Origin of the sequence: Pseudomonas sp. 86_A (assembly GCF_017491705.1) — a bacterium.
Classification (GTDB): domain Bacteria; phylum Pseudomonadota; class Gammaproteobacteria; order Pseudomonadales; family Pseudomonadaceae; genus Aquipseudomonas; species Aquipseudomonas koreensis.
This window is the reverse complement of sequence record NZ_JAFGYS010000008.1, coordinates 16,383-73,035: the sequence shown is the minus strand read 5'-3', so window position 1 is coordinate 73,035 and position 56,653 is coordinate 16,383. Positions and strand designations below refer to the sequence as shown.

The window sequence follows — 56,653 nt, the reverse complement described above, 5'->3', positions numbered from 1 at the left end:
ATTGCAGACGTTTGGCCAACGGCACGGTGAGCACGGCCGCGAAGAGAAACACGACAGCGGCTTGTAACAGGTTGCCTTCATGGGGCATCGGGAAACTCCTGACAGCGGTACGGCGGGGGTGACAAGGATAAGGGCTGAATCGATTCAAGATCCACCGGAGATCCCCTGTAGGAGCTGCCGCAGGCTGCGATCTTTTGATCTTGATTCCGGAGATCAAAAGATCGCAGCCTGCGGCAGCTCCTACAGAGTTCAGTGTAAGTCTGTAATAATTTGCATCAGTTGGTTACATTGATAGCCTTCGCGATTCAATCTTTTCGAGTCCGCCATGGCCATCAACTTCGACCTCAACGACCTGCAAGCCTTTCGCGCCGTGGTCGAACAGGGCAGTTTCCGCAAGGCCGCCGACACCGTGCGCCTGTCGCAACCGGCACTGAGCCGACGAATCGAAAAACTCGAAGACGCACTCGGCGTCAAGCTGTTCGAGCGCACCACGCGCAAGGTCAGCCTGACCCAGGCCGGACGCGGTTTCATGCCCAGCGTCGAGCGCTTGCTCGATGACCTGGACGTGGCGCTGCTGGGCATCAGCGAAGTCGCCTCGACCCGAATGGGCCACGTCACCGTTGCCTGTGTGCCGTCGGCGGCGTACTACTTCATGCCGCGGGTGGTGGCGCGCTATCACCAGCAGTTTCCGCGAATCAAAGTCAAAGTCCTCGATTCCAGCGCCCACGATGTGCTCAGCGCGGTGGTCAATGGCGAGGCGGATTTCGGTTTGAGCTTCATGGGCACGCAGGATGCCAAAGTCGACTTTGAGCCGCTTGTGCAGGAGTGCTACGTCGTCGCGTGCCGGCGTGATCATCCGCTGGCCGGCCGCAGCAGCGTGAGCTGGGACGAGTTCTACCGGCAGGACTACATCTCGCTGGACAAGACCTCCGGCAACCGTTTCCTCCTCGATCAGGCCTTGAGCAGTGTGGTGCCGCAGCGCCCGAGCATCTGCGAGACGCGGCATGTGACGACGATGATTGGTCTGGTGGAAGCGGGGTTGGGCGTGGCGGCCGTGCCGTTGATGGCGATGCCGGGGCCGGATCATCCGATCCTGACGCGGGTGCCGCTGACCGATCCGCAAGTGATGCGCAGTGTCGGCATCATCAAGCGCCGGGGTCGCACGTTGACCCCGGCGGCATTGGAACTGGAGCGGCTGGTGGTGGAAATGAAAGTCCAGCCGCCAACGATCAGCGCTTGACCGAATCCAGCCCGGTGGCCTGCACGTCAGCCTGGGCGGCGGGTGCGGCGAGGTAGTCGAGCAAGGCCTTGGCCTCTTTTGGATGCTGCGCGCCGACCGGAATACCGGCGGCGAAGCGCGTCACCGACTGCACCGACTCCGGAATCTTGCCGACAAACGTCACCCCCGGCACGGGCAGCAATTCGCTGACCTGCTGGAAGCCCAGTTGATAATCGCCAGTGGCAACCACCGAGCCGACCGGGATTTTCGGGATCATCTTCGCTTTCGGTTTCAGTTGATCTTCGACGTTGAGTTTCTTGAACAACTCCTTCTCGATGTACACGCCGCTGGCGCTGTCGGAGTAGGCCACCGATTGTGCGTCAAGCAGGGTTTTCTTCAGGCTTTCGACGCTGCTGATGTCCGGTTTCGGCGCGCCTTCACGCACCACCAGGCCGATCCGCGAGTCTGCCAACTCGACCCGCGAAGCCGGGTCGACCTTGCCTTGCTTGATCAGATCGTCGAGGGCGTAGCCGACCATGATCACCACATCGGCGTGTTCACCGCGGGCGAGGCGGTTGGGGATCGCCTCCGGGGCTTTGCCCATCGACGGGCCGAGTTGGGTGTCGAGGGTGTTGCCGGTGGCCGCCGCGAATTTCGGGCCAAGGATTTTGTACGCGGCAGTAAAGCCGCCCGACGTCATCACGTTCAGCTGTTCAGCATGTGCCAGGGCGCTGAACGCGAAGAGGGCGACGGCGCTGAGGTTGATCAGTTTTTTCAAGGTGATTGCTCCTTATGCGGCAACCGGTTGCAGACGGCCGCCTGCGCGGCGATAGAGGTACAACGTGGCGCACAACGCACACAGTGCGCCGACGCTCATCCAGTAACCGGGCGCGGCCTTGTCGCCGGTGTACTGGATCAGGAAGGTCGACATTGCCGGGGTGAAACCGCCGAAAATCGCGGTCGCCAGGCTGTAGGCGAGGGAGAAACCGGCGACCCGCACTTCCACCGGCATGATCTCGGTCAGCGCCGGGATCATCGCGCCGTTGTACATGCCATAGATGAACGACAGCCACAGCAGCGACAACAACATGTGGGTGAAGCTCGGCGCCTGCACCAGGTAGGACAGCGCCGGATAGGTGGTGGCCAGGGCCAGCAGCGACATGGCGATCAGCACCGGGCGCCGGCCGATGCGGTCGGACAACATGCCGCCAATCGGCAACCAGAAGAAGTTCGACACCCCCACCAGCAAGGTCACCAGTAGCGCATCGGAAGTGCTCAGGTGCAGCACGGTTTTGCCGAATGTCGGCGCATACACGGTGATCAGGTAGAACGCGGTGGTGGTCAGCGCGACCATCAGCATGCCGCCGAGCACCACGCCCCAGTTCTGGCCGAGGGTGCGGAACACTTCGCGCATGCTCGGGCGGTGTTTGCGTGCGGCGAACTCTTCGGTTTCTGCCAGGTTACGGCGCAGCACAAAGATGAACGGCACGATCAGGCAGCCGACGAAAAACGGAATCCGCCAGCCCCAGTCAGCCACCACGCTCGGCGCCATCCACGCGTTCAGCGCGTAGCCCAAAGCGGCGGCGACGATGATTGCCACTTGCTGACTGGCCGACTGCCAGGCAGTGAAGAAGCCTTTGCGGCCCGGAGTGGCGATCTCGGACAAATACACCGAAACCCCGCCCAATTCCGCACCGGCAGAGAAGCCCTGCAACAGCCGCCCGACCAACACCAGCGCCGGGGCGAACAGCCCGATGGTTTCGTATCCGGGCACCAGCACAATCAGAATCGTACCGCTGGCCATGATCGACAACGTGACAATCAACCCCTTGCGGCGGCCCACGTCATCGATGTACGCACCGAGCACAATGGCACCCAATGGACGCATCAGGAAACCTGCGCCGAACACCGCAAACGTCATCATCAGGGAAGCGAACTCACTGCTCGCCGGGAAGAACACTGCCGCGATCTGCGTGGCGTAGAAGCCAAACAGAAAGAAGTCGAATTGTTCAAGGAAGTTGCCCGAGGTAACCCGGAAGATAGCGCCGGCCCGCGAGCCGCCGTGTGGGATTGAGGCTGTCATAGAAAAGAACTCCACCGCTTTTATGACGTGCGCGACGTGGAAGCGGCGCACGGTTGTTATTGCGGTGGATGGTGGCGCAGGTGTAACCGGATGTTAATTGCATTATTGGCATGCATTGATGTGCAAAGCGGATCAATCCTGAAAACACCTCTAACCTGTGGGAGCTGGCTTGCCAGCGATGACGATCCGTCTGCCAACTACAATCCCCCAGCCAGCCCAGGCAAAAAAACAAGGAATGATTCCAGTCCTCCGCAGTCGGAGTTCAGGTATCACACATCTGAAGGAGGTTCACCGATGAACAGCAAAACCCTAATTGCCAGCCTGGCCCTCGTTGCCGGCATTGCCGGGATCAGTCCACTTGTTCAAGCGGCGCAAACCTCGAACGAACCCGCCGTCCAGTCGCCGACCAGCGACCGTGAACTGAAGGTCAACGACCGGGCTCCAGACGTTTATCAGCGCAGCGACAAAGCGTTGAAAAACTGGAAACAGAAAGGCTTGAAAGCACCGGTCGAACAGGCGCAGTGGGTACAGATCAACGACAAGTACGTGATGGTCATGATCACCAACGGCACCATTGTCGAGATGCAGCCTGTCGAGCGTTAAGCACTGGACTCAACGGCCCTGCGCGTGCACCCGTGCAGGGCTTTCGCCCCCCAACCGATACTGATTATTCCCACTGCGCTTGGCCTCATACATCGCCAGATCGGCAATGTGCAGCAGCCGATCCATGGTGGGCGCATGGTCCGGAAACACCGCGACACCAAGGCTGGTGCCGAGATGGCGTTGGTCGTTGCCGATGCTGATCGGTGGCGACAGTTCGATGAAAATCTTCTGGCAGATGCTGCGCGCTTCGTCCTGCAGGTCGAGGTTCGGTGCCAGGCCTTGCAGGATCACCACGAATTCGTCGCCGCCGATGCGCGCGACGGTGTCGGAGGCGCGCAGGATGCGTTTGAGGCGGGTGGCGGTGGTCATCAGCACGCGGTCGCCGGCGGCGTGGCCGTAGTGGTCGTTGATGGCTTTGAACCCGTTGAGATCGACAAACACCAGCGCCACCCGGGTGTGGCTGTGACGCGCCTGTTCGAGGGCTTCGGACAAGCGCTCTTCGAGCACCAGACGATTGGGCAGGCCAGTCAGCGGGTCGAAGTGGGCGAGGTGCTGAAGGTAACTGGCCGAGGCTTTTTCTTCGGTGATGTCGCGCACCACGCCCATCATCTTGATCACCGCGTCATGGTCGTTGCGTACCACATTGCCGGTCTCGCGCAGCCAGCGAATCGTGCCGTCGGGCCAGACTACGCGGTATTCCTCGTCATGGTTTTCACCGGTTTCCAGGCAACGCAGTTCGCCGTCGCGCACGCGTATGCGGTCGTCCGGGTGCACGCAGGAACAGAACAGCGCATAGGACGGGGTGATCTCGCCGATCTTGAACCCGAACATGCCGTAGATCGCGTCTGACCAGTACAGCCGATCGGTGTCGACTTCCCAGTCCCAGGTGCCGATCCGCGCAAAGTACTGGCTGCGCTTGAAGCGCTCGGCGTCACCGTCCTGATGAATGTTCTGCGGTTCGGCAGCGCGGGTCAGCAGCTCGCGATACTCGGCCAACTGCCGGCGCAAGCCACGTTCACGCCAGATCAAGACGAGGATGCATCCCAGCAGGAAGAAGCCAATGGCCAGGCTGATCCAGAGGTGAGTCATTCAGGAACTGCCAGCATGACGTATCGGTCCGTGAAGTAGTGGCGGATGGCTATATTACCGGTTCAGTCACCGGGTCGGATACTGCGCCAGGCTTCGTGAAAAAGTTGCGAACCACCGACAATTCTGGGAAAACGGCGGCCGGCTGAACAATAGAGTGAATGTCATGAATGATGAACTGCAGGTAATCGATCTCCAGGTGGGCGAGGGCAAAGCTGCCGTCAAGGGCGCGCTGATCACCACCCAGTACACCGGCTGGCTGGAAGACGGCAGCGAGTTCGACTCCTCCCACAGCCGTGGCAAACCTTTCCAGTGCGTGATCGGCACTGGCCGTGTGATCAAGGGCTGGGATCAGGGGCTGATGGGCATGCAAGTGGGCGGCAAGCGCAAACTGCTGGTGCCGGCGCATCTGGGGTATGGCGAGCGGACGATGGGCAAGATTCCGCCGAATTCGAATCTGGTGTTCGAGATCGAGTTGCTGGAGGTTTTGACGCGGGACGATTGAGGCGGATAAACGCCGATCAATCAATGTCCATGCGTCCTGTGGCGAGGGGATTTATCCTCGATGGACTGCGCAGCAGGCCTGTTTGGGGCGTTGCGCCGCGATCCATCAAGCCCTCGCCATTTTACTCAGGCAACCATCGCAATCTCGGTCAACGTGTCAGCCACTGTCCTTTCAAGTGACGGAAACCGCCGTTTCACTCGGTGCAGCGCGGGCAGCACAGCCTCCATCTCAAGCTCATCGAGTTTCCCGAGAGCGGTCACTGCCGAGGCCACAATTGTTTCGCGCTCGCTTTCAAACAACACCAGGCATGCGTTCTGCGCCCAGCGGCGATCCCGTTCGTTGAGGCCCATGGCGACTAATGCGGCGACGACGTGGGCATCTGGTTTATTGGCCATGTGAAATTCTCCTTTGCGTCGTTTTCCTTGTGGCGAGGGAGCTTGCTCCCGCTGGGTTGCGAAGCGACCCCAAGCCCCATCGATCCGGTTCGGATCCGGATTTTCGACTGCTGTGCAGTCGAGCGGGAGCAAGCTCCCTCGCCACAGGCACGCTTTTTCAATTGCTGATCGGGGGCTCGAGGTTGTCGAGGGCGCGGTTGACGGCGAGTTCGCCGAGCATGACTACTTGCTGGATGCCGAGCACGGTGTTGCGGTAGGGCGTGTCGAGCAGGCCAGCGAAGTCGCTGAGCATGATGCTGGCCGAGGCCATGGATTCGCAGGCGTGGGCCAGCAGTTCTTCGTTGTCCATGTTCGGGGCGACGACAAACATGTGGCTGGGTTTGCGCTCGGGTGGGGCTTGCGGTTTCAGGTAGTGATCGAGGGCGCGTTCGGCGGCTTCGTGGAGTTTTCTGGAATTGGGGTCGGAGTAGGGGGATGTTGAATCTGGATCGGACGGGGTGTCTGTATCCGGTGGATTTGGTGTGACTTTGAACATTTGCGAGACCTTTATATAAAGGCTGCCCACCATCGCGACTAAACGAAGAGAGAGGCAGCTATGCGCAGGTTAGTCGACCGGTGGTCTCACAATTTCCGGCGCGCCCGAAGGCGCCCTGCGCACAGCCACCATTGAGTTCAGGCGTACGAGCGGCCTGAATGTATGGATGCTTTACGAAATGTGAGACAACCGAGCGACTAAACCCGATCACTGACCATTCAGTGACGCGAACCAAGTTACCGATGCCCCCCAAACCGCACAAGCCGGCGGATTCTGGCGTAGTTGTAGGCAAAGGCGCAAGGCGATGTAGCCTCTTGGATGATGCCGAAATGATGCTGCATTTTTCAGGCTGCCATCGCCAGCAGGCTCACTTCTACAGGGGAATCTGAGTACGGCGCGGAACCCGAGCACCCCCCGGAAAAATGTAGGAGTGAGCCTGCTCGCGAAGGGGCCGGTACATTCAGCATCTTTGTTTCCAGGCACACCGCTATCGCGAGCAGGCTCACTCCTACAGGAGATTGAAGTCGCTTTCAGATTCCCGTTCATCCCTTCGATGCCCATCGATCTTGCGAATAAGGGCGCAATCAACGACCATGCGCGCCATATAGGGGTGGGGGGTATAGGTATGTCGCACATTCACGAACATAAAGACGAGCTGCTCAACCGTGTCCGACGCATTGCCGGGCAGGTGCAGGCGGTGGAAAAGGCGCTGGAGGGCGATGCCGATTGCGCCAAGACCTTGCACCTGGTGGCGGCGATTCGCGGGGCGGTCAATGGTTTGATGGAGCAGTTCATCGAGGCCCACACCCGTGAGCACGTGGCGCATCCCGATCTGACTGACGAACAGCGCGCCCAGGGCGCCGAAGATTTGCTGCAAGCCATCCGCCGTTATTCCAAATAGAGCACGCGCATCATGAGCCTGACCCCCAACGCTGAGCGTTTCAGCCACGATCACCAGTTCCTCGGCGCCTCCCACGACGAAAACGCCCGCCGCACCTTGTGGGTGGTGGCGTTGACGTTCGTGATGATGATCGGCGAGATCGCCGCCGGTTACCTCACCGGTTCCATGGCGCTGCTGGCCGACGGTTTTCACATGGCCACCCATGCCGGCGCGTTGGGCATTGCCGCAGCGGCTTATGGGTTTGCCCGGCGCAACGCCAACAACCGCCGCTACAGTTTCGGCACCGGCAAGGTCGGTGATCTGGCCGGTTTTGCGTCGGCCATGGTGCTGGGCCTGGTGTCGCTGGGCATTGCCGGCGAATCGATTTTTCGTTTGTTCGAACCCACCACTGTGGCGTTTGGCGAAGCGACGGTAATTGCAATCGTCGGGCTGGGCGTGAACATCCTCAGCGCCTTCCTGCTGATGGGTCACCACGGTCATGACCACGGCCATCAGCATGATCACGGTCATGATCATCATCACCACCACGACAACAACCTGCGCTCGGCCTACGTCCACGTGCTGGCCGATGCCCTGACCTCGGTGCTGGCAATTGCCGCGCTGCTGGCCGGCCGCTATCTGGGTTGGGTGTGGCTGGACCCGGCGATGGGTATTGTCGGCTCCATTGTCATCGCAAAGTGGGCCTACAACCTGATGCGCGACAGCGCCGCGGTGCTGCTCGACACCACCGACGAACCGGTGGCGGCAGAGATCCGCGAGCTGCTGGAAACCTCGGACGACGTGCGCATCAGCGATCTGCATGTCTGGCAGGTCGGCCCGCAGGCGCGGGCGGCGATTGTCAGTGTGGTCGCGGCTGCGGGCGTGACGGCCGAGGCGATTCGCGAGCGGCTGGCGCCGGTGCATGAGCTGTCGCACCTGACCATCGAGCTGCGCAGCGCTTAAGGCTGCACCGCGCTGAACAGTGGAATCCGCCCATTGAGCGATGGGCGGTAATGCCACGTCAGTTGTTGCAGATTCACACCCTGATCAAGGATTTCTCTGACAGTCGCCGCAGCAATGCTCAGCGCCAGCGCTTGCCCCGGGCATTGATGCCGTCCGCTGCCAAAACTGAAACTGCGCCGGTTCGGCCGATCCAGCAGAAATCGCTCAGGCTGTTCATTCAACAACGGGTCGCGGTTGGCCGAGGCCAGCAGCACCAGAATCACCTCGCCGGCCTCGAGCCGCACGCCATCAATCTCGCAAGACTGCGCGACAAATCGTCGGGTGTTCTGCACCGATGGATCAAAGCGCTGAACCTCGGCCAGCAGCGCGTCCATCGAGGCGTTGCGCAATTCAGGCTGACGCCGCAGCGCGATCAACGCGTTACCGATCAGCCCGGCAGTTGCTTCAAACGTCTGCGAACAGAGGCCGATCAGGTTGGCGATCAGGGTCTCTTCATCGCCATCAAATCGTTGCCCGACGGCCTTGAGCAACTCGCTCGGCGGTTCTGCCAGCAACTCGATGAAATAACCGCGTAACTGCTCCGCCGCCGCATGGGCCGCCGCCAGTTGCAGGTCATTGCTCAGCGGCGACAGGCAGGCGACAAAGTCAGCGGTCAGTTCACTGATCGCCCGACCCTGCGCCGGGGTGAAGCCGAGCAGCGTGGCGACCACGCCCACCGGGCCGCGAAACATCGCCTTATATAAGCCGTCGGCGTCCGCTGTCATCAATCGCGCGGCCACCAACGCGCGGACTTGGTCGTCATCTATCAACTGCAGTGACGGCTCGATCGCCGCACGCGGGCAGCGCTGACGTTCGCCATCGTTCATCCGCATCAACTGCCTGAACACGTTGCCGGCCATCCCCGAGGCGATCGCCTTGGGCACCGGCTCCTGCAGCGGCCGCACCCGGCACTCGGCATGCGCCAACACCGCACACACCGCGCGAGCGCTGCTGGCGACCCACAGTTTCAATTCATGGTTAAAGGTCAGTCCGCCCTCGGCCCGCAGTTTTGCGTAGTAAGGGTAGGGGTCGGCATGAGTGGCAGCGATGATCGGGTCCATGGTTCACAGCCTTGTCGTCGGGAAAGTGAAGCGAGTATCTTCAGTTCGCAGCGACGACGATTCGTCGGGGAGCGAAATATGCACGCAGAACATCAAGACATCGGCGTCTCGCAAGTGGCCGCCGCCATCGCCGAACCGGCGCGCACCAAAATCCTCTGCTCGCTGATGGACGGGCATGCCCGCACCAGCACTGAATTGGCGACCATTGCCGAAGTCAGCGCATCGACCGCCAGTGCACACCTGAGCAAACTCAAGGACCTGGCCCTGGTGCGCCTGCACGTACAGGGTCGCCATCGTTATTACAGCCTCGCCGATCAGCGCGTGGCGCAGGCGCTGGAAGCGTTGATGGTGATCGGGCAGAACGCCGCGCCGACCTTCAAGTCGCACACCCCGGATCGCCTGCAATTCGCTCGCACCTGTTACGACCACATGGCCGGGACGCTCGCGGTGTTGTTGCACGACCGTCTGCGTGAGGCGGGGTGGCTGGTGGAAACTGACGAACAGGTCTATCGCTTGAGCGACAGTGGTGAGGCGTTGTTCGAGGGTTTGGGCATCGAGGTGCAGGACTTGAATACCTTGCGCCGCAAGTTCGCCTGCCCGTGCCTGGACTGGAGCATGCGCCGGCCGCATCTGGGCGGCTCGCTGGGGGCGGCGTTGTTGCAGACGGCGTTGAAGCGCAAGTGGGTGACGCAGGATCTGGACAGTCGGGCGCTGGCGTTGACAGCGGTGGGGCGCCGGGAGATCGGGGTGCGGTTCGGGGTTGAATTGCCTTTAGACGCGAAGATCACAAGATCGCAGCCTGCGGCGGCTCCTGCGGGGAATATGCACATCTGATAAATGTCGGCTGTAGCGGATTAATGCAGGAGCTGCCGAAGGCTGCGATCTTTTCATCCGGTTTTGCACCTTGTGCCAATCCAATAGACTCGATACTGTACGCATAACCAGTACCGAGTCTTCGCCATGCAAATCATCGACAAGCTCAGCATTCTCGCCGACGCCGCCAAGTACGACGCCTCCTGCGCCAGCAGCGGCGCGCCCAAGCGTAGCTCCGAGGGCAAGAGCGGGCTGGGCTCGACCGATGGCATGGGCATTTGCCACAGCTACACGCCGGACGGGCGCTGTGTGTCGCTGCTGAAAATCCTGCTGACCAATTTCTGTCTTTACGATTGCCAATACTGCGTCAACCGCCGCTCCAGCGATGTGCCGCGCGCGCGGTTCACCCCCGAGGAAGTGGTCACACTGACCCTGGATTTCTACCGGCGCAACTGCGTCAGCGGGCTGTTTCTCAGCTCGGGGATCATTCGCTCGGCGGACTACACCATGGAGCAACTGGTGCGGGTGGCGAAGCTGCTGCGCGAAGAGCACGAGTTTCGCGGCTATATCCACCTCAAGACCATTCCCGAAGCGGATCCGGCGCTGATCGAGGAGGCCGGGCGCTACGCCGATCGCCTCAGCGTGAATATCGAGCTGCCCACCGACGCCAGCCTGCAAACCCTGGCGCCGGAGAAACAGATCGGTTCGATCAAACAGGCGATGAACACCATCTACACCGGCGTGCAAACGGTGCTCAACGAACCGCGTTCGGCGAAGTTCGCCCCGGCCGGGCAGAGTACGCAAATGATCGTCGGCGCCGATGACACCGACGACAGCACAATCCTGCACAGCGCTCAGTCGCTGTATGGCAACTACCGCTTGCGGCGCGTTTACTACTCGGCCTTCAGCCCGATCCCTGACAGCCCGAAAAGCGTGCCGTTGGCCGCGCCGCCGCTGATGCGGGAACACCGTTTGTATCAGGCCGATTTCCTCTTGCGCAGCTATGGCTACAGCGCCGACGAGTTGCTCAAGGGGCCGGGTAACCTGGCGCTGGACATCGACCCGAAGCTGGCCTGGGCGCTGCAGAATCGCGAAGTGTTTCCGCTGGATCTGAATCGCGCCGAACCGGCGCTGATCGCGCGCATCCCGGGCATCGGCCTGCGCACCACCGAACGTCTGGTGCAATTGCGCCAGCAACGGCGCATCCGCTATGAAGACGTGGCGCGCATGCGCTGCGTTCTGGCCAAGGCCAAGCCGTTCATCATCACCAGCGACTACCACCCGCAACAGGCCGAGGTCACCAGCCACATGCTCTACCAGCAACTGCGCGACCGGCCGCAGCCGCAGCAGATGGGGTTGTGGGGATGATCAATCTCGATTGCGATGACCTGTTCGCCACTTGGCGGCAACAGGCGCGCTGGTTGCTCAGCCATGAGGTCGATCCGAGTCTGGTGAGCTGGGCGTCGGAAGGCGTGAGTGATCTGTTTGCCAGTGACGTGTCCGTGCCCGAGGGGCAGGGGCCTTTTCAGGCGCGCATCCCGCGCGCACTGCTCGACACCCTCGAGCAAGCCGCGCGATACCGTGGCGACCAGCGCTGGAGCCTGTTGTACGAAGTGCTGTGGCGCGTCAGTCACGGTGACCGCACGGCGATGATGGCCGGCGATAAACTGGGCAGCGAGCTGCAGCGGCGGATCAAGCAGGTGCAGCGCGAAGCTCACCATTTGCATGCGTTCGTGCGCTTCATCGAACGCCCGCAGGATCAGCCAGGCCCGCAATACGTGGCGTGGCACGAACCGGCTCACGACATCCTGCACAGTGCCAGCGAGCATTTCGTCGGGCGCATGGGCCGGCATCGCTGGTTGATCGCCACGCCGCGCGATGGCGTGTATTACGACGGCGAACAACTGCTCCATCAGCGCCAATGCCCGGTGAAATGGCAGCAGTTGGCGCAAAACGTCGACGATCCCCATGGCGATCTGTGGCTGACCTATTACAGCCACATCTTCAACCCGGCGCGGTTGAACGAGAAGGTCATGCAGGGGCATTTGCCGGCGCGGTTCTGGAAGAACCTGCCGGAAGGCGAGCTGATTCCCGGATTGATCACCCAGGCGCGGATGGGCAAACAACAGAATGGGCAGGCCAGCGGGATTGCCGGGCGGGCCGGCAAGCGGATTGCCTTGAAGCAGGATGAGCCTGAGCAGGTTGTTCAGCGGGTTGCCGAAGCCATCAACAGACCAAAACCGGCAAAGGTTACACCGGAGACTTTCGCCGCCAGCCAGGAACCTTTCGGGCTCGACAACCAGCCTTTGGCCGCATTGGCGAGCAGGGCATAGCTGCCGTGCACCAGAATCACCAGCGCTGCATAGGAGGCCACCAGTTTGAAGAACTGCGGGTAAAAAGCCTGTTCAGTGTCAATGAACTGCGGGAACACGGCCAGAAAGAAGAAGATCGCTTTCGGATTGAGAAACTGCAGGGACGCGGCTTCGAGAAAGCGGTAGCCCGGACGAGAAGGGCGAACCTGCTGCAGGGCACGGAAACGATCTGAACGCCAACTCTTGTAGCCCAAGTACAACAGATAGGCGGCCCCGGCATATTTCAGCACGGTAAATGCCTCGGCCGAGGCGCTGAGGATCAAGCCGACGCTGGTGGCGCTGAGGGCCGCCACCACGAAAGCCCCTGAGGCGATTCCCAGTATGCCGGGCACTGCGCCGGTCCAGCCCAGACGCACGGCGTTGGACAGGGTCAGCACCACGCCCGGGCCGGGGCTCAAAATAGTCAGGGTGGCGAACAGTACAAAGAGTCCGTAGCTGTGCATGATGTTGCTCCGTCGAATCGCGTGTCTGCAGGCGGGCAGATTGGCGTGACGACAAGGCGCTGACAAACGCTTTAAATGCAGTGCATATGTGACTAAATTAGACCCATGAAAAATTTACTTCCCCCGCTCAACGCCGTTCGCGCCTTCGCTGTGGCTGCTCGTCATCAAAGTTTTAGCCTGGCGGCCGAAGAGCTGCATGTCAGCCATAGTGCGGTCAGCCGCCACGTCAAACTGCTTGAAGAGCACTTGGGCGTTTTACTGTTTGAACGGCGTGTTCGGCAGTCGCTGCTGACGCCGGCGGGTGAGCAGTTCTATCAGCAAGTCAGTACCGGTCTGGCACAGATAGCCGACGCCGCTGCCGAGGTGAAGCGGCAGGCAGCGCGGCCGACGATCAGGATCAATGTCCGGCCGTCCTTCGCCCTGTTATGGCTGACGCCTCGTTTGACCGACTTCTCGACGCAGCATCCGCACATCGACACCCAGGTCGTCACACAGACTCAGTCGCCGGATCCGGTCCGCGACGATTTTGATATTGTCATCCGCCGGGGCCGTGACGATTGGGCGCCGTCGCTCGAGGCGCAAGCGTTGTTCGAGGATGAGTTGGTCATGGTCGCGGCGCCGGCATTGATTGAGCGGCTGCCGCTGACCAATCTCGCCGGTCTCAATGCGCACACCTTGCTGACTGTCAGGGCGCGGCGGGAAGACTGGCACCACTGGGCCATGCATTTCGGCCAGAGCCAGAGCAGCAGCCAGGTGATCCGCCAGTTTGATTACATGCACCGGGTGCTGGAAGCGGCCGTTGCGGGCGAGGGCATCGCACTGTGTCCGACCACATTGCTCGGCACGCATTTGTCGAGTGGTCGCCTGATCTGCCCGTTGCCGGAGCTGCGCATGCCGCTGCCACGCTATTACTACGGTATTGCCCCGCAAGCGTCGGCGCACACCAAGGTGTTCATTGATTGGCTACAACAACAGCGCCCATGAAAAAGCCCCCCATCGATCACTCGATGGGGGGCTTTTGTGCATCAGCAGCCGTCAGCTCAAACCTTGACGATCCAGCCCGCTGGCGCTTCGATGTCGCCGGTCTGTACGCCAGTCAGCTCTTTGTAGAGCTTCTGGGTGACCGGGCCGACTTCGGTTTCGCTGTGGAACACGTGCAGGTGGTCGTTGTAGCTGATGCCGCCGATCGGGGTGATCACGGCAGCGGTGCCGCAGGCGCCGGCTTCCTTGAAGTCCGACAGCTTGTCGATCAGCACGTCGCCTTCAACCACTTCCAGGCCCAGACGGGTCTTGGCCAGTTCGATCAGCGACAGGCGGGTGATGCCTGGCAGGACCGACGGCGAGTTCGGCGTGATGAACTTGTTGTCGTGGGTGATCCCGAAGAAGTTGGCCGAACCGACTTCCTCGATCTTCTTGTGGGTCAGCGGATCCAGGTAGATGGCGTCAGCGAAGTGGGCCTTCTTGGCCTGGGAGCCCGGCATCAGGCTGGCGGCGTAGTTGCCACCGACCTTGGCCGCACCGGTGCCTTGCGGGGCGGCGCGGTCGAAGCTGGAGATCTGGAAGTTGTGCGGGGTCAGGCCGCCCTTGAAGTAGGCGCCGACCGGGATCGCGAATACCGAGAAGATGAACTCCGGTGCGGTACGCACGCCGATGTTGTCACCCACGCCGATCACGAACGGACGCAGGTACAGCGCGCCGCCGGTGCCGTAAGGCGGGATGAAGCGCTCGTTGGCGCGAACCACGTCTTTGCATGCTTCGATGAACTGCTCGGTGGACACGTGTGGCATCAGCAGGCGGGCGCAGCTGCGTTGCATGCGCGCGGCGTTCTGGTCCGGACGGAACAGGTTGATCGAGCCGTCCTTGCAACGATAGGCCTTCAGGCCTTCGAAGCACTGCTGGCCATAGTGAAGGGCAGTCGAGCCTTCGCTGATGTGCAGCACGTTGTCTTCGGTCAGGGTGCCTTTGTCCCACTCGCCATCGCGAAAGTACGACAGATAGCGTTTGTCGGTCTTGATGTAATCAAAACCCAGCTTGTCCCAATTGATGCTCTCGTTACCCATGACACCCTCTATCACTGAACAACCGTCGAAACGGTTCAAGGCTTCTGACGTTTTTTGGATGGGCACAACAATACTTCATTCTTGAGCGGTTTCGCAGCCCGGACGATGGAGGGATGGCAAAAATAGTAGCTTGCTTACTAACCCCCCCTCATTCCTGCATGTTTCACCTCTTTTGTGGCGAGGGAGCTTGCTCCCGCTCCAGTGCGCAGCACTGGTAAAACCGGACACCGCGGTGCTTTAGGTGCACTGGGGTGGCTGGGTTTGGCGCCGCTTCGCAGCCCAGCGGGAGCAAGCTCCCTCGCCACAGGGGTTCAGCGTTTACAGGTGCAGCGCATGCCCCAAAGCACGCAACGCCGCTTCCTGCACCGCTTCACCCAGGGTCGGATGCGCATGGATGGTGCCGCCGATGTCTTCCAGGCGCGCGCCCATTTCCAGGCTTTGCGCGAACGCGGTCGACAATTCCGAGACCCCGACACCTACCGCCTGCCAGCCGACAATCACATGATTGTCACGACGCGCGACCACCCGCACGAAGCCGCTTTTCGATTCCAGGGTCATCGCCCGGCCGTTGGCCGCAAACGGGAAGCTGGAGACGATGCAGTCCAGCCCGGCAGCCTTGGCCTCGTCCGGAGTCTGGCCGACCACCACCAGCTCCGGGTCGGTGAAGCACACGGCGGCGATGGCGGTCGGGTTGAATTCGCGGGATTTGCCGCTGATCAACTCGGCAACCATTTCGCCCTGGGCCATGGCACGGTGCGCGAGCATCGGTTCGCCGCTCAGGTCGCCGATGGCGTAGACGTTGCGCATGCTGGTCTGGCAGCGGCTGTCGATCTTGATCGCCGAGCCGTTCATGTCCAGGTTCAGCGCTTCGAGGTTCCAGCCCTGGGTGTTCGGTTTGCGCCCGACCGCCACCAGCACCTGATCGGTTTCCAGGTTCAGGGTCTCGCCGTTCGGGTCACGCACCTGCAAGGTGCCGTCGAAGCCCAGCACGCTGTGCTTGAGATAGAGCTTCACGCCCAATTGCTTCAGCGCGTCGTGCACCGGTTGCGTCAGTTCAGCGTCGTAGGCCGGCAAAATACGATCCTGCGCCTCGACCACGCTGACCTCGGCGCCGAGCTTGCGGTAAGCAATGCCCAGCTCCAGACCGATGTAACCACCGCCCACCACCACCAGACGCTTGGGCACGGACTTCGGCGCCAATGCTTCGGTGGAGGAGATGATCGGCCCGCCAATCGGCAGGATCGGCAGGTTGACGCTGGTCGAACCGGTGGCGAGCACCAGGTGTTCGCACTGGATCCGCGTATCACCGACCTCGACGGTTTTGCCGTCGATGACCTTGGCCCAGCCATTGATCACCTGAACCTTGTGCTTTTTCAGCAGCGCCGCAACGCCTGTAGTCAGGCGATCGACGATGCCGTCCTTCCACTCGACGCTTTTAGTAATGTCGAGGGTTGGCGCCGCAACGCTGATGCCCAGCGCCGAATGCTGGCTGTGATGCTGAGTCTGGTGAAACTGCTCAGCCACATGAATCAGCGCTTTCGACGGGATGCAACCGATGTTCAGGCAAGTGCCACCCAGCGATTGGCCTTCGACCAGAATCGTCGAAATGCCCAGTTGTCCGGCGCGAATCGCCGTGACGTAACCGCCGGGGCCGCCGCCAATGATCAGCAGCGTGGTGTTCAAAGTCTGCATGGCATCACTCCACAAACAGGGTCGCGGGTTGTTCGAGCAGGCCACGGATGGCCTGGATGAAGAGCGCCGCGTCCATGCCGTCGACCACGCGGTGATCGAAGGAGCTGGAGAGGTTCATCATCTTGCGGATCACCACCTGGCCTTTGACGACCATTGGCCGTTCGACGATTTTGTTCACGCCGACAATCGCCACTTCCGGCAGGTTCAGCACCGGGGTGCTGACGATGCCGCCCAGCGCACCGAGACTGGTCAAGGTGATGGTCGAGCCAGAGAGTTCATCGCGGCTGGCCTTGCCATTGCGCGCGGCGTTAGCCAAACGCGCGATTTCCGCGGCGCTGTCCCACAGGCTGCGGGCCTCGGCGTGACGCACCACCGGGACCATCAGGCCAACGTCGCTTTGCGTGGCGACGCCCACATGCACTGCACCGAGGCGGGTGATGACCTGGGCTTCGTCGTCGTAACGGGCGTTCATCTGCGGGAAGTCGCGCAGGGCCACGACCAGTGCGCGGACGAGGAACGGCAGCAGGGTCAACTTGCCCCGGCTGGCGCCGTGTTTTTCGTTCAGATGCGCGCGCAGTTCTTCAATCGCGGTGACGTCGATTTCTTCAACATAACTGAAGTGCGCGGCACGCTGGGTGGCGTCCTGCATGCGCTGGGCAATCTTGCGGCGCATGCCGATAACCTGAATCTGTTCTTCGTCGTTGCGCTGGGCGTAAGCAGCGGCCACCGGCGTCGAGGCGTTCGACTGACCTTGCGTCAGATAGGCTTCGAGGTCTTCGTGCAGTACACGGCCGGCCGGGCCGGAACCGCGCACCAGACGCAACTGAATGCCCAGATCCAGCGCATGTTTGCGCACGGCCGGGGAGGCCAGTGGGCGTTCATCGGCCTCGCGGGCAACCATCGGGCCCTGGCAAACCGGTGCCGGACGCGGTGCAGCAGCGGCGGCCGGTTTGCTCTCGACGACTGCTTCAGCTTTCGGCGCAGCCGGTGCTTCTTTAACCGGCGCTGGCGCGGCGGACTCTTTCAAGTTGCCGGCCCCTTCGACCTCGATGCTGATCAGCACACTGCCGACCGCCATCACTTCACCCGGCTGACCGCCGAGCGCAATCACCTTGCCGTGCACTGGCGACGGAATATCCACCATTGCCTTATCGGTCATCACGTCCGCCAGCACCTGGTCTTCAACCACCAGATCGCCGACCTTGACGTGCCACTGCGACAGTTCGACTTCTGCGATGCCTTCGCCGATGTCCGGCATCTTGATAACGTGCGTGCCCATTCAGACCTCCATGACCCGTTTCAGCGCCGCGCCCACTCGGGACGGCCCAGGGAAATACGCCCACTCTTGCGCGTGCGGGTAGGGGGTGTCCCAACCGGTGACGCGTTCGATCGGCGCTTCCAGGTGATGGAAGCAATGCTCTTGCACCAGCGACACCAGTTCGGCGCCGAAACCGCAGGTGCGGGTGGCTTCGTGCACCACCACGCAACGGCCGGTTTTCTTCACCGACTTGACGATGGTTTCCAGGTCCAGCGGCCACAGGCTGCGCAGGTCGATGACTTCGGCATCCACCCCGGATTCTTCTGCAGCGACTTGCGAGACGTAGACGGTGGTGCCGTAGGTCAGCACGGTCACGTCCTTGCCCGGACGGGTAATCGCGGCAACGTCCAGCGGCACGGTGTAGTAACCGTCCGGTACCTGGGCTTGCGGGTGTTTCGACCACGGCGTTACCGGGCGGTCGTGGTGGCCGTCGAACGGGCCGTTGTACAGGCGTTTCGGCTCGAGGAAGATCACCGGGTCATCGTTTTCGATGGAGGCGATCAGCAGGCCCTTGGCGTCGTACGGGTTGGAAGGCATCACGGTGCGCAGGCCACAGACCTGAGTGAACATCGCCTCGATGCTCTGGCTGTGGGTCTGACCGCCGTAGATCCCACCGCCGCACGGCATGCGCAGGGTCATCGGCGCGGTGAATTCGCCGGCCGAGCGATAGCGCAGGCGCGCCGCTTCGGAAATGATCTGGTCGGAAGCCGGGTAGACGTAGTCGGCGAACTGGATCTCGGCGACTGGACGCAGGCCGTAGGCACCCATGCCCACGGCCACGCCGACGATACCGCTCTCGGAGATCGGCGCGTCGAATACCCGCGAGGTGCCGTACTTGGTCTGCAGGCCTTCGGTGCAACGGAACACGCCGCCGAAGTAGCCGACGTCCTGACCGAACACCACCACATTGTCGTCACGCTCAAGCATCACATCCATGGCCGAGCGCAGGGCCTGGATCATGGTCATGGTGGTCGTGGTCATCGCGGTTTCCAACTGAATATTGTTGTTGTGATCGTTCATGTCAGATCCCCAACTGCTGACGCTGGCGCTTCAAGTGCTCCGGCATCTCTTTGTAGACGTCTTCGAACATGGTCGCGGCGCTTGGAATCTGGCCGCCGGCGAGGGTGCCGTACTGTTCGGCCTGTTTCTGCGCGGCAATCACTTCGGCTTCGAGCTCGGCGCTGACGGCGCTGTGCTCTTCTTCCGACCAGTGGCCGACCTTGATCAGGTGCTGCTTCAGGCGGGCAATCGGGTCGCCCAGCGGGAAGTGGCTCCAGTCATCGGCAGGACGGTATTTGGATGGATCGTCGGAGGTCGAGTGCGGGCCGGCGCGGTAGGTGACCCATTCGATCATGGTCGGGCCGAGGTTGCGCCGGGCGCGTTCGGCAGCCCACGCAGAAGCGGCGTAGACCGCGTAGAAGTCGTTGCCATCGACCCGCAGCGACGCGATGCCGCAACCGACGCCGCGTCCGGCGAAGGTGGTGGCTTCACCCCCGGCGATGGCCTGGAAGGTCGAGATCGCCCACTGGTTGTTGACCACGTTGAGAATCACCGGCGCACGGTAAACGTGAGCGAAGGTGAGGGCGGTGTGGAAGTCCGATTCGGCGGTGGCGCCGTCACCGATCCACGCCGAGGCGATTTTGGTGTCGCCCTTGATCGCCGAGGCCATGCCCCAGCCGACGGCCTGGATGAACTGGGTGGCGAGGTTGCCGGAAATGGTGAAAAAACCGGCGTCCTTGACCGAGTACATGATCGGCAGTTGCCGGCCCTTGAGCGGATCGCGCTCGTTGGACAGCAGTTGGCAGATCAGGTCGACCAGCGGCACTTCGCGGGCCATCAGGATGCTTTGCTGGCGGTAGGTCGGGAAGCACATGTCGTCGATGTTCAAGGCCAGGGCCTGGGCGCTGCCGATGGCTTCTTCGCCAAGGCTTTGCATGTAGAACGACATTTTTTTCTGACGCTGGGCGACCACCATGCGGTTGTCGTAGATCCGCGTCTTGAGCATGGCGCGCATGCCCTTGCGCAGGATCTCGACCGGCACGTTTTCAGCCCATGGGCCGAGGGCGTTGCCCTGATCGTCGAGCACACGGATCAGGCCACGCGCCAGGTCGGCGGTATCAGCAGGTTCGACATCGATGGAAGGTTTGCGCACCGTGCCGGCATCGGTCAGATGCAGGTAGGAGAAATCGGTTTTGCAGCCTGGGCGGCCCGAGGGTTCAGGGACGTGCAGACGCAGCGGTTCATACGCTTGGGTCATGGCTTCTACGCTCGATCTTGTGAATTTCTTGTAGTGAGCTGGCAATCATTCTTGGGTGAAAGAAATCTTGTCCTACAACAATCATAGGCCCGGCCAAGAAGAATATTTCTCTCTGTTTCGTTGCGCTGGAGACGATTTGCAGATAGAAATTCTGCATAAACATAAAAAACAGGTGGTTTTGTCTCATGCGCAAACTGGACCGTACTGACATCGGCATTCTCAACAGCCTTCAGGAGAATGCGCGCATCACCAATGCCGACCTCGCACGCTCGGTGAACCTGTCGCCGACACCGTGCTTCAACCGGGTCAAGGCGATGGAGGAACTGGGCCTGATTCGCGAGCAGGTGACCCTGCTGGATGCCGATCTGCTGGGCCTGCATGTGAATGTGTTCATTCATGTCAGCCTGGAGAAGCAGGTGGAGGAGGCGTTGCAGCATTTCGAAGAGGCGATCTCCGACCGCCCCGAGGTGATGGAGTGCTACCTGATGGCCGGCGACCCGGACTATCTGATCCGGGTGCTGGTGCCGACGATTCAGTCGCTGGAGCGGTTCATGATGGACTTTCTGACCAAGGTCCCGGGGGTGGCGAACATCCGGTCGAGTTTTGCCTTGAAGCAGGTGCGCTACAAGACGGCGCTGCCGTTGCCGGCGAATGGGTTGACGCTGGGGTCTTGAGGATCAAAAGATCGCAGCCTGCGGCAGCTCCTACAGGAAGAACGCGAGTCCCATCAATTGGAATGCGTTCCCGTGTAGGAGCTGCCGCAGGCTGCGATCTTTGCTGTTAGAGCTTATTAATTGGCACCTTCAGATAAACCACACCGTTGTCCTCAGGCGCCGGAAAATTCCCCGCCCGCACATTCACCTGAATCGCCGGCAGCAACAGCGTCGGCATGCCCAGCCCGGCGTCACGCTTTGTGCGCATCTCGACAAACGCCGCCTCATCGATCCCGTCATGTACATGAATATTGCTTTTGCGCTGCTCACCGACGGTGGTCTGGCACTGCGAGGCGCGGCCTTGCGGCGGGTAGTCGTGGCAGACGTAGAGTTTGACGCTGGCGGGGAAGGCCAGCAGTTTGTGGATCGAGTTGAACAGCTGATGCGCGTTGCCGCCGGGGAAGTCGCAGCGGGCGGTGCCGACGTCGGGCATGAACAGGGTGTCGCCGACCAGGATCTGTTCGCCGTCGATCAGATAGGCCATGTCCGCCGGGGTGTGGCCGGGGACGTGCAGGGCGGTGGCCTTGAGGTTGCCGATCATGAACGACTCGTTCGGCGCGAACAGGTGATCGAACTGCGAGCCATCGACGCAGAATTCCGGCTCCAGATTGAACAGCGCCTTGAACACGTTCTGCACTTTGCTGATCGACTGGCCAATTGCGATTTTGCCGCCCAGTTCCCGGCGCAGGTACGGCGCGGCGGACAGGTGGTCGGCGTGGGCGTGGGTTTCCAGCAGCCATTGCACCTGCAAGCGGTGTTCACGCACGAAGGCGATGATTTTGTCGGCTTGCACCGTGCAGGTGCGACCGGCGGCGCCGTCGTAATCGAGCACCGGATCGACGATTGCACATTGCCCGCCATCGGCTTCATAGACCACGTAGCTGTAGGTCGAGGAGGCGGGGTCGAGGAAAGCTTCAATCTGCGCGGGCATGGACACGAACCTGAACGAGGGAAATGGGTTGCAACACTTTATCTAAAAACATAATGTTCGCAGCTTAAGTGACGTTGAAGGCATCGTGCAAATGCAATCCAGTCTGACCGAATGTGAAGTCGCGCAATTGCGGGCGTCCGCCTCCAAGGCCTGTGCGCTGCTCAAGGCGCTGGCCAATGAGGATCGTCTGTTGATCCTGTGCCAGTTGACTCAGGGCGAACGCAACGTCGGCGAGCTGGAAAAAATGACCGGCGTGCGCCAGCCGACGCTGTCCCAGCAATTGGGCATCCTGCGCGATGAAGGCCTGGTGGCGACCCGTCGCGAGGGCAAATACATCTTTTACGGCCTGGCCAGTCCCGAAGTGATTCAGGTGATGAAGACCTTGTCCGGGTTGTATTGCGGGGCGGTGTTGAAAAGTCTGGGCCATCAATAAATGCCAGCCACCACACAATCGCTGTAGGAGTGAGCCTGCTCGCGATGGCGGTGAATCAGCCAACATCTTCATAGACTGATCCACCGCCATCGCGAGCAGGCTCACTCCTACAATGGATTTGTGCGATGGCCGGAAAAACCTTGCGTGCAGCAATAAGGAACAAGCAATGAACGATCAACACTGGGGCCCATCCATCAGTGCAGATATCGTGGTCATCGGCGGCGGCACCGCCGGCCTCGGCTTCGTCGCCAGTCTGCTCAAGCGTGATCCCGCGCTCAACATCACCGTGATCGAGCCCAGCGCCCAACACTACTACCAGCCAGCGTGGACGCTGGTCGGCGGTGGCGCCTATGACGTCAAGGACACCGTCCGGCCGATGAGCAAGGTGATGCCGCGTCAGGCCACCTGGATTCAGGCGGCGGTGACCGCCATCGATCCCGACCAGCGCCAGTTGACCCTCAACGATCAACGCACCGTCACTTATCAGAATTTGATCGTCTGCCCCGGCCTGCGTCTGGCCTGGGAAAAGATCGAAGGCCTGCAGGAAAGCCTCGGCCAGCACGGCGTGACCTCCAACTACAGCTATCAGCATGCGCAATACACTTGGGACCAGGTGCAGAAACTGCGTGGCGGCAAGGCGCTGTTCACCCAGCCGGCGATGCCGATCAAATGCGCCGGCGCGCCGCAGAAGGCGTTGTACCTGTCGTGCGATCACTGGCGCAAAACCGGTGTGTTGAACAAGGTCGAGGTTGAATTCAACCTGGCCGGCGCGGCGTTGTTTGGCGTCGCGACCTTCGTCCCGCCGCTGATGAAATACATCGAAAAGTACAACGCGCAGCTGGCCTTCAACAGCAATCTGGTCAAGGTCGACGGCCCGGCAAAAACCGCGTGGTTCGAGGTCAAGGATGCCGACGGCAACGTCACCCGTGTGGCGAAAACCTTCGATCTGTTGCACGTAGTGCCGCCGCAAGTCTCGCCGGACTTCATCGCCCACAGCCCGCTGGCCGACGCCGCCGGCTGGTGCGAGGTCAACCCGCACAGCCTGCAGCATCCGCGTTACCCGCAGGTGTTCGGCCTCGGTGATATCTGCGGCACCAGCAACGCGAAAACCGCTGCCGCCGTGCGCAAGCAGGTTGTTGTAGTCGCCGAAAACCTGCTGGCCCTGCGCAAGCAACAGCCATTGCCACTGAAGTACGACGGTTACGGTTCGTGCCCGCTGACGGTGGAGAAGGGCAAGGTGATCCTTGCCGAGTTCGGCTACGGCGGGAAGTTGCTGCCGACCTTTGCCCTCGATGCGACCGTGCCGCGCCGTTCGGCGTGGTTCCTCAAGGCGACGCTGCTGCCGTGGTTCTACTGGAACGGCATGCTCAAGGGCCGCGAATGGCTGACCGGTTTGTCCAAAGTCGACTGAGAACTCCCTATGTTGCTGGCAAGTCTGTTTGGCGTGTTGATGGGGTTGATTCTCGGGTTGACCGGCGCGGGCGGCGGGATTCTCGCGGTGCCCGCGCTGGTGCTTGGCCTCGGTTGGAGCATGACGCAAGCTGCGCCCGTGGCGTTGTTCGCGGTGGGCAGTGCGGCGGCGGTGGGGGCGATCGACGGTTTGCGCCATGGCCTGGTGCGCTATCGCGCGGCGCTGCTGATTGCCGCGCTCGGCGCGGTGTTTTCGCCGCTGGGCATCTACTTCGCGCATCAGTTGCCGGAGAAAATCCTGATGATCCTCTTCAGTCTGCTGATGGTCATGGTGGCCTGGCGCATGCTGCGCCGTGAGCGTCAGCAGGAGGGGCCGAGCGATCACGGTCATGCCAGTTGGGGGCAGAAAAACTGCATGCTGAATGAAGAGACCGGGCGTTTCGACTGGACCGCCAAATGCACCGCGACCCTCGCGGCATTGGGGGCGGTGACGGGCGTGGTCTCGGGTTTGCTCGGCGTCGGCGGTGGCTTCCTGATCGTGCCGGCGTTCAAGCAACTGACCGATGTGCAGATGCGCGGGATCGTGGCGACCTCGCTGATGGTGATCAGTCTGATTTCGGCGATTGGCGTGATCGGATCGTTTCACGCAGGCGTGCGGATTGACGCTCAGGGTGTGGCGTTTATCGTCGCCAGTGTGGTCGGCATGATCATCGGGCGCAGGCTTTGCGCCCGGGTGCCGGCGCGGGCGTTGCAGGTGGGGTTCGCCAGCGTGTGTATTGTGGTGGCGGGCTACATGTTGCAGCGCGCCTGAAAAGATCGCAGCCTGCGGCAGCGCCTACAGAGAAAACGCATTTCCAATGCAGGCGCTGCCGCAGGCTGCGATCTTTTGATCCTTTGCGCCTCAATCAATCAAAGGATTTTTCTCGGTCAGTACGATCTGCGCGATCTGATCCTTGCGCATGAAACTCACCTTTGGATGCCCCTGCGCGTACCGGATGAAGCGCTCCATCGCCTCGACCATCGCCGGGGTGCCGCCGATGCGGTCGTGCAGACTCACCGACATCATCCGCCGTTTGCTCGCACCTTCGGCGTACAAACGATCAAATTCCAGCACCAGTTGCTGATAGAACTGCTCGGCGGAAAAGTGCCGGCCCTCGATCAGCACGATGTCGTTATTGCGCAGGGTGTACGGCACCACAGCGAATTTGCGCCCACGGACTAAGGTCACGAACGGTTCGTCGCGGCTGACGTCATCGATGTGATAGGTGAAGTTCAGGTCCTGCAGGACCTTCAGCGTGTTCGGGCTGCGCCGCAGCCAGTTGGCGTTGTAGCCCACCGAGCGCTGACCGGTGAGTTTTTCCACCGCGTTCACGCCGTCGCCGATGAACTGTTTTTCCTGCTCATAGCTCATGTTGTACGAATCGGCCCAGCGCATGCCGTGGGCCGCCAGTTCGTGGCCGCGCTCGGCAATCGCTTTTGCCAGTTCCGGGTGTTTGAGCGCCGCTTCGCCGACCACGTGGGAGGTGACCTTGATGCCGGTGCGATCCCACAGATCGAGCATGCGCCAAAGTCCTTCTTTGTAGCCATAATCAAACCAGGTCTGCGCCGGCAGGTCTGGGTAGCCCTTGGGTAACGGACTACCGGAAAACGGACTTTCCGCACCTTCGGGCTGGCCGCCGGTTTCGAATTGCATCGACACCGAGATCACCAGTTGCGAGCCGTCCGGCCACGGGCGTTCCTGGGCGAAGGCAAGGGCGGGCAGCAACAGTGCGGCGGCCAGCAGGTTTTTCAAAAGGCGTGGGGAGCGTTGCCGATGGGGCGTGGTCATAACGGGCACCTTACAGGTTGAGAAGGGCTGCAAGGGTGGCAGTTGCCCGGCGCGGGAAAAATCCGCTGCGGGCGAGAGGACCTTTAAACAAATTTTACGAATCGGGCTTCACACAATTCCGGTGTAGGAGTGAGCCTGCTCGCGATAGCGATTTAACAATCCACAATCATAGTGACTGATATACCGCTATCGCGAGCAGGCTCACTCCTACAAGGGATATGGGTTTGCCGCAGGATTTGCGGCAAACTCCAAGCAACTTCAGCACAAGGCCTTTCAATGGATCGATACGCCCCGCGCGACTGGCAGCCTCACGAGAAGCCCAGTCTGCCCGGTTCCCCTTCAACGCCGCTGCACTCCAACCCCAAGCGCCTGGCCTATGCGCTGGTCGGGCTGTTGGTGGCAGTCACCGGTGGTTTGGGCAACTCGCTGGTGGTCGCCAACCTGCCTTACCTGCAAGGCGCGTTGGGCGCGACCACGGCGGAGATGGCCTGGCTGCCGGCTGCGTACGTCATGACCAACGTGTCGATGAACCTGCTGCTGGTGAAGTTTCGCCAGCAGTTCGGTTTGCGCGCGTTCACCGAGGTGTTTCTGGTGCTGTACGCGCTGGTGACTTTCGGCCACCTGTTCGTCAACGACCTCAGTTCGGCCATCGCGGTGCGGGCGGCGCACGGCATGGTCGGTGCGGCGCTGAGTTCGCTGGGCCTGTATTACATGGTCCAGGCGTTTCCGGCCAAGTGGCGACTGAAGGCGCTGGTGCTGGGACTGGGCGCCTCACAACTGGCCTTGCCGCTGGCGCGCTTGTTCTCTGAGGATTTGTTGCAGATTGCCGAATGGCGCGGCTTGTACCTGTTCGAGCTGGGCATGGCCTTGCTGTCGCTGGGCTGCGTGCTGCTGCTCAAGTTGCCGCCCGGTGACCGCTTCAAAACCTTCGAACCGCTGGATTTCCTCACCTTCGCCATCCTCGCCAGCGGCGTGGCATTGCTCTGCGCGGTGCTGTCGCTGGGCCGCATCGACTGGTGGCTGGAGGCGAACTGGATCGGCTACGCGCTGGCCGCCTCGATTGCCTTGATCCTCGCCGGCCTGGCGATCGAGCACAATCGCAGCAACCCGATGCTGATGACCCGCTGGCTCGGCAGCGGCACGATGATCCGCCTCGCGCTGGCGGTGACCCTGATTCGCATGGTCACTTCGGAGCAATCCACCGGCGCCGTCGGTTTCATGCAGAACCTGAACATGGGCTACGAGCAGTTGCACAGCCTGTACGTGGTGATGATGATCGGCAGCATCGCCGGGTTGGCGACCAGCGCGCTGACCATCGACCCCAAACACCTGCTGATGCCGCTGATCATCTCGCTGGCGCTGATGGCCACAGGTTCGGTGATGGACAGCTTCTCCAATAACCTGACCCGCCCGGCGAATCTGTATTTCAGTCAGTTCCTGCTGGCCTTCGGCAGCACGTTTTTCCTCGGCCCGACCATGGTCTTCGGCACTCGCAATGTGCTGACCAATCCGCGCAATCTGGTGAGTTTTTCGGTGTTGTTCGGGATCTGCAACAACCTCGGCGGCCTGCTCGGCGCGGCGTTGTTGGGCACGTTCCAGATCGTGCGCGAGAAATTCCATTCCAGCCACCTGGTCGAGCACCTGACGCTGTCCGACCCGCTGGTGGCCGCCCGCGTGCAGAGTGGCGGCTCGGCCTACGGCTCCTTGCTGGCCGACCCGAGCCTGCGCAACCTGGCCGGGATTCGCAGTCTGTCCAACGCGGCGACCCGCGAAGCCAACGTACTGGCCTATAACGATGTGTTCATGCTGATCGCCGTGATTGCGGTGCTGACCATGATCTGGCTTTCCATTCGTGCGCTGTGGCTGATGAGCACCACCAAAGCCGTCGACCCAGCGCCTTCCGTACCTCCAAGCGGTGCCTCTACTTCATGACCGAACCGACCACCACAACCACCAATGCCATCGCCGCCACCCCGGAAGGCGTGGCGCCGCCGTCGTCACCCAATACCGAGCCACGCTCGTTGCGGGTGCGGATCATCTCGTCGCTGGGCTTTGCCGCGATTGCCATCGTCGGCGTGCTGGTCGTGCTGTACGCCTGGCAACTGCCGCCGTTCAGCAGCGCGGTCGAGACCACCGAAAACGCCTTGGTGCGCGGGCAGGTGACGATCATCGGGCCGCAGCTCAGCGGTTACGTATTCGAGGTGCCGGTGCAGGACTTCCAGTACGTGAAGACCGGCGATTTGCTGGTGCGCCTGGACGACCGGATTTATCAGCAGCACCTCGATCAGGCGCTGGCGCAACTGGCGGTGCAGAAGGCTGCGCTGGCCAACGTGGTACAGCAACGCAACAGCGCCGAAGCGACGATCAAATTGCGTCAGGCGGTGGTGGCCGACAGCGAGGCGCAGTTGCGCAAGAGCGAGGCGGATCTGCGGCGTAACAAGGAGCTGGTGAGTGACGGCTCGGTGTCCAAGCGCGAAATGGACGTGGCGCTGGCGGCCAATGCGCAAGGCATTGCAGCGGTGGCGCAGGCCAAGGCCAATCTGGAAATCGCCCGTCAGGACCTGCAAACGGTGATCGTCAATCGCGGTTCGCTGGAAGCGGCAGTCGCCAGTGCCGAAGCGGCGGTGCAACTGGCGCGGATCGACTTGTCGAACACCCGTATCGTCGCCCCGCGTGACGGTCAGCTCGGGCAGATCGGCGTGCGCCTCGGCGCTTACGTCAACTCCGGCGCACAGTTGATGGCGCTGGTGCCGAACCAGAAATGGGTGATCGCCAACATGAAGGAAACCCAGATGAACAACGTGCGCGTCGGGCAACCAGTGCGTTTCACCGTCGATGCGCTGAACCACCGCAAATTCACCGGCCACGTGCAGCACATCTCGCCCGGCACGGGTTCGGAATTCGCCCTGCTGCAGGCCGACAATGCCACCGGCAACTTCGTCAAGATCGCCCAGCGGGTGCCGGTGCGGATCACCATCGATGAGGGGCAGCAGGAAGAGGAGCGGTTGCGCCCGGGGATGTCGGTGGTGGTCAGCATCGACACCGCAGCGGGCGACACACAACCGCACTGATCGCCACCGATCCCCTGTAGGAGTGAGTCTGCTCGCGAAAGCGTTGTGTCAGTCACTGAGGTGTTCCCTGACCTATCGCTATCGCGAGCAGGCTCACTCCTACAGGGATCGGTGCTTTCAGGCAGCGATCATCGGTGGCAGGGTGCCCAGTAGCGAAACAGCCGCCACCGCACCCATCCCCAACAACCACTCCAGCACCACACTGCGCTTGAGCGCGCCCATCCGCTGTTGGCAATCCTCCATCCGCAAGCGGTTGAACAACGCCAACGCGAGCATGCCCACCACCAGCGCAGCCTTGATCAGCAGAATCAGGGCGAACCCGCTGAACAGCGGCGTCGGCCACCATTGGCCGGTCAGCACGCGCACGTTGATCAGCCCGGTGATCAGCAGCCCGCCAACGATCGCGTAACCGACACCGCTGAAGCGTTGCAGGATCCGGCTCATCGGTTCGCTCGGCTGGCGCAGGATCAGTACCAGCAGCAACAAGCCACCGAGCCACGCGGCGACGCAGGTCAGGTGGATGATCTGGTTGAGGATCAGCAATTGCCCGCTGAGGCCATCGAGCATCGCACCGTGACCGACCGGCGCCAGCGTCGCCAGCAGTAACGCGCTCAAGCCCAGGCGCAGCGGTGCGCTTGAACGCCAGGTTGTGAACAGCAACGCCAGCAGCAGTGCGTTGATCAGCAGATGCCAGCGCCAGACCTGGCCGAAAAACGTATTGCCGAGCACCACGCCAATGGTCGTCGCGTCAAACGCTGCCGCCGCCGAGCCGGCCATGCTCGCGGTGATCAACAGTGCCCAGGTGACACCGCTGAGCAGCGCAATCGCCGTCAGCCAGCGCGCAAGTTGCGCCAGTTGCCGATCCAGCGCCGGCACTGGCGTCTTGAGCAGCAGCGGACGGAACAGCCCGGTTCCGAACAGCATCAACACCACGCTGAAGTGCACAAAGCGGCACAGCACCAGCGCTTCACTCATGAATTACTGGCCCACCTTGAACTGATAAGCGCCTTCGCTCTTGTGCGTGTCGACCGACACCGCGTGCCATTCGACTTTGTATTCACCGGCGCTGAGGGGGGCGGCGGGGGTGACGATCAGGGTTTTCTTGTCGCCTTCGGTGGTCAGCGGCTTGAGCGCGACCGGGGCACCCTCGTGGGTCAGGGTGACTTGGGTGAAACTGGCTTCGACGCCTTCGGAGAAGGTCAGGCGCAGGTCGGCCGGTGCCGCGACGGTGCTGTCGGCGGCCGGGGTCTGGCTTTTCAGGTGGGCGTGGGCGAACACGGAAGATGCGGCGAACAGCGAAGCGAGCAGGGCAGTGGTGGTCAGGACATTCTTGAACAGCATCGCGGATACCTCAGAGGCAGGACAAAGAACCGCCAGTTTAGCCATCCGCCGACCTTCGTACGAAGTTTTGTTTGCAGCGGTCGCCCCGATGCCAGAGCGGATGCTAGTCTTCAACCACGTCGTTGTCAGGGAGCCCTCATGGGCAATCACAAGATCGAGATTCGTCGCAGTAACGTCGAGAAAATCCTGCTGGCGGCGGAAAAAGTCTTCGCCGAAAAAGGCTTCGGCGGCACCGCCATGGCCGACATCGCCGCCGAAGTGCAATTGCCGCGCTCCAACCTGCATTACTACTTTTCCACCAAGAGCGAACTGTACAGCGCCGTGCTGTTCGATCTGCTGGAAGTGTGGAAACAGGACGCGCTGTGCTTCGAGATGTTCGATGACCCGCGGGTGGTGCTCAGCAGCTACATCCGCGCCAAGATGAACCACTCGCGCAGCCGGCCGTACGGTTCGAAAGTCTGGGCCAACGAGATCATCCACGGCGCGCCGACCCTGGGCGAGGCGCTGGATGTCAGCCTGTACGACTGGGCCAAAATGAAGGAAGCGAAGATCCGCCAGTGGGTAGAAGACCAGCGGATTCTGCCGGTGGAACCGTCGAGCCTGCTGTACATGATCTGGGCGTCGACGCAGCACTATGCCGACTTTGATCATCAGGTGAATATTCTGAATGAACATCAGCCGTTGTCTGATATGCAGTTTGAGCGGGCGGTGCAGACGGTGACGAGTGTGATCTTGCGTGGGATCGGTTTGGAACCCTGAAAGCAGACCCTCACCCCAGCCCTCTCCCGGAGGGAGAGGGGGCCGACCGAGGTGTATTTAGAGGTACATCGACCTGAAAGACCGAGTCGATTATGGATTCAACGCAGTTCGTGCCTGTGCATGTATCAATTATGGATTCAACGCAGTGCTTGTCTGTGAGTCTTGTCGATGATGGATTCACAGCAGCACTTTCAGGTCGGCGGAGTTTGCCAGCATCCCCCAATCAGTCCCCTCTCCCTTTGGGAGAGGGTTAGGGTGAGGGGCTAGACCGCAACGTGATAAGGATTCCTCGGATCATGGTTCCAGTCCAGAAACGGCTTGCCCGTCTCCATCGGCACCATCTCGATACAGTCCTGCACCGGGCAAGTGATCTGGCACAGATTGCAGCCCACACATTCATCGTCGATCACTTCATATTTATGCGTGCCGTCTGCCTGCTTGAGGCTGCTGATCGCCTGGTGTGAAGTGTCTTCGCAAGCAATGTGGCAGCGCCCGCAACCAATACAGGCCTCCTGATCAATTTTCGCGATGACCTGATAGTTGATATCCAGGTATTTCCAGTCGGTGGTATTGCCCACCGCGCGCCCGGAAAACTCGGCGATGTTGGCGTAACCCTGACTGTCCATCCAGCGCGACAGCCCATCCTTCATTTCCTCGACAATCCGGAACCCGTGCAGCATCGCCGCCGTACACACCTGCACCGCGCCGCTGCCCAGCGCGATGAATTCCGCCGCGTCTCGCCAGCTGCCGATGCCGCCAATGCCGCAGATCGGAAGGCCCTGGGTCTGCGGGTCGCGGGCGATCTCGGCGACCATGTTCAGCGCAATCGGCTTGACCGCCGAACCGCAATAACCGCCGTGGGTGCTTTTGCTGCCGACGGTAGGCAGGGCGACCATGTGTTCCAGGTCGACGCTGGTGATCGAGTTGATGGTGTTGATCAGCGACACCGCGTCGGCGCCCCCGCGATGCGCAGCGCGAGCGGCGACGCGAATGTCGGTGATGTTCGGCGTCAGCTTGACGATCACCGGCAGCGAGCAATAGGTCTTGCACCAGCGGGTCACCTGCTCGACGTACTCCGGCACCTGACCGACCGCCGCGCCCATGCCACGCTCGGGCATGCCGTGCGGGCAACCGAAATTCAGCTCGATGCCGTCAGCCCCGGTAGCTTCCACCAGCGGCAGGATGTGTTTCCACGATTCCTCCACGCACGGCACCATCAGCGAGACGATCAGTGCGCGGTCCGGCCAGTCTTTCTTCACCTGGGTGATCTCGCGCAGGTTGATCTCCAGCGAGCGATCGGTGATCAGTTCGATGTTGTTGATGCCCAGCACTTCGCGGTTGTTGCCGTAGTGCGCCGAGTAGCGCGACGAGACGTTGACCGCTGCCGGGTCTTCGCCGAGGGTTTTCCAGACCACGCCGCCCCAGCCGGCCTCGAAGGCGCGGACCACGTTGTAGGCCTTGTCGGTCGGCGGCGCGGAGGCCAGCCAGAACGGGTTGGGGGCTTTGATACCGGCGAAGACAATCGAGAGATCGGCCATTTACGCAGCCTCCACGTTGAGCATCAGTTGCGCGTTGATCGCCTCGGCGGCACGTTTGCCATGCTGTACGGCCTGCACGGTGAGGTCCTGATCGAGGCTGGTGCAGTCGCCGCCGGCATACACGCCGGCGACGCTGGTGCGCAGGTTGTCATCGACCTGAATCCGTTCGCCCTGACGCTTGAGTTCGCGGGCCAGCGGGTCGGTGAGGGCGCAGCTGTCGAAGGCCTGGCCGATGGCTTTGAAGATTGCGTCGGCCGCCAGCTCAAAGGTTTCGCCAGTGGTTTGCAGACGACCGTCGACCAGTTGCGTGCGGGCGAAACGCATGCCGCGCACCTGGCCTTGCGCGTCGAGCAACACCTCATCCGGCTGCGCCCAGGTCAGCAGGCGCACCTGATTGGCCTTGGCAATGTCCTGTTCGTGACCGGTGGCGCCCATGTCCGCTGCGCCTCGGCGATACACCAGATTGACATCGCGGGCGCCGAGGCGGGCCATTTGCACCGCCATGTCGATCGCGGTGTTGCCGGCGCCGAGGACGATGCAGCGCTCGGCCAGCGGCAGTTGCGTCAGGTCATCGGCCTGGCGCAGTTCACGGATGTAGTCGGTGGCGGCGAGCAGGCCGGGCGCATCTTCGTGCGGCAGGCCGAGCTGTTTGCTGGCGTTGAGGCCGAGGCCGAGAAAGACCGCGTCGAACTGCTGATGCAGCTCGCTGAGGCTCAGATTGTCACCGAGTTTCTGCCCGTGACGGATTTCGATGCCGCCGATCTGCAGGAGGAAATCCAGCTCTTTCTGCGCGTAGTCATCGACCAGTTTGTACTTGGCGATCCCGTATTCGTTGAGGCCGCCAGCCTTCTCCCGCGCTTCGAAAATCACCACGTCATGCCCGTGCATCGCGCTGCGGTGGGCGCAGGACAACCCAGCCGGCCCGGCGCCGACCACCGCGATGCGCTTGCCGGTGCTGGCGGCACGCTGGAACGGGTGCTCGGTGAAGTGCGCGTTGTCCACGGCGTAGCGTTGCAGCAGGCCGATCAGCACCGGCGCGCATTCTTGCGCGTTGTTGCGCACGCAGGCTTGCTGGCAGAGGATTTCGGTCGGACAGACCCGCGCACAACTGCCGCCGAGGATGTTCGCCGAGAGGATTTTCTGCGCCGCACCGGTCACGTTGTCCTGGTGGATGTTGCGGATGAACGACGGAATGTCGATCTCGCTCGGGCACGCATTGACACACGGCGCGTCGTAGCAATACAGGCAGCGCGAGGCTTCCAGATGCGCCTGCCGGGCGTTGAGCGGCGGCGCCAGATCGGTGAAATGGCCGGCGAGGGCGGCCGCGCTTTCGTGCGGGTGCGGGAGATGGTTCAGGGTCTCGATCACGGTTTTGTGCCTCACGGTATTGAGGTTCTCTGCCTCTGATGGGCAGTGGTTTTTGTCATACCCTGTGGCGAGGGAGCTTGCTCCCGCTGGGTGGCGAAGCCGCCCCAAAACCAGACAATGCGCTGATCCTGATACTCAGGAGTGAATGGTTTTGGGCCTGCTGCGCAGTCCAGCGGGAGCAAGCTCCCTCGCCACAGGGGGTCGGATCAGCGTTTAACCGCTGTGGGCTTATGCAGTTCAGCCCGCTTGCTCAGCAAATCAAACACCGCCGGATACGCCGGCCGTTCGATGTACCGCCCGGCCCCGCGCTCGGCCCGCAGGTCGCCGTCGGCCCAGACCACTTTGCCCTGGCTGACGGTATGGCTCGGCACGCCGCGCACGGTCTTGCCTTCGAAGATGTTGAAGTCCACCTGCTGATGGTGGGTCTTGGCGGAGATGGTGCGGGTGCCTTGCGGATCCCACAGCACCAGGTCGGCATCGGCGCCGACGCGGATCGCGCCTTTGCGCGGGTAGAGGTTGAAGATTTTCGCGGTGTTGGTGGAGGTGAGTGCGACGAAGTCCTGCATCGACAAACGTCCGCTGTTGACCCCTTCATCCCACAGCACTGCCATGCGGTCTTCAATGCCGGCGGTGCCGTTGGGGATCTTGCTGAAGTCGTCGCGCCCGGCGGCTTTCTGCTCGGCGCAGAAGCAGCAATGGTCGGTGGCGGTGGTGTGCAGATTGCCGCTTTGCAGGCCATGCCACAGCGCTTCCTGATGTCCGCGCGGACGGAACGGCGGACTCATCACGTAACCGGCAGCGGTCTGCCAGTCCGGGTGTTGGTAGACGCTGTCGTCGAGCAGCAGATGCCCGGCGAGCACTTCGCCGTACACCGGCTGGCCCTTGCTGCGGGCATAGGTGATTTCGTCGAGGGCTTCCTTGGTCGACACGTGCACCAGGTACAACGGCGTGCCGATGGTTTCGGCAATGCGAATCGCCCGGCTCGCCGCTTCGCCTTCCACCTGCGACGGCCGCGACAGCGGATGCGCTTCCGGCCCGGTAATGCCCTGGGCCATCAGCTTGCGTTGCAGGTGATAGACCAGTTCGCCGTTTTCCGCGTGCACGGTCGGCACCGCGCCGAGTTCCAGGCAACGCTCGAAGCTCGCCACCAGCGTGTCGTCGGCGGCCATGATCGCATTCTTGTAGGCCATGAAATGCTTGAAGCTGTTGATCCCGTGATGGCTGACCAGCTCGGCCATTTCCTCACGCACCTGCTCGCTCCACCAGGTGATCGCAACATGAAAGCCATAGTCCGACGCCGACTTCTCGGCCCAGCCACGCCACTGGTGAAACGCTTCCATCAGCGATTGCTGCGGATTGGGAATCACGAAGTCGATGATCGACGTGGTGCCACCGGCCAGACCGGCCGCCGTACCGCTGTAGAAGTCTTCACTGGCCACGGTGCCCATGAAGGGCAGTTGCATGTGGGTGTGTGGATCGATGCCGCCAGGCATCAAGTATTGACCGCTGCCGTCGAGCACTTCGGCGCCGGCGGGAATATCCAGGTTTTCACCGATGGCTTTGATCACGCCGTCAGCGCAATAGACGTCGGCGCGATAACTTTCATCATGGGTAACAACGGTGGCGCCACGGATCAACAGAGACATTCCGAGTTCCTCGCAGGCATGACCGGCTTATGCCGGTTCTAAATGTTTTATTGATGTACAGCGATGATCGGCGTATTCCTGTCAGCGCTGTCAGGAATAGAAGCTAGTCGCAGTTCTGCAATTGATCAAGATTATTTTTTATAAGCTTATTGCTGTTTTAACTTATTGATAAATAACGATAAAAATAGCAAATCACCAAAATGGTGAGGCTGTTCACCATTTTGACGCACTTGACAGGATGGAAATATGAGCAAGATTTCCTATGTGAAATCAGCTGCTTGAAGTTGAGCTGCGGTTAATCGCCCCGGATGAAAAAAAGTCCAGTGCACCAGATTGAGTCCTGACAGTTCGAACAACTTGGCAAACGTTTAGCCTGAGCGTGCAGACAGGTTTTCGCGGACTCACCCGATGAATAATTAAAACCGAGCAATATCAGAAAGTTGTAATGCCTCAGCAACACGGCCCGATGCGCAAGCGGGGCACCCGGCACGTTTATTGATGCCGCCGCTGACACCATGGCCGGTACACGAAAGTTGTCAGTTCCTCCGGCCATCGTCCGGCTCGCACCCTGTGTGCAGCCGCCTGATGAGCAAAAAAATAATCAGAAGAACAGTGGAGCGGCCATGCAACAGAACAGATCGCAAGTGACCGAGCGGGACGGCTTGTTCGAACTCGAAGCCGGCAGCGACGTCCTCGACAGTCCCCGTTACAACCACGACATGGCACCGACCAAGGTGCGCGAACGAACCTGGAACAAATGGCACATCACCGCGCTGTGGGTCGGCATGTCGGTGTGCGTGCCGACCTACACCCTGGGCGGTGTGCTCACCGCGTATTTCGGCCTCAGCGTTGGCGAAGCGCTGATGGCGATTCTGCTGGCCAACGTCATCGTGCTGATCCCGCTCACGCTCAACGCCTTTCCCGGCACCAAGTACGGCATTCCATTCCCGGTGCTGTTGCGTTCGTCGTTCGGCGTGCTCGGCTCCAACGTGCCGTGCCTGATTCGTGCACTGGTGGCGTGTGGCTGGTTCGGTATCCAGACGATGTTCGGCGGCCTGGCGATTCACCTGTTTCTCGGTTCGGTGTTCGACGGCTGGAAGTCTCTCGGTGGAACCGGCGAGGTGATCGGTTTCATGATTTTCTGGTCGCTGAACCTGTGGGTGGTAATCCGCGGCGCCGAATCGATCAAGTGGCTGGAAACCCTGTCCGCGCCGTTGCTGGTGGCGGTCGGCATCGGCCTGCTGGTGTGGGCGATGCCCAATGTGTCGATGACCGAGCTGTTGGCGATTGCGCCCAAGCGCCCGGAAGGCGCCAGTGTGGTCAGTTACTTCGCCGCCGGGCTGACGGCGATGGTCGGCTTCTGGGCCACGTTGTCGTTGAACATTCCTGACTTCAGCCGTTACGCCAAGAGCCAGAAGGACCAGATCCTCGGACAGATTTTCGGCCTGCCGCTGACCATGTTCCTGTTCGCCTCGCTGGGTGTGGTGATGACCGCCGCGTCGGTGAAACTGGTTGGTGTCACCGTGTCCGACCCGGTCAGTCTGATCGGCCATATCCAGAGCCCGGTGTGGGTCGCGGTGGCCATGGCGCTGATCATCATCGCCACGCTGTCGACCAACACCGCGGCGAACATCGTTTCGCCGACCAACGACTTCCAGAACATTGCGCCCAAGGTGATCAACCGCACCAAAGCAGTGTTGCTCACCGGGCTGGTCGGGCTGGCGCTGATGGCCCACGAACTGCTGAAAAAGCTTGGGCTGATCGTTTCCGATGTCAGCCTGGAAACCGTGTATTCCAACTGGCTGCTGGGCTATTCGAGCCTGCTCGGACCGATCGCCGGGATCATGGTGGTGGACTATTTCCTGATCAAGAAACAGCAACTGGACCTGGCCGGGCTATACCGCGACGACGTCTATCCGGCGTGGAATTGGGCCGGGTTTGTCGCGTTCGGCGTGCCAGTGGTGCTGACCCTGCTGTCGCTCGGCAGCGATGCGTTCAGCTGGTTCTACAGCTACGGCTGGTTCACCGGCTCGGCGCTGGGCGGGGTGATTTATTACGGGTTGTGCGTGATGCGGGCGCAGCCTTCGGTCGTGAAGTCAGCGGTGTAGTTGAGGGCGCCATCGCGAGCAGGCTCACTCCTACATTTTGGAATGCGTTCCCCCGTAGGAGTGAGCCTGCTCGCGATAACGGTCTACCAGACACCACAGCAATATCCATAAGAAAAGCAGCCTGAGGAGATCCCCATGAACGCAGCCGTAGACGTTCTGCAATCCACCCATCAGCACATCAACCGCGACCGCCTCTGGGCCTCGCTCATGGAACTGGCCAAGCTCGGCGCCACGGTCAAGGGCGGGGTCTGTCGCCTGGCCCTGACCGACCTCGATCGCCAGGCCCGCGACCTGTTCGTGCAATGGTGCAAGGACGCCGGGTGCAGCGTCACGGTGGATGCCGTCGGCAACATCTTCGCCCGTCGTCCGGGGCGCAATCCCGACCTGCCGCCGGTGATGACCGGCAGCCACATCGACACCCAACCCACCGGCGGCAAGTTCGACGGCTGCTTCGGCGTGCTCGCTGGCGTCGAAGTCCTGCGCACCCTCAATGACCTCGGTGTGGAAACCGAAGCGCCGCTGGAAGTGGTGGTCTGGACCAACGAAGAAGGCTCGCGCTTCGCCCCGTGCATGATGGGCTCCGGGGTGTTCGCGGAGAAATTCACCCTCGAAGAAACCCTCGCCAAGGTCGATGCCGAGGGCGTCACCGTCGGCGAAGCGCTGAACGCCATCGGCTATGCCGGGCCGCGCAAAGTCAGCGGGCACAAGGTCGGGGCGTACTTTGAAGCGCACATCGAGCAAGGCCCGATCCTCGAAGACGAACAGAAAACCATCGGTGTGGTGCTCGGCGCGCTGGGGCAGAAGTGGTTCGACCTGAAACTGCGCGGCGTCGAAGCGCACGCCGGTCCGACGCCGATGCACCTGCGCAAGGACGCCCTGGTTGGCGCCTCGGTGATCGTCGGTGCGGTCAACCGCGCCGCCCTCGGCCACCAACCCCACGCCTGTGGCACCGTCGGTTGCCTGCAAGCCTACCCCGGGTCGCGCAACGTCATCCCCGGCGAGGTGCGGATGACCCTCGACTTCCGGCATCTGCAACCGGCGCGCCTGGATTCGATGATCGCCGAAGTGAAGCACGTCATCGACGCCACCTGCGAAGAACACGGCCTGACCTATGAACTGACCCCGACCGCCGACTTCCCGCCGCTGTACTTCGAAAAAGGCTGCGTTGAAGCCGTGCGCGGCGCGGCGCAAGGTCTGGGCCTGTCGCACATCGACATCGTCAGCGGCGCCGGCCACGACGCGATCTTCCTCGCCGAACTCGGCCCGGCCGGGATGATCTTCGTACCGTGCGAGGGCGGCATCAGCCACAACGAAATCGAGAACGCCGCGCCGGATGATCTGGCGGCCGGGTGTGCGGTGTTGCTGCGGGCGATGCTCGCGGCTTCGGCGGCGGTGGCAGCAAGGCAGCGCGCGGGCTGAAGTTCAAAAGATCGCAGCCTGCGGCAGCTCCTACAAGTTGAACAGCTGCCGCAGGCTGCGATCTTTTCATGTCACCCCAATGTCATGGAAATGTGCGACGTTTGCGCCCCATGAACATCATCACCTCCGGCGCGTCCTATCTGGACATCGACGCCTACGCCTGCTGCATCGCCTTCGCCGAATTGCTCAACCTGCAAGGCCTTCCCGCCCGCGCGGTCAGCAGCGCAAAACCCAATAGCAGCGTGTCGCCAACCGTTCTGGGTTGGGGCGCTGCGTTTCAGCGTTACACGCCGCAAGCCAATGACGCATTCGTGCTGGTCGATGTGTCCGACCACCACCACTTCGACCCGCTGGTGGTGCTCGACCAAGTGGTCGAGGTCATCGACCATCACCCCGGTTATGAACGCTATTGGACTGAGCGACTCGGCTCCGCTGCCGACATCCGCCCGATCGGCGCGGCAGCGACGCTGGTTTTTCAACGCTGGCACGCCGCCGGCCTGCTCCCGCGAATCAGCGCGCAAAGCGCGGCATTGCTGGCCACGGCGATCCTCGACAACACGCTCAACTTCACCGGGCAGATGACCACTGACGCCGATATCGAGGCGTATGAGGTATTGGCGCAGCGGGCAACTCTGCCGGCGAACTGGCCCGAGCAGTATTTCCTCGAATGTCAGGCCGCCATCGAAGCAGACCTGCAGACCGCGTTGGCGGCGGATTTGAAACGCTTCAACCCGGACAGCAACCTGCCGCAGGTGTTCGCACAGATGACGGTGTGGGACGCCGATGCGTTGCTGGACAGGCATCGCAACGAGATTTGCGCCTGGATGGCCGGGCAGGGCGAGGACTGGTTGCTCAACGTCATCAGCATTCGTGACGGTCAGAGTTGTTTGCTGGCTGAACCGCAGGTCAGCCAGCAGACGTTAAATCGATTACTGCCGCTGCAATGGCGGGCCGCCGTGGCGGTGGTGAAACCGTCGATGCTGCGCAAGGAACTGCTGAAGCTGGGGCTGAACCTCAACCCGGCCTGATGCGCTGGTCAACCTGGACGGTCATTCTTGCCCGCAGTGCCCTGGCGTCGGTCAGGGCCGTTCGGGTTGCCGACATCCAGCAACCGTCGTTCGACCAAAACATTCTCCAGTGCCTGACGCTCGACCGGCGCCATTTGGTGTTCGCGCTTTTTCAGCTCCAGCAGAATCGGGCTGGACCAGGTGCGATAAGTCTGTTCGATGTTGCGACGCGACGTCATCAGTCTCTCCTTGATCAAGAGCCCGGTGTTGCAAGCAGGGGCTCAATCCGATGAGCGGTTAACCTTAGTCGACAAAAGTCGAGTCCGCGAATGTGGTGTTGTTCCCTGTAGGAGTGAGCCTGCTCGCGATAGCGCTGTGTCAGTAGCGCAAATGTCAGCTGACACACCGCTATCGCGAGCAGGCTCACTCCTACAGGTTTTTCATCGCCTGCGGATCAGTCCTCGACCTTCATCATTGCCTGCACACCTTCCCACGCCTCGGCGCGCATGCGTTCGATATCCAGCCCCGGAATCACGCCGTTATCGACCACGATCCGGCCGCCCACCAGGCTGTACTTCACGGCAATCGGTTCACCCGCGACGACCGGAGCAACCGCACTGTCGTGGAAGCCGAAGAAGCGTGGATGGTCGAGGCTGTAGATCACCAGGTCTGCCGCCTGACCGATTTCCAGCGTACCGACCGCACCCAATCCGAGCACCTGCGCACCACCCACCGTGCCCCAGTGGATCACGTCTTCGGCGGTGGTCGCCGAGGCGCCTTGTTCGGCGCGGTGGATCAGCCACGCGGTGTTGGCTTCGCCGACCATGCTTCCGGATTCGTTGGAGGCGACGCCGTCGACGCCGAGGGAGATCGGCACGCCGGCTTCGTACATTTGCGGCACGGGGGCGACGCCGCTGCCGAGGCGGGCGTTGCTGACCGGGCAGTGGGAGACGCCGGTACCGGTCTGGGCGAGCATGCGGATTTCGCCCGGTTGCAGGTGCACGGCGTGTGCGAACCACACGTCCGGGCCGAGCCATTCGTGTTCGGCGACGAATTCCACCGGCAGGCAGTTGTATTTCTCGCGGCAGAAATTTACGTAGTTCTGCGTTTCCGACAGGTGCGTGTGCAGGCGCAAACCGAGGCCGCGTGCGCTGTGCGCCAGTTCGCGCAGCAGGGTCGGCGGCAGTGAGAAGGTCGGCGTGGTGGGCGCCACCACAACCCGGCGCAGGGCATCGGGCGTGTCCTGGTGGTACAGCGATTTCAGGCGCTCGATGTCGCCGACCATTTGCTCGAGGCTTTCCGGTTGCAGCGCGGTTTTCGAAAAGCCCGGATGCGCGCTCGCCGACTCCAGCGCGCCGCCACGGCACAACACGAAACGCAGGCCGAATTCATCGGCCAGATCGAACAGCAGATCCCCGGTCTCGGTGCTGCCGTGCGCATGGTAAAGGTAATGGTGATCGGCGCAGGTCGTCACCCCGGACAACAGCAATTCGACCATGCCCAGGCGGGCGGCGATCCTTGCCAGCTGCGGGGTGAAGCGGTTCAGGCGCGGGTAGGGCACGCTCGCCAGCCAGCCTTGCAGGTCCTGATTCAAACCTTCGGGCACGGCTTTGAGCAGGTTCTGGAACAGGTGGTGGTGGGTGTTGATCCAGCCCGGATAGACCACGCTGTTGCGCGCATCGAGCACCCGCTCACCGGGTTGCGGTTCAAGGTGGGCGGCCATTTCGGCGATGCGTCCGTTGACCACGCGAATGTCCACCGCCCCAGCCCGGGCACGCGGGCCGCGCAGGCCGGTCATCACCGCGACCGGGTTTTTGATCAGGATGTTTTGAAGTTGAGTCATGGGCAGGCTCCAGTCAGAGAATGTGCGAAGCGGATTTGCCGGGTGTGGTGTCTGGCATGCTGACGCCGTTGAGCGCCGCGTTGAGCAGCACCGACACCAGGCAGGCGATGACCACGCTGCTGTGCAGGAACGGCTGTGACCACTCGGGCATTTGTTTGAACAGGGAAGGCGCGAGCACCGGCACCAGCGCCGCGGCGATGGTGAAACCGACGATCAGCACGTTGAAGCGATTGCGCTCGTAGTCGACCTTGGCCAGGGTCTGGATGCCCGCCGCCGCGACCACGCCGAACATGGCGATACCGGCACCGCCCAGCGCGGCAGTCGGCATCGAGGCGATGATCGCGCCGGCCTTGGGCACCAGGGCAATCGAGCACATCAGCAGGCCGCTGACCGCCACCACCCAGCGGCTGCGCACCCCGGTGAGGATCACCAGGCCGACGTTTTCCATGAAGGCAATGAACGGGAACGCGGCGAACATCCCGGCGATGGTGCTGGCCAGGCCATTGGCGCGCAGGCCGTTGATCACCTGTTTGTCTTCCACCGGTTTGTCGACGATGTCGCCGATGGCCACGAACAGGCCCATCGACTCGACCATCTGCACGATCATCACCACCACCATGGTCGCGATGGGGATCAGGCTGAAAGTCGGCAATCCGAAGTAGAACGGGTAGGGCACGGTCAGCCACGGCGCATCTTCGACGCTGTGAAAATTGCCCATGCCCAGACCGTAGGCCAGTCCGGCGCCGACCAGCATGCCCACCAGCACCGCCATGTTGCGCAGCAGCGGGCTGCCATAGCGGTTGACCAGCAAAATGGTCAGCAACACCACCACCGCCACACCGAGAAACGCCGGGGCGCCGAAGTTGCTCGCGTTGCGCCCGCCACCGACCCACTCATAGGCAATCGGGAACAGCTGCAAGCCGATCACGGTGACGATGCAGCCGGTGACCACCGGCGGGAAGAAGCGCCGCAATCGGCCCACGAACGGCGCTATCAGCATGGTGAAGATGCCGGCGCCGATCACCGCGCCGCAGACCCCGGCAAACCCCACCTGGGGGTCGCTGCCGATGGCGATCACCGGGCCGACGCTGCTGAACGCCACGCCCTGCAGAATCGGCAGGCGCACGCCGAACTTCCAGAAACCGACGGTTTGCAAAAGGGTGGCGATGCCGGAGCAGAACAGCGTGGTGCTGATCAACACCACGGTGTCGGCGTGGGACATCTTCAAGGCACTGGCGACAATCAACGGCACGGCGATGGCGCCGATGTACGAGACGGCCATGTGTTGCAGGCCGAGGGTGAGCATCTGTCGCACCGGCAGGACGCGGTCGACGGGGTGCACGGTGGATGCGGTTTTTGATGGGGATGTGGCTGACGACATGGGGAAACACCTCTGGCTGTTTTTATGCGGTAGAGAGGGGTATTCGTCTGATGCCGCTCAGTTGGCCTGATACAGCGATGAGTAACCTGTGGCGAGGGAGCTTGCTCCCGCTGGACTGCGCAGCAGGCCTGTGCTTTTAAAAGAAGGGCCGCTTCGCGACCCAGCGGGAGCAAGCTCCCTCGCCACAATGTTTTTGTCGCTGCCAACTGATCGGCATCAGTCATTCGTGCTGCGAAGCCGCCATCCACCGGCTCCGATGCCTTGTTTCAGCCTGCCAGGCAGGCGGCGAAGCCCTGGTTCAGCGCCGCGCGATCCAGGTCGCGGCCGATGAACACGATCTTGCTCGAACGGGGCTCCGTGCCCCAGGCGGTCGACGCGCGGAACTCCACCAGGCTGTGCACGCCTTGCAGGACGTAGCGCTGGTCTTCGTTGGCGACGGCGAGCACGCCTTTCATGCGGTACAGGTTGTCGGCCTGGGAGCTGCGCAGCTCGCTGATCCAGCGGTGGAACGCCATCAGGTTGACCGCGCCGTCCACGGCGATGCCCACCGATGACACGCTGGGGTCGTGCTGGTGATCCGGCGCTTCGGCTTGATGCTCGTGTTCGTGGTGATCGTGCTCGTGCTGTTGCGCGCCGATTTCCATGAGTTTCTGCGTGCACTCGAAAGCGCCGATGCCGAGGATTTTCGTCAGGTCGATCTGCGCATGGGTCGAGGTCACCAGATCCGCCGTGGCGTTCAAGCCACGGATCTTGCCGCGCAGGCTTTCCACCTCGTCGCTGCTGACCAGATCGACCTTGTTGATGACGATGCGGTCGGCGCAGACGATCTGATCCACGGCCTGATTGTCGACGCCATCGAGTTGCAGATCCTCCAGGTGCTGGGCGATGTGCTTGGCGTCGACCATGGTCACGATCGCATCGAGTTCGACTTCCTCGGCGATCGGGTCATTGATGAAAAAGCTCTGCGCCACCGGGTACGGGTCGGCCAGGCCACTGGTCTCGATCAGGATGTGATCGAGGCGCACCGGGCGCGCCACCAGTTCGCGGACGATGCGCACCAGGTCCTCGCGAACCTCGGCGGTGCAGCACACGCAGCCGTTGACCATCTCGTAGATTTCTTCGGTTTCCGAGCTGAGCACCAGATCGCCGTCAATGCCGACCTCGCCGAACTCGTTTTCGATCACAGCGATCTTGCGCCCGTGATTTTCCTTGAGGATGTAGTTGAGCAAGGTGGTTTTGCCGGCACCGAGGAAGCCGGTGAGGATGGTCACGGGGATTTTGGTGTTGGGGGTTGGGGCGTTGAAGGGAGTATTCATTTGGGGTTCCTTGATGATGTATTGACCGGTGCAAATGAAGCTTTTTGTAGGAGAGAGCCTGCTCGCGATAACGGTGTGTCAGCCGACAATTACGTTACTGACACACCGCCATCGCGAGCAGGCTCACTCCTACAAGGGGATATGGGTTCTTGCCAGCGTGTTGCAGTGCCGGCATCCAGGCCAAACAGGTCGAGCACCCGGCCGAGGCTGTGATCGACCATCTGCGCAAGGCTCTCGGGCCGCGCGTAAAACGCCGGCACCGGCGGGGCGATGATCCCGCCCATCTCGGTGACGGCGGTCATGTTGCGCAGGTGGGCGAGGGTCAGCGGCGTTTCGCGGGCCATCAGCGCCAGGGTGCGGCGCTCCTTGAGGGTGACGTCGGCGGCGCGACCGATCAGCCCCGATGAGGTGCCGGTGGCGATTTCCGCCAACGTGCGCATTGAGCACGGCGCGACCACCATGCCCAGGCAGCGAAACGAACCGCTGGCGATCCCGGCCGCGACGTCATCGGCGCGGTGGTAGTGGCTGGCCAGCGCGGTGACGTCGGCCAGCTTGTAGTCGGTCTCGTGGGCCATGGTCAGCAGCGCGGCGCGGCTGATGATCAGGTGGCTTTCGATGTCCAGTTCGGCAAGTAATTGCAGCAGTCGCACGCCGTAAACGAAGCCCGACGCGCCGCTGATGCCGACCACCATCCGCTGCCGGCTCACGCTGGCAGCCCTTTAAGTAACGCCCGCGCACGTTCGAGCACGTCGTGATCGAGCTGCGCCTTGATTCCGTCGAAGGCTGATCCGCGAGTGGCATCCAGGCCCATGCGCGAGGTGGTGCCGTTGACCGAGGACGACGGATCCAGCGGACTGCCGGGCAAACCGTCGATCATGAACAGGTCCAGATGCGGCTGGAAATGCGTGGCCAGTGCCCACAACACCTGGCTGTCGTCAGTGATGTCGATGTCGCTGTCCACCGCAATCACGGTCTTCAGGTACGGATCCCAGCCGAGCAGAGCGAGCATGATCTGCCGCGCCTCGCCGTCGCGGCTCTGATCCAGGGCCACGTAGCAGTGAAAGTGGGTGCCGGAATTCGGGTAATGCACGGCGGTGACCGCGGGGAAACGCGCCTTGAGCTTCTCGCTCATTTCCGCCTCGCGGGGTAGCCGCGCCAGGGTCAGGTGTTCGGCGTAGCGGCCACCCATGACGTCGACCAGCCAGGCGTCCTTGCGCCGCAGCAGGGTGTCGACGCGCAGCACGTTGTTGGTCGAGCGGTCCGAGGAATAACCGCTGAACTCGCCGAACGGACCTTCCTCGGCATAGGCCGCCGGGTCGATGGCGCCTTCCAGCACAAACTCGGCGTAGGCCGGCACGCCGATGCCGTAGCGCGGGGTCTTCACCAGTTCCAGCGGTGCGCCAAACAAACCGCCGGCCACTGCGCGTTCATCTGCGCCATAGGGCAGGCGTGCAGCGGCGGCGAGCATGAACAGCGGGTGCGCGCCGACCACCATCGCCACGCGCAATTCTTCGCCGCGTTCACGGGCGGTCTGCAGCATCCGCCACAGATGACCGCGTGAGTGCAGGCTGGTGGCGAGGGCCTGGCGGGCGTGGCGCATCGAGCGGTGATAGCTCATGTTGGCGATGCCGGTCAGCGGGTCCTCGGCGATGATGATCGCGTTGGTGATGTACGGGCCACGGTCGCTGTCGAAATGCTTGAGCATCGGCAGCAGCGCCAGATCCAGCGCTTCGCCTTCGAACACTTCATCAAGGATCGGGCCGCTTTCCACATAGCGTGGGGCGATGGGCTGGTTGGCGCGGCGCTGGAAGGTTTCGTGCAGTTGCGCCGCAGTGACGCCGAACAACCGGGCAATGCGGGTGCGGGAGGCGAACAGGTTGCTCGCCACCGGCACGCCAAGGGTGCCGACGCGTTCGCAGATCAGCAACGGATCGCGACCTTGCGCGGCGAGGGCATCGACCAGGGCGGTGACGTCCTGATCGGCAGAAATCGGCTGGGTGATGGTCAGCACATCGTCCGGGTACTCACGGCGATAGGCATCGATGAACACGTGAAAGTCCTGAGAATCGCCGAGCGTCGAACGGGTCATGGTTTCACCTCGTAAAAAGCAGGCACGCAGGGGTGAGAAGGCGTTCGATCGAGCAGCCGTTGGCCTGCCGGTCGAGGGAACGCCGGGTCATCTTCGTGCCTGTAAAGTCGCTGTGTTGCCCACATGAAAAACTGGAGATCCCCTGTGGCGAGGGAGCTTGCTCCCGCTGGACTGCGCAGCAGGCCCAAGCTCTTTGGGAAAAAGCGGGGCGGCTTCGCCACCCAGCGGGAGCAAGCTCCCTCGCCACAGAGGTGCAGCATTTCTTCAGGTCAGAGGTACGTGGTGGTCAGGCGAATATCCGCCTCAACCAGATCCTTCGGCGGTGGCGTCGGTTCGATCCCGCACAACCGGGCGATGTTGTTGCCCAGGTAGTCTTCGAGATGATCCTCATCGATGCCCAAACCTTGCGGCGCCGGCGAGCACAACACCTCCAGCTCTCGCAGCCACATGCCCGGTTCGTTCGGCGGTGAGTCGGTGCCGAACACGATCTTGTTGCGCGGCAGCTCCTTGGCGAACTCGACGATCCGCGACTGGAAGCACCAGCCGGATTCGCAGTACACGTTCGGCGTGTCCATCGCCATCCAGAACGCCTCGAACGAGTAGTTGCCGCCGGTCTGGATGCCGAAGTGGCCGATGATGAAATTGACCATCGGGAACTCGCGGATGATCGGGTAGAACATCGTCGGAATCGTGTACGGACCGTCGCCGGTGTGGATCAGCACGACGATGTTGTACTTGGCGCAGACCTTCATCGCCGGGCGCAACCAGTCGAGTGCGCGGTCCGGGCGATAGCCGTGCATGTTGGCGTGCAGCTTGAGCATCTTGAAGCCGTATTCCTTGATGTGGAATTCCAGCTCCGCCGCACCGTTTTCCGGTCCCCAGCGCGGGTTGAAGTTGAAGTTGCCGATGAAGCGGTCCGGGTACTTCACGCACAGTTCGGCGACGTAGGACATGTAGTCACGCACGCCCTCGCGGCCACGGCGGTTGCCGTCGCGATAACCGGTGTTGCCCGGTGGCGGCTGGATGAAACCCATGTCGATGCGGCGCGGTTTGCCGTTGATCATGTACGGGCCGTCCATCAGTTTGAGCATGCGCTCGCCAGTGAACGGTTCGCCGGTGTGGCGCCAGGCCTCGTCGACCAGGTTGGTAGGGTGCAGATGGGTGTCGATGATCATCGGTTCAGCTCCTGGCCAGTTGCGTGGTGACGGGGCGCTTGAGTTGCGCCTCTGCTTCGGAAACGGAACGCGGCGGCGGGGTTGGCTCGAGGCCGATCATCCGCGCGGTGTTGTTGCCCAGGTAGTCCTCGAGGGTGTCCTCGTCGAGGTTCAGCCCCTGCGGCGGCTCGTGGCAGAGCACTTCGAGCAGGCGCAGCCACATGCCCGGTTCGTTCGGCGGGGTGTCGGTGCCGAAGAGGATCTTGTGCGTCGGCAGGACCTTGGCGAATTCGACGATCCGCGATTGCAGGCACCAGCCGGATTCGCAGTAGACGTTGGGCAACTCCATCGCCCATTGCATCGGTTCGAACACGTAGACGCCGCCGGTCTGCACACCGAAGTGGGCCATGATGAAATCGACGTTGGGGAATTCCTTGATCATCGGCACCCACTCCGACGGGATGCTGTACGGCCCGTCGCCGGTGTGCAGCTTGACCGGGATGCCCAGCTCGGCGCATTTCTCGAAGCATGGGCGCACCCAGTCGAGTGCACGGTCAGGCCGGTAGGCGTGCATGTTGGCCTGCATCTGCACCATCTTGAACCCGTGTTCCTTGACGTAGCGCTCGATCGCCTCGACGCCGTTCTCCACGCCGCAGCGTGGGTTGTAGACGAAGCAGCCGATGAAGCGATCCGGGTAGGTCTGGACCATTTTCAGGGTGTAGGCCATGTAGGCGTCGATGGATTCGCGGCCCGAGAGTTCGCCGTCGGTCCAGGTGTAGATAGTGTTGCCCTGTGGCGGCTGGATGAAGGCTTTGTCGATGCGGCGAGGTTTGCCGTTGACCATGTACGGGCCATCCATCATCTCCAGCAGACGCTCGCCGGTGAACGGGTCACCGTCATGCCTCCAGGCGAGGTCCACCAGATCGGTGGGATAGCAGCTGATATCGATGATCATTGAAGTCGATCTCCTGATAGCGGGGAAGGGAGCCTTGCGGCTCTCGGCATCCACGTCCCGGGCAATCGGCCATTTCTATGCGCAGGACTCGCGCATTCCCTCGCCTGTTCGCATCCGGCCCGGGTGGGTGGTTGCTGAGGGCGAGTATTGGAAAGGGGGGAGGGGTTCGTACAATATTAATTGGGCGCGGTGGTGATACTTGGGCGATATGGGCAGGTCAAAAGCTACCCTCACCCCAGCCCTCTCCCGGAGGGAGAGGGGGCCGACCGAGGTGTCTTGCGTTGTACATCGACCTGAGCAACCGAGTCGATTATGGATTCAGTGGGACAGGTTCAGGTCGGCGAATTTCTGCAGCATCCCCGGATCAGTCCCCTCTACCTCTGGGAGAGGGCTAGGGTGAGGGCAGGGTTCTCAAGTGTATGCAAAACCAACTGCCGAACCGCATCCACCACCGGTCCAACACGCTCAGCCTGCCCATGCGGCCACACCGCATACAGGTTGTAATGCGCAGCAATCTGCGCCTCGTTCAGCGCCACCAGCCGCCCGCTGCGCAACGCATCGGCGGCCAGCAATCCGCGCACCAGTCCCGCGCCAACCCCGGCCTCAGCGGCGGCAATCAGGTTCGCCGCATTGTCGAAAATCACCCGTGCCGGCGGCTCGACGGGCGGCATTCCGGCGGCATCCAGCCACGGAATCCACGAGCGTCGCGTATAGCCCAACAGCGGCAGTTCGAGGATTTGCGCCGGGCTCAACGGCACCTGTAAACCATAGCGCTCAAGCAACGCCGGCGAAGCCACCGCCAACACCCGGTCGCCACAGATCTGCGTCATCTCGCAGTCATCCCAATCGCCATAGCCATAACGCAACGCCAGGTCGACCCGCTCGAAAGTGCTGCGATCACTGCGCGGCATCGACCGCAGCGTCACCTCGTAATCCGGCAGGCCATCGAGCAGTTCCGGCAGGCGCGGATTGAGCCAGCTCTGCGCCAGTTCGCTGTCGACGTCCAGGGTCAGGCGCTGCGCCACGCTGCGGTTTTTCACCGAAGACAGCGCCCGGTCGATCTGCGCCAGTCCATCCGACAGCACGCTGGCAAACAACTGCCCGGCGTCGGTGAGGTTGCTGCCGCCGCCTTCACGCACGAACAGCGGCTGGCCGATGAAATCTTCCAGTGCGCGAATCTGCTGGCTGATGGCGCTGTGGGTCAGGTCGAGCTTGCGCGCAGCGCTGGAGAAACTGCCGCTGCGCGCAGCGTGGATAAACGCGCTCATGGACTGCACCGACGGGTATCGCTTGTACATGTTGTTAGTCCTGCTTACAGCGGTTGGCAGAAATCGTCGCTGGCCGCGGGTTGCCCGGGCTTCCAATAATCGGTCACCAGGCCCGCACAAAGACGGGCCGCTCTTTTGGAGCCAGACAATGATTGCATTCACGGTGAACGGCGAACGACGCGAGCTGGATGAGGCGTCCCCCTCCATGCCCTTGTTATGGGTCCTGCGTGATCAACTGAAACTTACCGGCACCAAATTCGGCTGCGGCATGGGCCTGTGCGGTGCCTGCACCGTGCATCTGGACGGTGTCGCGGTGCGTTCCTGCCAGTTGCCGCTGGCCGCCGTCGCGGGCCACAGCATCACCACCATCGAAGGCTTGTCGCCGACGCAAAGCCATCCGCTGCAACTGGCCTGGGTCGCCGAAGATGTGCCGCAATGCGGCTACTGTCAATCCGGGCAGATCATGTCTGCCGCTGCGCTGCTCAACACGGGGGCAGCGGTGACCGACGATTCGATCCGCAATGCGATGACCGGCAATATCTGCCGCTGCGGCACTTACGGGCGGATCAACAAAGCGATCAAGCGCGCGGCGAATGCGCCGAAGGAGGCCTGATGAGCCTGCTCGACGACACCTTGATCGAACCGTCACGCCGGGTGTTTCTCAAGCAAGCGGCGACGGTGGCTTCGGGGCTGGCGATTGCCCTGTACCTGCCATCCGGCATCGCCGCCAGCGACGCGAAAGCCCCGGCCCCGGCCAGCGAATTCGAACCCAACGCCTGGGTGCGGATCTTCCCCGACGGCACGGTGAAACTGGTGGTGCACAAGCACGATTCCGGCACCGGTACGCAAACCGCGCTGGCCGCGTGCGTGGCCGAGGAGCTGGATGTGAACCCGATGACCGTGCAGGTCATCACCCCGGAAGACCCGTTCTTTGACACCTACATTCACCCGATCTGGAAAGTCTTCTCCACCGGCGGCAGCACCAGTGTGTCGCTGGAATACGACCGCCTGCGCATGGCCGGGGCCACGGCTCGGGCGCTGCTGATCACGGCGGCGGCGAAGCAATGGAAAGTCAGCCCCGACAGTTGCAGCACCGAGGAAGGCCGGGTGGTTCACCCGTCCAGCAAACGCAGCCTCGGCTACGGCGAACTGGTCGGCGTGGCGGCGCGTCTGCCGGCACCGGCGCACGTCACGCTGAAAGATCCGGCGCAGTTCAAATACATCGGCAAGCTGCGGCGCAAGCGTGATGCGGCGGCCAAGGTTTGCGGGGGCTTCAAGTACAGCATCGACGTGCAATTACCGGGGATGCTGGTGGCGGTGATTCAGCGGGCGCCGGTGGTCGGTGCCACGGTGATCAACGTGGACTCGACGGCAGCGTTGCAGGTGCCGGGCGTGCGCAAGGTGCTTACGATTCCGGGGCGGCCGGATGTGCTCGGCGGCAATCTGGAGGGGGTTGCGGTGCTGGCGGACACGTTCTGGGCGGCGCAGCAGGGGCGCAAGGTGCTGGAGATAAAGTGGAGTGATTCGCCGCTGGCCGGATTCGACAGCGCCGAGTTGAGCAAGGCCCAGGCCGCAGCGATAGCCGACCCGGCGGCGCAAACCGTCAAGGCCATGAGCAATGGCGATGTGGCCGGGCAATGGGCGAGCGCGGCGAAGCTGATCGAAGCCGATTACACCATGCCGTACAAGGTGCAGAACCCGCTGGAACCGATCTGCATCACCGCGCAGGTCAAGGATCAGGCGATCACTTTTTGGGGCGGCGTGCAGGTGCCGTCATCGGCGCTGGAAGCGGCGCAAACCGTGTGCGGCATCAACAAGGACAAGGTCACCATCAACGAACTGGTGTCCGGCGGCAGCTTCGGTGCGCGGGAGGCCAAATACTGGTTGTTCGAAGTGGCGTATCTGGCGCAGCAAACCGGGGTGCCGGTGAAGCTGCTCAACAGCCGCGAAGACGAAATGCACGCACTGTTCAATCACCCGGCGACGTTGCACCGGGTCAAAGGTGCGCTCGACGCTCAGGGCAAACTCAACGCGCTGCAGCTGCATGCGGTGTCGCCGGCGTCGCCGGAGCAGTGGGAGCCGGGTTACTTCGAACGCCCGGATCACATGGATTACAGCACCACCGAAGCGATCACCGCGTGGGACTTCGCTTATCGTCCGCCGCATCTGGAGCTGAACTGGGTCAAGCACGAAAGCCACGTGCCCAGCGGCTGGTATCGCTCGGTGAGCTTCATCCCCAACGTGTTCGCCGTGGAAAGCTTCATGGATGAACTGGCCCACGCAGCGGGCGCCGATCCGCTGGCGTTCAGGCTCGCCAACATGCAGGACCGGCCACGGCATGTGGCGGTGCTGAAACAGGCGGCTGAGCGCGCCGGATGGGGCCAGCCGTTGCCCCCGGGCACCGCGCTGGGGATTGCGACCAATCAGGGTTACACCAGTTTTATCGCGGTGGTGGCGCAGGTCGCGACGGTTGATGGCAAGCCGAAGGTCGAGAAGCTGACGTGCGTGGTCGATTGCGGCTTGGCCGTGTCGCCCGGCGGGGTCGAAGAGCAGATCTACGGCGGCTTGATGTGGGGCCTGGGCCACGCCTTGTTCGATCGGCTCGATATCCAACAGGGCAGGGTGTTGCAGAGCAACTTCCACGACTACCGCGTGACCCGCATGTCGGACATGCCGGCCACCGACATCGTGGTGCTGGACGGCGAACCGGGCAAACCCGGCGGGGTCGGCGAGTTGGGCAGTCCCTCGGTGGCTCCGGCGATTGCCAACGCCTTGTTCGCGCTGACCGGCATTCGCCAGCGCTCGACACCGCTGAGCCTGGGGTAAGCCGCCATGGACCTGCGCCTGCTGCGGTACTTCATGGCCCTGGCCGATGAGCTGCATTTCGGCCGGGCCGCCGAGCGTCTGCATATTTGCCAGCCGCCGTTGAGCCAGCAGATTCGTCTGCTGGAGGAAGAACTCGGCACGCCGTTGTTCGAGCGCAGTCACCATCGGGTCGAGCTGACAGCGGCGGGGCAGATGCTCAAGGAACAGGCGCCGCTGGTGTTCGAACAGCTCGAGCGGGCACTGGACCTGACCCGTCAGACCGGGCGCGGGCAACTCGGCGAGCTGGAAATCGGCATGATCAGTTCGGTGATGGTCGGCGTGCTGCCCAAGGCGCTGCACCTGTTTCGCGAGCGCTATCCGCAGGTGAACTGGCGCCTGCACGAAATGACCCCGGCGGCGCAGGTCAAGGCGCTCAAGGAGAAGCGCATCGACGCCTGCGTGTTTCGCGTCGGTTATGACGACCCGTTGTTGCGCAATGAGCTGCTGATCTACGAGCCGATTCACGTGGTGATGCCGGCGGACCATCCGCTGGCCAGCCGCGCAGTGCTGGCGCCGGCGGATCTGGCCCGGGAGCCGTTTGTTGCGTTGGAGTTGAAGCAGTCGCGGTTTGCCCATTTTCTCTATCAGTGCTGCGTCCAGGCCGGGTTCACCCCGCAGATCCGCCAGCAGGTGATCGAAGTGCAGACCTTGCTCAGCCTGGTGCGGGCCGGATTCGGTGTGGCGCTGTTGCCCGCATCCATCGAACAACTGGCGCCGGCAGGGCTGGTGTTCCGCAAGTTGACCCCGGCGTTGCCGGAGGTGCCGCTGTATGCGACTTATCGTGCCGATGATGCGTCGCCGGTGCTCAAGTTGTTTCTCGACACCTTGCGTGAGTTGGTGGAGACCTCAAGCCAACACTAATCTCCTTGTGGGAGCGAGCCTGCTCGCGAAAGCGCTATTTGCATTCAAAAAATGTGTTGGCTGACACGACGCCTTCGCGAGCAGGCTCGCTCCTACAGGGGATTTGTGGTGTTGTCACAGTGCTTGGCACGATCGCGAACGCCTGCGGTCGTAATCTTCACACGCGCATTCCCTGTGGAGATCCAATGAGCCAGGAAGTCCTGACCACTGAAACCAATCGTCGCCAGTTGCAGCAGATCATCGCCGGGCTGTCGGATGGCGTGATTTTGCTGGAGCTCGACCGCAGCCTGCTGTGGGCCAATGAAGCTGCGCTGAGAATGCATGGCGTCAACCGGATCGGTGAACTTGGCAACGATGCCGATGAATACGCCCAGCGTTTCAGCTTGCGCTATCGCAATAACCACACGGTGCCGCCGGAAAACTACCCGATCAGCCGCGTCGCGCGCTGCGAAACCTTCAGCGACGTGCTGATTGAAGTATCCCCGGTCAGTGACCCGGAACGCGTCTGGGTGCACAGCGTGCGCAGCATGGTGTTGACCGACCGCGAAGGTCAGCCCGAGTCGCTGGTGCTGATCATGAGTGACGTCACCGACTGGGCCAACGCCGAGCAGCGCTTCGAGAAAACCTTCAACGCCAACCCGGCGCCGGCCGTGATCTGCCGGCTCAGCGACTTGCGCTATATCAAGGTCAACCCGGGCTTTCTCGAGATGACCGGCTACAGCCGTGATCAGGTGATCGGCGCTTCAACCTATGAGCTGGACGTGCTGGAGCAGGCCGAGCGGCGGGACCTGGCGATCGAGCGTCTGCGCGACGGCGCGACCATTCCGCAGATGCAGGCCGAACTGCGCCTGCCCGATGGCAGCAGCAAGCAGGTGATTGTTGCCGGGCAGACCCTGCAGCTCAACGATGAGGACTGCATGTTGTTTTCGTTCGTCGACATTGAGCCGCGGCACAAGGCCGAAGTGGCGCTTCGCCAGAGCGAAGAGCGCTTCGCCAAGGCCTTTCGCCTGACCCCGGTGCCGATCCTGATTTGCAGTGCGGACGAGCAGCGGGTGATCGACGTCAACCAGGCATTCCTCGAGACCCTGTCCTACAACAGCGACGATGTCCTGGATAAAACCGTGGTGCAACTGGCGTTCATCGACGACAGCGCGGCGCGCACACGCTTGCTCACGGCGCTGGAAAAAACCGGGCGCATTGATCGGGTGGATGTGCGGGTGCGCAAAAAAGATGCCGAGGTGCTGGAGTGCGCGCTGTCGGCGGACACGGTGAATATCCATGACAAATCCTGCTATTTGCTGGTGCTGATGGACATCACCGAACGCAAGCGCACCGAGCTGGAACTGGTGGCGGCGATCGAGGAAGTGATGAAGGACGCCTCGTGGTTCAGCCGCACGCTGATCGAAAAACTGGCCAATGTGAAGAAGGTCAATTCGCCGCAACTGCCGAGCGTATCGTTCACTGATCTGACGGCGCGCGAGCGTGATGTGCTGGGCTTGATCTGTGAAGGGCTGGCGGACAAGGAGATTGCCGCGCGTCTGAAGCTGGCGCCGAATACTGTGCGCAATCATGTGGCGACGGTGTATTCCAAGCTTGACGTGCACAGCCGCAGTGAGGCGATTGTCTGGGCCCGGGAGCGCGGACTGTTCTCCGGTGAATGGCGACCCAAGGGTCAGCGGTAGGTGCAAATGCACTAGTCGGCAAGGTGCAAATGGAGGTTCTGAGGTGGAGGGGCAGTTCTTAGTCTGTTGGGGTGCGATACGAGCCGATGGCTTGGGATCGTGTCCCTTCGAAACAGCTAAAGGAACGGCTTCAAATGATGAATCTTGCGCAGTTGCGTGTGCGCCTTGAACAAAGCTTTGCGCCGTTGGCCTGTGAGTGCCTGGTGGATGGTGATCAGTCGCTCACGGTGAAGCTGTATCACCCGATGTCGGGACAGGTGGATCTGGTGATCAGTGGCTTGAAGCTCAGTGCGTTGCGTACGGCTGAAGCGGTCGAGGCGTTGATTGAAGAGTTGCGGTATGAGTTGGAGAGTATTTCTTTGCGCTCTTCGCGGGATCCTGATTTGGCTTAGGGCTTTTGGTCTTGGCGGCCTTTGGGCCGACCAGGTTCTTGTGGGGTGGGGTGAATATCCGTTGCTTCGGGTGCTGCGGCTGGCGGTTTCGCTCTTACAGCGACTCACTTTTCCAGACGCCGAAAAGTAAGCAAAAGGCTTGGCCCCGGCGTTCGGCCCTCGCTTAGGCTCGGGTTCCTTCGTTGCGGGGTTCATCCGGGGGCATCGCCTACGGTTTGCTTCGCTGCACCTCCTCTCGATGTGTTTGGCTGCGCCAAACGGTCGCTGCGCTCCCACCCCCGGATAAACCCCTCCACTCAGCCTGCCGAAGGGGCCGGTACGGCAAGATCAAGAGCTGCAGCCGAGCTAACGCTCATCCTGTTGAGTGGTGAAGAGCATGCGGTCGGGTTTTGCATTTTTGTAGGAGCCAGCCTGCTGGCGATGGCGGCCTGACAGCCGACCAGTCTCTTGAGATGTATTGAATCCCTGTGGGAGCTGCGGTGCGACGATTCGACTTGCCAGCGATGGCGGCCTACGAGCCGACCAATCTCCAACTGAATGCACCCAATCCCACTGTAGGAGTGAGCCTGCTCGCGATAGCGTCCTGACAGCCGACCAGTCTCTTGCAGATGTACTCAATCCCTGTATGAGCTGACTTGCCAGCGATGACGGCCTACGAGCCGACCAATCTCCAACTGAATGCACCCAATCCCACTGTAGGAGTGAGCCTGCTCGCGATGGCGGCCTGACAGCCGACCAATCTCTCGCAGATGTACTCAATCCCTGTATGAGCTGACTTGCCAGCGATGACGGCCTACGAGCCGACCAATCTCCAACTGAATGCTCCCAATCCCACTGTAGGAGTGAGCCTGCTCGCGATAGCGTCCTGACAGCCGACCAGTCTCTTGCAGATGTACTCAATCCCTGTATGAGCTGACTTGCCAGCGATGACGGCCTACGAGCCGACCAATC

The 56,653-nt window shown here is 62.0% G+C and carries 52 protein-coding genes and 1 pseudogene (1 of these 53 running past the window's edge); 24 read left to right on the top strand and 29 right to left on the bottom strand.

What is annotated here, in order from left to right:
* On the bottom strand, positions 1-88 hold the start of the coding sequence (locus J5M57_RS13690) for a monovalent cation:proton antiporter-2 (CPA2) family protein (RefSeq protein WP_207849239.1). 1,721 nt of this gene lie to the left of the window's left edge; only the first 88 of its 1,809 coding nucleotides appear in the window; it begins with the start codon at positions 86-88; the stop codon falls past the left edge of the window.
* Positions 89-325: 237 nt separating this feature from the next.
* Between J5M57_RS13690 and J5M57_RS13685 the strand changes: the two genes are divergently transcribed.
* Positions 326-1,240: a LysR family transcriptional regulator gene (locus J5M57_RS13685; protein ID WP_207849240.1), complete on the top strand. Its 915-nt coding sequence runs from the start codon at positions 326-328 to the stop codon at positions 1,238-1,240.
* On the opposite strand, the gene J5M57_RS13680 is transcribed toward J5M57_RS13685, so the two are convergent.
* Both J5M57_RS13680 and J5M57_RS13675 read right to left on the bottom strand, forming a co-directional pair.
* The gene (locus tag J5M57_RS13680; protein WP_083366250.1) at positions 1,230-1,997 is read right to left on the bottom strand and encodes a substrate-binding domain-containing protein; all 768 of its coding nucleotides are present in this window, start codon (positions 1,995-1,997) and stop codon (positions 1,230-1,232) included. The genes J5M57_RS13685 and J5M57_RS13680 overlap by 11 nt on opposite strands.
* A gap of 12 nt (positions 1,998-2,009) precedes the next feature.
* Positions 2,010-3,302: an MFS transporter gene (locus tag J5M57_RS13675; protein WP_207849241.1), complete on the bottom strand. Its 1,293-nt coding sequence runs from the start codon at positions 3,300-3,302 to the stop codon at positions 2,010-2,012.
* A 294-nt stretch (positions 3,303-3,596) separates the two neighbouring features.
* Here J5M57_RS13675 and J5M57_RS13670 point away from each other — a divergent pair, with 294 nt between their 5' ends.
* Entirely contained in the window at positions 3,597-3,905 is a 309-nt protein-coding gene (locus J5M57_RS13670; RefSeq protein ID WP_064587066.1) for an RcnB family protein, read from the top strand.
* Between the two features lie 9 nt (positions 3,906-3,914).
* Here the strand turns inward: J5M57_RS13670 and J5M57_RS13665 are convergent, their stop codons facing one another.
* Positions 3,915-4,994 (bottom strand): sensor domain-containing diguanylate cyclase, encoded by a 1,080-nt coding sequence (locus J5M57_RS13665; protein ID WP_207849242.1) that lies wholly within the window; start codon positions 4,992-4,994, stop codon positions 3,915-3,917.
* 163 nt (positions 4,995-5,157) lie between these two features.
* Here J5M57_RS13665 and J5M57_RS13660 point away from each other — a divergent pair, with 163 nt between their 5' ends.
* The gene (locus tag J5M57_RS13660) at positions 5,158-5,496 is read left to right on the top strand and encodes an FKBP-type peptidyl-prolyl cis-trans isomerase (protein ID WP_083366248.1); all 339 of its coding nucleotides are present in this window, start codon (positions 5,158-5,160) and stop codon (positions 5,494-5,496) included.
* A 125-nt stretch (positions 5,497-5,621) separates the two neighbouring features.
* On the opposite strand, the gene J5M57_RS13655 is transcribed toward J5M57_RS13660, so the two are convergent.
* Together J5M57_RS13655 and J5M57_RS13650 are read right to left on the bottom strand one after the other, a co-directional pair.
* Entirely contained in the window at positions 5,622-5,891 is a 270-nt protein-coding gene (locus J5M57_RS13655) for a hypothetical protein (RefSeq protein WP_064587069.1), read from the bottom strand.
* Between the two features lie 157 nt (positions 5,892-6,048).
* On the bottom strand, positions 6,049-6,426 hold the full coding sequence (locus J5M57_RS13650) for a DUF6124 family protein (RefSeq protein ID WP_207849243.1): 378 nt from the start codon (positions 6,424-6,426) through the stop codon (positions 6,049-6,051).
* Between the two features lie 625 nt (positions 6,427-7,051).
* Between J5M57_RS13650 and J5M57_RS13645 the strand changes: the two genes are divergently transcribed.
* Both J5M57_RS13645 and dmeF read left to right on the top strand, forming a co-directional pair.
* The gene (locus J5M57_RS13645) at positions 7,052-7,327 is read left to right on the top strand and encodes a metal/formaldehyde-sensitive transcriptional repressor (protein WP_003223990.1); all 276 of its coding nucleotides are present in this window, start codon (positions 7,052-7,054) and stop codon (positions 7,325-7,327) included.
* Between the two features lie 12 nt (positions 7,328-7,339).
* Positions 7,340-8,269: a CDF family Co(II)/Ni(II) efflux transporter DmeF gene (gene dmeF, locus J5M57_RS13640; protein ID WP_064587071.1), complete on the top strand. Its 930-nt coding sequence runs from the start codon at positions 7,340-7,342 to the stop codon at positions 8,267-8,269.
* Here dmeF and J5M57_RS13635 read toward each other — a convergent pair.
* Positions 8,266-9,369 carry a cytochrome P450 gene (locus tag J5M57_RS13635; protein ID WP_207849244.1) on the bottom strand — a complete coding sequence of 368 codons (1,104 nt, stop codon included), beginning with the start codon at positions 9,367-9,369 and terminating at the stop codon, positions 8,266-8,268. The genes dmeF and J5M57_RS13635 overlap by 4 nt on opposite strands.
* Before the next feature lie 78 nt (positions 9,370-9,447).
* Between J5M57_RS13635 and J5M57_RS13630 the strand changes: the two genes are divergently transcribed.
* From J5M57_RS13630 to J5M57_RS13620, 3 genes and pseudogenes are all read left to right on the top strand, one after another.
* On the top strand, positions 9,448-10,203 hold the full coding sequence (locus J5M57_RS13630) for a helix-turn-helix transcriptional regulator (RefSeq protein WP_207849245.1): 756 nt from the start codon (positions 9,448-9,450) through the stop codon (positions 10,201-10,203).
* Positions 10,204-10,329: 126 nt separating this feature from the next.
* Positions 10,330-11,550 (top strand): putative DNA modification/repair radical SAM protein, encoded by a 1,221-nt coding sequence (locus J5M57_RS13625; RefSeq protein ID WP_083366242.1) that lies wholly within the window; start codon positions 10,330-10,332, stop codon positions 11,548-11,550.
* Positions 11,547-12,359, top strand: a pseudogene (locus J5M57_RS13620) (TIGR03915 family putative DNA repair protein); the annotation flags it as partial. The gene J5M57_RS13625 and the pseudogene J5M57_RS13620, both read left to right, overlap by 4 nt.
* Before the next feature lie 29 nt (positions 12,360-12,388).
* Here the strand turns inward: J5M57_RS13620 and J5M57_RS13615 are convergent.
* The gene (locus J5M57_RS13615; RefSeq protein WP_207849246.1) at positions 12,389-12,997 is read right to left on the bottom strand and encodes a LysE family translocator; all 609 of its coding nucleotides are present in this window, start codon (positions 12,995-12,997) and stop codon (positions 12,389-12,391) included.
* Positions 12,998-13,102: 105 nt separating this feature from the next.
* On the opposite strand from J5M57_RS13615, the gene J5M57_RS13610 reads away from it, so the two are divergent.
* Entirely contained in the window at positions 13,103-13,981 is an 879-nt protein-coding gene (locus J5M57_RS13610; RefSeq protein ID WP_207849247.1) for a LysR substrate-binding domain-containing protein, read from the top strand.
* Between the two features lie 56 nt (positions 13,982-14,037).
* Here J5M57_RS13610 and J5M57_RS13605 read toward each other — a convergent pair whose 3' ends face one another.
* From J5M57_RS13605 to J5M57_RS13585, 5 genes are all read right to left on the bottom strand, one after another.
* The gene (locus tag J5M57_RS13605) at positions 14,038-15,057 is read right to left on the bottom strand and encodes a branched-chain amino acid aminotransferase (protein WP_064587076.1); all 1,020 of its coding nucleotides are present in this window, start codon (positions 15,055-15,057) and stop codon (positions 14,038-14,040) included.
* 318 nt (positions 15,058-15,375) lie between these two features.
* Entirely contained in the window at positions 15,376-16,749 is a 1,374-nt protein-coding gene (gene lpdA / locus J5M57_RS13600) for a dihydrolipoyl dehydrogenase (protein ID WP_207849248.1), read from the bottom strand.
* 4 nt (positions 16,750-16,753) lie between these two features.
* A complete protein-coding gene (locus J5M57_RS13595) occupies positions 16,754-18,028 on the bottom strand; it encodes a dihydrolipoamide acetyltransferase family protein (protein WP_207849249.1) in 1,275 nt (424 codons plus the stop codon).
* Positions 18,029-19,087, bottom strand: coding sequence for an alpha-ketoacid dehydrogenase subunit beta (locus tag J5M57_RS13590; protein ID WP_003224000.1), 1,059 nt, complete (start codon positions 19,085-19,087; stop codon positions 18,029-18,031). It lies immediately after the preceding gene.
* 1 nt (position 19,088) lies between these two features.
* Positions 19,089-20,324: a 3-methyl-2-oxobutanoate dehydrogenase (2-methylpropanoyl-transferring) subunit alpha gene (locus tag J5M57_RS13585; RefSeq protein ID WP_064587079.1), complete on the bottom strand. Its 1,236-nt coding sequence runs from the start codon at positions 20,322-20,324 to the stop codon at positions 19,089-19,091.
* A 185-nt stretch (positions 20,325-20,509) separates the two neighbouring features.
* Here J5M57_RS13585 and bkdR point away from each other — a divergent pair, with 185 nt between their 5' ends.
* The gene (bkdR, locus tag J5M57_RS13580; RefSeq protein ID WP_016985245.1) at positions 20,510-20,998 is read left to right on the top strand and encodes a Bkd operon transcriptional regulator BkdR; all 489 of its coding nucleotides are present in this window, start codon (positions 20,510-20,512) and stop codon (positions 20,996-20,998) included.
* A 106-nt stretch (positions 20,999-21,104) separates the two neighbouring features.
* On the opposite strand, the gene J5M57_RS13575 is transcribed toward bkdR, so the two are convergent.
* The gene (locus tag J5M57_RS13575) at positions 21,105-21,968 is read right to left on the bottom strand and encodes an MBL fold metallo-hydrolase (RefSeq protein WP_207849250.1); all 864 of its coding nucleotides are present in this window, start codon (positions 21,966-21,968) and stop codon (positions 21,105-21,107) included.
* Between the two features lie 91 nt (positions 21,969-22,059).
* Between J5M57_RS13575 and J5M57_RS13570 the strand changes: the two genes are divergently transcribed.
* From J5M57_RS13570 to J5M57_RS13560, 3 genes are all read left to right on the top strand, one after another.
* Complete coding sequence (locus J5M57_RS13570; RefSeq protein ID WP_007965280.1) at positions 22,060-22,401, top strand: metalloregulator ArsR/SmtB family transcription factor; 342 nt, start codon at positions 22,060-22,062, stop codon at positions 22,399-22,401.
* Positions 22,402-22,567: 166 nt separating this feature from the next.
* Complete coding sequence (locus J5M57_RS13565) at positions 22,568-23,812, top strand: FAD/NAD(P)-binding oxidoreductase (RefSeq protein ID WP_207849251.1); 1,245 nt, start codon at positions 22,568-22,570, stop codon at positions 23,810-23,812.
* Between the two features lie 9 nt (positions 23,813-23,821).
* Complete coding sequence (locus J5M57_RS13560) at positions 23,822-24,622, top strand: sulfite exporter TauE/SafE family protein (RefSeq protein ID WP_207849252.1); 801 nt, start codon at positions 23,822-23,824, stop codon at positions 24,620-24,622.
* Positions 24,623-24,712: 90 nt separating this feature from the next.
* Here J5M57_RS13560 and J5M57_RS13555 read toward each other — a convergent pair whose 3' ends face one another.
* Positions 24,713-25,639, bottom strand: a complete 927-nt coding sequence (locus tag J5M57_RS13555) for a polysaccharide deacetylase family protein (protein ID WP_169840541.1) — start codon at positions 25,637-25,639, stop codon at positions 24,713-24,715.
* A gap of 276 nt (positions 25,640-25,915) precedes the next feature.
* Between J5M57_RS13555 and J5M57_RS13550 the strand changes: the two genes are divergently transcribed.
* Both J5M57_RS13550 and J5M57_RS13545 read left to right on the top strand, forming a co-directional pair.
* The gene (locus J5M57_RS13550; protein WP_207849253.1) at positions 25,916-27,571 is read left to right on the top strand and encodes an MFS transporter; all 1,656 of its coding nucleotides are present in this window, start codon (positions 25,916-25,918) and stop codon (positions 27,569-27,571) included.
* Positions 27,568-28,710, top strand: coding sequence for an HlyD family secretion protein (locus tag J5M57_RS13545; RefSeq protein WP_064587087.1), 1,143 nt, complete (start codon positions 27,568-27,570; stop codon positions 28,708-28,710). Before J5M57_RS13550 ends, J5M57_RS13545 begins: the two co-directional genes overlap by 4 nt.
* A 117-nt stretch (positions 28,711-28,827) precedes the next feature.
* Here the strand turns inward: J5M57_RS13545 and copD are convergent, their stop codons facing one another.
* Complete coding sequence (copD, locus tag J5M57_RS13540; RefSeq protein WP_207849254.1) at positions 28,828-29,685, bottom strand: copper homeostasis membrane protein CopD; 858 nt, start codon at positions 29,683-29,685, stop codon at positions 28,828-28,830.
* 3 nt (positions 29,686-29,688) lie between these two features.
* Positions 29,689-30,051: a copper homeostasis periplasmic binding protein CopC gene (gene copC / locus J5M57_RS13535; protein ID WP_207849255.1), complete on the bottom strand. Its 363-nt coding sequence runs from the start codon at positions 30,049-30,051 to the stop codon at positions 29,689-29,691.
* Between the two features lie 138 nt (positions 30,052-30,189).
* Between copC and J5M57_RS13530 the strand changes: the two genes are divergently transcribed.
* Positions 30,190-30,810: a TetR/AcrR family transcriptional regulator gene (locus J5M57_RS13530; protein WP_064587091.1), complete on the top strand. Its 621-nt coding sequence runs from the start codon at positions 30,190-30,192 to the stop codon at positions 30,808-30,810.
* Between the two features lie 263 nt (positions 30,811-31,073).
* On the opposite strand, the gene preA is transcribed toward J5M57_RS13530, so the two are convergent.
* The 3 genes from preA to hydA form a co-directional block, all read right to left on the bottom strand.
* Complete coding sequence (preA, locus tag J5M57_RS13525; protein WP_169840537.1) at positions 31,074-32,348, bottom strand: NAD-dependent dihydropyrimidine dehydrogenase subunit PreA; 1,275 nt, start codon at positions 32,346-32,348, stop codon at positions 31,074-31,076.
* A complete protein-coding gene (locus tag J5M57_RS13520; RefSeq protein WP_207849256.1) occupies positions 32,349-33,716 on the bottom strand; it encodes an NAD(P)-dependent oxidoreductase in 1,368 nt (455 codons plus the stop codon).
* Positions 33,717-33,922: 206 nt separating this feature from the next.
* Positions 33,923-35,362, bottom strand: coding sequence for a dihydropyrimidinase (hydA, locus tag J5M57_RS13515; protein ID WP_169840536.1), 1,440 nt, complete (start codon positions 35,360-35,362; stop codon positions 33,923-33,925).
* A gap of 623 nt (positions 35,363-35,985) precedes the next feature.
* Between hydA and J5M57_RS13510 the strand changes: the two genes are divergently transcribed.
* From J5M57_RS13510 to J5M57_RS13500, 3 genes are all read left to right on the top strand, one after another.
* Positions 35,986-37,470: an NCS1 family nucleobase:cation symporter-1 gene (locus J5M57_RS13510; RefSeq protein ID WP_064587097.1), complete on the top strand. Its 1,485-nt coding sequence runs from the start codon at positions 35,986-35,988 to the stop codon at positions 37,468-37,470.
* Between the two features lie 135 nt (positions 37,471-37,605).
* Positions 37,606-38,889, top strand: a complete 1,284-nt coding sequence (locus J5M57_RS13505) for a Zn-dependent hydrolase (RefSeq protein ID WP_207849257.1) — start codon at positions 37,606-37,608, stop codon at positions 38,887-38,889.
* Positions 38,890-38,999: 110 nt separating this feature from the next.
* Complete coding sequence (locus J5M57_RS13500) at positions 39,000-39,917, top strand: DHH family phosphoesterase (protein ID WP_207849258.1); 918 nt, start codon at positions 39,000-39,002, stop codon at positions 39,915-39,917.
* 8 nt (positions 39,918-39,925) lie between these two features.
* Here J5M57_RS13500 and J5M57_RS13495 read toward each other — a convergent pair whose 3' ends face one another.
* From J5M57_RS13495 to J5M57_RS13455, 9 genes are all read right to left on the bottom strand, one after another.
* Entirely contained in the window at positions 39,926-40,135 is a 210-nt protein-coding gene (locus J5M57_RS13495) for a hypothetical protein (protein WP_003224027.1), read from the bottom strand.
* Positions 40,136-40,350: 215 nt separating this feature from the next.
* Complete coding sequence (locus tag J5M57_RS13490; RefSeq protein ID WP_207849259.1) at positions 40,351-41,739, bottom strand: amidohydrolase family protein; 1,389 nt, start codon at positions 41,737-41,739, stop codon at positions 40,351-40,353.
* 13 nt (positions 41,740-41,752) lie between these two features.
* Entirely contained in the window at positions 41,753-43,120 is a 1,368-nt protein-coding gene (locus J5M57_RS13485; protein WP_207849260.1) for a nucleobase:cation symporter-2 family protein, read from the bottom strand.
* Positions 43,121-43,386: 266 nt separating this feature from the next.
* A complete protein-coding gene (locus J5M57_RS13480; protein WP_207849261.1) occupies positions 43,387-44,436 on the bottom strand; it encodes a GTP-binding protein in 1,050 nt (349 codons plus the stop codon).
* Positions 44,437-44,525: 89 nt separating this feature from the next.
* On the bottom strand, positions 44,526-45,128 hold the full coding sequence (locus tag J5M57_RS13475; RefSeq protein WP_207849322.1) for a UbiX family flavin prenyltransferase: 603 nt from the start codon (positions 45,126-45,128) through the stop codon (positions 44,526-44,528).
* Positions 45,129-45,139: 11 nt separating this feature from the next.
* Positions 45,140-46,525 carry a UbiD family decarboxylase gene (locus J5M57_RS13470; protein ID WP_207849262.1) on the bottom strand — a complete coding sequence of 462 codons (1,386 nt, stop codon included), beginning with the start codon at positions 46,523-46,525 and terminating at the stop codon, positions 45,140-45,142.
* Positions 46,526-46,794: 269 nt separating this feature from the next.
* Entirely contained in the window at positions 46,795-47,700 is a 906-nt protein-coding gene (locus J5M57_RS13465) for an amidohydrolase family protein (protein WP_003224037.1), read from the bottom strand.
* Positions 47,701-47,704: 4 nt separating this feature from the next.
* Entirely contained in the window at positions 47,705-48,634 is a 930-nt protein-coding gene (locus J5M57_RS13460) for an amidohydrolase family protein (protein WP_064587109.1), read from the bottom strand.
* 374 nt (positions 48,635-49,008) lie between these two features.
* A complete protein-coding gene (locus tag J5M57_RS13455) occupies positions 49,009-49,932 on the bottom strand; it encodes a LysR substrate-binding domain-containing protein (RefSeq protein ID WP_169840530.1) in 924 nt (307 codons plus the stop codon).
* Positions 49,933-50,050: 118 nt separating this feature from the next.
* Here J5M57_RS13455 and J5M57_RS13450 point away from each other — a divergent pair, with 118 nt between their 5' ends.
* The 5 genes from J5M57_RS13450 to J5M57_RS13430 all read left to right on the top strand — a co-directional run bounded on the left by J5M57_RS13450 (position 50,051) and on the right by J5M57_RS13430 (position 55,702).
* Positions 50,051-50,515, top strand: a complete 465-nt coding sequence (locus J5M57_RS13450; protein WP_064587113.1) for a (2Fe-2S)-binding protein — start codon at positions 50,051-50,053, stop codon at positions 50,513-50,515.
* Positions 50,515-52,728 carry a molybdopterin cofactor-binding domain-containing protein gene (locus J5M57_RS13445; RefSeq protein ID WP_207849263.1) on the top strand — a complete coding sequence of 738 codons (2,214 nt, stop codon included), beginning with the start codon at positions 50,515-50,517 and terminating at the stop codon, positions 52,726-52,728. The genes J5M57_RS13450 and J5M57_RS13445 overlap by 1 nt, the downstream gene beginning before the upstream one ends.
* Before the next feature lie 6 nt (positions 52,729-52,734).
* Positions 52,735-53,628 (top strand): LysR substrate-binding domain-containing protein, encoded by an 894-nt coding sequence (locus tag J5M57_RS13440; RefSeq protein ID WP_207849264.1) that lies wholly within the window; start codon positions 52,735-52,737, stop codon positions 53,626-53,628.
* A gap of 185 nt (positions 53,629-53,813) precedes the next feature.
* On the top strand, positions 53,814-55,310 hold the full coding sequence (locus J5M57_RS13435; protein ID WP_207849265.1) for a helix-turn-helix transcriptional regulator: 1,497 nt from the start codon (positions 53,814-53,816) through the stop codon (positions 55,308-55,310).
* A 134-nt stretch (positions 55,311-55,444) separates the two neighbouring features.
* Positions 55,445-55,702, top strand: a complete 258-nt coding sequence (locus J5M57_RS13430; RefSeq protein ID WP_064587121.1) for a DUF1652 domain-containing protein — start codon at positions 55,445-55,447, stop codon at positions 55,700-55,702.
* Positions 55,703-56,653 lie beyond the last annotated feature (951 nt).

Coding starts and splice junctions, on each gene's coding strand:
- J5M57_RS13685 (WP_207849240.1), top strand. CDS start 326: ATGGCCATCAACTTCGACCTCAACGACCTGCAAGCCTTTCGCGCCGTG.
- J5M57_RS13675 (WP_207849241.1), bottom strand. CDS start 3,302: ATGACAGCCTCAATCCCACACGGCGGCTCGCGGGCCGGCGCTATCTTC.
- J5M57_RS13670 (WP_064587066.1), top strand. CDS start 3,597: ATGAACAGCAAAACCCTAATTGCCAGCCTGGCCCTCGTTGCCGGCATT.
- J5M57_RS13665 (WP_207849242.1), bottom strand. CDS start 4,994: ATGACTCACCTCTGGATCAGCCTGGCCATTGGCTTCTTCCTGCTGGGA.
- J5M57_RS13660 (WP_083366248.1), top strand. CDS start 5,158: ATGAATGATGAACTGCAGGTAATCGATCTCCAGGTGGGCGAGGGCAAA.
- J5M57_RS13655 (WP_064587069.1), bottom strand. CDS start 5,891: ATGGCCAATAAACCAGATGCCCACGTCGTCGCCGCATTAGTCGCCATG.
- J5M57_RS13650 (WP_207849243.1), bottom strand. CDS start 6,426: ATGTTCAAAGTCACACCAAATCCACCGGATACAGACACCCCGTCCGAT.
- J5M57_RS13645 (WP_003223990.1), top strand. CDS start 7,052: ATGTCGCACATTCACGAACATAAAGACGAGCTGCTCAACCGTGTCCGA.
- dmeF (WP_064587071.1), top strand. CDS start 7,340: ATGAGCCTGACCCCCAACGCTGAGCGTTTCAGCCACGATCACCAGTTC.
- J5M57_RS13635 (WP_207849244.1), bottom strand. CDS start 9,369: ATGGACCCGATCATCGCTGCCACTCATGCCGACCCCTACCCTTACTAC.
- J5M57_RS13630 (WP_207849245.1), top strand. CDS start 9,448: ATGCACGCAGAACATCAAGACATCGGCGTCTCGCAAGTGGCCGCCGCC.
- J5M57_RS13625 (WP_083366242.1), top strand. CDS start 10,330: ATGCAAATCATCGACAAGCTCAGCATTCTCGCCGACGCCGCCAAGTAC.
- J5M57_RS13615 (WP_207849246.1), bottom strand. CDS start 12,997: ATGCACAGCTACGGACTCTTTGTACTGTTCGCCACCCTGACTATTTTG.
- J5M57_RS13610 (WP_207849247.1), top strand. CDS start 13,103: ATGAAAAATTTACTTCCCCCGCTCAACGCCGTTCGCGCCTTCGCTGTG.
- J5M57_RS13605 (WP_064587076.1), bottom strand. CDS start 15,057: ATGGGTAACGAGAGCATCAATTGGGACAAGCTGGGTTTTGATTACATC.
- lpdA (WP_207849248.1), bottom strand. CDS start 16,749: ATGCAGACTTTGAACACCACGCTGCTGATCATTGGCGGCGGCCCCGGC.
- J5M57_RS13595 (WP_207849249.1), bottom strand. CDS start 18,028: ATGGGCACGCACGTTATCAAGATGCCGGACATCGGCGAAGGCATCGCA.
- J5M57_RS13590 (WP_003224000.1), bottom strand. CDS start 19,087: ATGAACGATCACAACAACAATATTCAGTTGGAAACCGCGATGACCACG.
- J5M57_RS13585 (WP_064587079.1), bottom strand. CDS start 20,324: ATGACCCAAGCGTATGAACCGCTGCGTCTGCACGTCCCTGAACCCTCG.
- bkdR (WP_016985245.1), top strand. CDS start 20,510: ATGCGCAAACTGGACCGTACTGACATCGGCATTCTCAACAGCCTTCAG.
- J5M57_RS13575 (WP_207849250.1), bottom strand. CDS start 21,968: ATGCCCGCGCAGATTGAAGCTTTCCTCGACCCCGCCTCCTCGACCTAC.
- J5M57_RS13570 (WP_007965280.1), top strand. CDS start 22,060: ATGCAATCCAGTCTGACCGAATGTGAAGTCGCGCAATTGCGGGCGTCC.
- J5M57_RS13565 (WP_207849251.1), top strand. CDS start 22,568: ATGAACGATCAACACTGGGGCCCATCCATCAGTGCAGATATCGTGGTC.
- J5M57_RS13560 (WP_207849252.1), top strand. CDS start 23,822: ATGTTGCTGGCAAGTCTGTTTGGCGTGTTGATGGGGTTGATTCTCGGG.
- J5M57_RS13555 (WP_169840541.1), bottom strand. CDS start 25,639: ATGACCACGCCCCATCGGCAACGCTCCCCACGCCTTTTGAAAAACCTG.
- J5M57_RS13550 (WP_207849253.1), top strand. CDS start 25,916: ATGGATCGATACGCCCCGCGCGACTGGCAGCCTCACGAGAAGCCCAGT.
- J5M57_RS13545 (WP_064587087.1), top strand. CDS start 27,568: ATGACCGAACCGACCACCACAACCACCAATGCCATCGCCGCCACCCCG.
- copD (WP_207849254.1), bottom strand. CDS start 29,685: ATGAGTGAAGCGCTGGTGCTGTGCCGCTTTGTGCACTTCAGCGTGGTG.
- copC (WP_207849255.1), bottom strand. CDS start 30,051: ATGCTGTTCAAGAATGTCCTGACCACCACTGCCCTGCTCGCTTCGCTG.
- J5M57_RS13530 (WP_064587091.1), top strand. CDS start 30,190: ATGGGCAATCACAAGATCGAGATTCGTCGCAGTAACGTCGAGAAAATC.
- preA (WP_169840537.1), bottom strand. CDS start 32,348: ATGGCCGATCTCTCGATTGTCTTCGCCGGTATCAAAGCCCCCAACCCG.
- hydA (WP_169840536.1), bottom strand. CDS start 35,362: ATGTCTCTGTTGATCCGTGGCGCCACCGTTGTTACCCATGATGAAAGT.
- J5M57_RS13510 (WP_064587097.1), top strand. CDS start 35,986: ATGCAACAGAACAGATCGCAAGTGACCGAGCGGGACGGCTTGTTCGAA.
- J5M57_RS13505 (WP_207849257.1), top strand. CDS start 37,606: ATGAACGCAGCCGTAGACGTTCTGCAATCCACCCATCAGCACATCAAC.
- J5M57_RS13500 (WP_207849258.1), top strand. CDS start 39,000: ATGAACATCATCACCTCCGGCGCGTCCTATCTGGACATCGACGCCTAC.
- J5M57_RS13495 (WP_003224027.1), bottom strand. CDS start 40,135: ATGACGTCGCGTCGCAACATCGAACAGACTTATCGCACCTGGTCCAGC.
- J5M57_RS13490 (WP_207849259.1), bottom strand. CDS start 41,739: ATGACTCAACTTCAAAACATCCTGATCAAAAACCCGGTCGCGGTGATG.
- J5M57_RS13485 (WP_207849260.1), bottom strand. CDS start 43,120: ATGTCGTCAGCCACATCCCCATCAAAAACCGCATCCACCGTGCACCCC.
- J5M57_RS13480 (WP_207849261.1), bottom strand. CDS start 44,436: ATGAATACTCCCTTCAACGCCCCAACCCCCAACACCAAAATCCCCGTG.
- J5M57_RS13475 (WP_207849322.1), bottom strand. CDS start 45,128: ATGGTGGTCGGCATCAGCGGCGCGTCGGGCTTCGTTTACGGCGTGCGA.
- J5M57_RS13470 (WP_207849262.1), bottom strand. CDS start 46,525: ATGACCCGTTCGACGCTCGGCGATTCTCAGGACTTTCACGTGTTCATC.
- J5M57_RS13465 (WP_003224037.1), bottom strand. CDS start 47,700: ATGATCATCGACACCCATCTGCACCCTACCAACCTGGTCGACGAGGCC.
- J5M57_RS13460 (WP_064587109.1), bottom strand. CDS start 48,634: ATGATCATCGATATCAGCTGCTATCCCACCGATCTGGTGGACCTCGCC.
- J5M57_RS13455 (WP_169840530.1), bottom strand. CDS start 49,932: ATGTACAAGCGATACCCGTCGGTGCAGTCCATGAGCGCGTTTATCCAC.
- J5M57_RS13450 (WP_064587113.1), top strand. CDS start 50,051: ATGATTGCATTCACGGTGAACGGCGAACGACGCGAGCTGGATGAGGCG.
- J5M57_RS13445 (WP_207849263.1), top strand. CDS start 50,515: ATGAGCCTGCTCGACGACACCTTGATCGAACCGTCACGCCGGGTGTTT.
- J5M57_RS13440 (WP_207849264.1), top strand. CDS start 52,735: ATGGACCTGCGCCTGCTGCGGTACTTCATGGCCCTGGCCGATGAGCTG.
- J5M57_RS13435 (WP_207849265.1), top strand. CDS start 53,814: ATGAGCCAGGAAGTCCTGACCACTGAAACCAATCGTCGCCAGTTGCAG.
- J5M57_RS13430 (WP_064587121.1), top strand. CDS start 55,445: ATGATGAATCTTGCGCAGTTGCGTGTGCGCCTTGAACAAAGCTTTGCG.